Source organism: Streptomyces sp. NPDC048361, assembly GCF_040651795.1.
Taxonomy (GTDB): domain Bacteria; phylum Actinomycetota; class Actinomycetes; order Streptomycetales; family Streptomycetaceae; genus Streptomyces.
This window is the reverse complement of record NZ_JBEZKW010000017.1, coordinates 1,020-58,690: the sequence shown is the minus strand read 5'-3', so window position 1 is coordinate 58,690 and position 57,671 is coordinate 1,020. Positions and strand designations below refer to the sequence as shown.

At 71.2% G+C, this 57,671-nt stretch carries 50 protein-coding genes (1 of these 50 only partly in view); 24 read left to right on the top strand and 26 right to left on the bottom strand.

Annotated features, from left to right (window positions below; all coding sequences use genetic code 11):
* The 3 genes from AB0D31_RS12685 to AB0D31_RS12675 form a co-directional block, all read left to right on the top strand.
* Window positions 1–120, top strand: the final stretch of a protein-coding gene (locus AB0D31_RS12685; protein ID WP_362720915.1) for an SsgA family sporulation/cell division regulator. Its footprint begins 297 nt before the window's first position; the window shows 120 of its 417 coding nt (coding positions 298–417); the start codon falls outside the window, past its left edge; it ends in the stop codon at window positions 118–120.
* 492 nt (window positions 121–612) lie between these two features.
* A complete protein-coding gene (locus tag AB0D31_RS12680; RefSeq protein ID WP_362720912.1) occupies window positions 613–2,253 on the top strand; it encodes an ABC-F family ATP-binding cassette domain-containing protein in 1,641 nt (546 codons plus the stop codon).
* Between the two features lie 301 nt (window positions 2,254–2,554).
* Complete coding sequence (locus AB0D31_RS12675) at window positions 2,555–3,523, top strand: acyl-ACP desaturase (protein WP_362720909.1); 969 nt, start codon at window positions 2,555–2,557, stop codon at window positions 3,521–3,523.
* A gap of 238 nt (window positions 3,524–3,761) precedes the next feature.
* Here AB0D31_RS12675 and AB0D31_RS12670 read toward each other — a convergent pair whose 3' ends face one another.
* The 3 genes from AB0D31_RS12670 to AB0D31_RS12660 all read right to left on the bottom strand — a co-directional run bounded on the left by AB0D31_RS12670 (window position 3,762) and on the right by AB0D31_RS12660 (window position 6,095).
* The gene (locus tag AB0D31_RS12670) at window positions 3,762–4,013 is read right to left on the bottom strand and encodes a WhiB family transcriptional regulator (protein ID WP_362720907.1); all 252 of its coding nucleotides are present in this window, start codon (window positions 4,011–4,013) and stop codon (window positions 3,762–3,764) included.
* Between the two features lie 273 nt (window positions 4,014–4,286).
* Window positions 4,287–5,078: a VOC family protein gene (locus AB0D31_RS12665; protein WP_362720904.1), complete on the bottom strand. Its 792-nt coding sequence runs from the start codon at window positions 5,076–5,078 to the stop codon at window positions 4,287–4,289.
* Between the two features lie 249 nt (window positions 5,079–5,327).
* Window positions 5,328–6,095 (bottom strand): GntR family transcriptional regulator, encoded by a 768-nt coding sequence (locus AB0D31_RS12660; protein WP_362720901.1) that lies wholly within the window; start codon window positions 6,093–6,095, stop codon window positions 5,328–5,330.
* A gap of 244 nt (window positions 6,096–6,339) precedes the next feature.
* On the opposite strand from AB0D31_RS12660, the gene AB0D31_RS12655 reads away from it, so the two are divergent.
* Complete coding sequence (locus tag AB0D31_RS12655; RefSeq protein ID WP_362720898.1) at window positions 6,340–7,764, top strand: PTS transporter subunit EIIC; 1,425 nt, start codon at window positions 6,340–6,342, stop codon at window positions 7,762–7,764.
* Window positions 7,765–8,026: 262 nt separating this feature from the next.
* A complete protein-coding gene (locus AB0D31_RS12650) occupies window positions 8,027–9,079 on the top strand; it encodes an SIS domain-containing protein (RefSeq protein ID WP_362720895.1) in 1,053 nt (350 codons plus the stop codon).
* A gap of 45 nt (window positions 9,080–9,124) precedes the next feature.
* On the opposite strand, the gene ligD is transcribed toward AB0D31_RS12650, so the two are convergent.
* On the bottom strand, window positions 9,125–10,138 hold the full coding sequence (gene ligD, locus AB0D31_RS12645) for a non-homologous end-joining DNA ligase (RefSeq protein WP_362720893.1): 1,014 nt from the start codon (window positions 10,136–10,138) through the stop codon (window positions 9,125–9,127).
* Between the two features lie 63 nt (window positions 10,139–10,201).
* Between ligD and AB0D31_RS12640 the strand changes: the two genes are divergently transcribed.
* Window positions 10,202–11,278, top strand: a complete 1,077-nt coding sequence (locus AB0D31_RS12640; protein ID WP_362720891.1) for an ATP-dependent DNA ligase — start codon at window positions 10,202–10,204, stop codon at window positions 11,276–11,278.
* A 45-nt stretch (window positions 11,279–11,323) separates the two neighbouring features.
* Here AB0D31_RS12640 and AB0D31_RS12635 read toward each other — a convergent pair whose 3' ends face one another.
* The 14 genes from AB0D31_RS12635 to AB0D31_RS12570 all read right to left on the bottom strand — a co-directional run bounded on the left by AB0D31_RS12635 (window position 11,324) and on the right by AB0D31_RS12570 (window position 25,335).
* Window positions 11,324–12,595 carry a lytic transglycosylase domain-containing protein gene (locus tag AB0D31_RS12635; protein ID WP_362720888.1) on the bottom strand — a complete coding sequence of 424 codons (1,272 nt, stop codon included), beginning with the start codon at window positions 12,593–12,595 and terminating at the stop codon, window positions 11,324–11,326.
* On the bottom strand, window positions 12,592–13,539 hold the full coding sequence (locus AB0D31_RS12630) for a hypothetical protein (protein ID WP_362720885.1): 948 nt from the start codon (window positions 13,537–13,539) through the stop codon (window positions 12,592–12,594). Before AB0D31_RS12630 ends, AB0D31_RS12635 begins: the two co-directional genes overlap by 4 nt.
* 30 nt (window positions 13,540–13,569) lie before the next feature.
* The gene (locus tag AB0D31_RS12625; RefSeq protein WP_362720883.1) at window positions 13,570–14,097 is read right to left on the bottom strand and encodes a nuclear transport factor 2 family protein; all 528 of its coding nucleotides are present in this window, start codon (window positions 14,095–14,097) and stop codon (window positions 13,570–13,572) included.
* Window positions 14,098–14,189: 92 nt separating this feature from the next.
* Window positions 14,190–15,011: a hypothetical protein gene (locus AB0D31_RS12620; RefSeq protein ID WP_362720881.1), complete on the bottom strand. Its 822-nt coding sequence runs from the start codon at window positions 15,009–15,011 to the stop codon at window positions 14,190–14,192.
* Window positions 15,012–15,036: 25 nt separating this feature from the next.
* A complete protein-coding gene (locus AB0D31_RS12615; protein ID WP_362720878.1) occupies window positions 15,037–15,567 on the bottom strand; it encodes a hypothetical protein in 531 nt (176 codons plus the stop codon).
* A complete protein-coding gene (locus tag AB0D31_RS12610; RefSeq protein ID WP_362720875.1) occupies window positions 15,564–16,901 on the bottom strand; it encodes an MlaD family protein in 1,338 nt (445 codons plus the stop codon). Before AB0D31_RS12610 ends, AB0D31_RS12615 begins: the two co-directional genes overlap by 4 nt.
* Entirely contained in the window at window positions 16,901–18,148 is a 1,248-nt protein-coding gene (locus AB0D31_RS12605) for an MCE family protein (protein WP_362720872.1), read from the bottom strand. Before AB0D31_RS12605 ends, AB0D31_RS12610 begins: the two co-directional genes overlap by 1 nt.
* The gene (locus AB0D31_RS12600) at window positions 18,145–19,311 is read right to left on the bottom strand and encodes an MCE family protein (RefSeq protein WP_362720869.1); all 1,167 of its coding nucleotides are present in this window, start codon (window positions 19,309–19,311) and stop codon (window positions 18,145–18,147) included. The genes AB0D31_RS12605 and AB0D31_RS12600 overlap by 4 nt, the downstream gene beginning before the upstream one ends.
* Complete coding sequence (locus AB0D31_RS12595; protein ID WP_362720867.1) at window positions 19,308–20,312, bottom strand: MCE family protein; 1,005 nt, start codon at window positions 20,310–20,312, stop codon at window positions 19,308–19,310. The genes AB0D31_RS12600 and AB0D31_RS12595 overlap by 4 nt, the downstream gene beginning before the upstream one ends.
* A gap of 113 nt (window positions 20,313–20,425) precedes the next feature.
* Window positions 20,426–21,457 carry an MCE family protein gene (locus AB0D31_RS12590; protein WP_362720864.1) on the bottom strand — a complete coding sequence of 344 codons (1,032 nt, stop codon included), beginning with the start codon at window positions 21,455–21,457 and terminating at the stop codon, window positions 20,426–20,428.
* Window positions 21,454–22,707: an MCE family protein gene (locus AB0D31_RS12585; RefSeq protein ID WP_362720862.1), complete on the bottom strand. Its 1,254-nt coding sequence runs from the start codon at window positions 22,705–22,707 to the stop codon at window positions 21,454–21,456. The genes AB0D31_RS12590 and AB0D31_RS12585 overlap by 4 nt, the downstream gene beginning before the upstream one ends.
* Window positions 22,704–23,507: an ABC transporter permease gene (locus AB0D31_RS12580; protein WP_362720860.1), complete on the bottom strand. Its 804-nt coding sequence runs from the start codon at window positions 23,505–23,507 to the stop codon at window positions 22,704–22,706. Before AB0D31_RS12580 ends, AB0D31_RS12585 begins: the two co-directional genes overlap by 4 nt.
* 2 nt (window positions 23,508–23,509) lie before the next feature.
* On the bottom strand, window positions 23,510–24,346 hold the full coding sequence (locus tag AB0D31_RS12575; RefSeq protein WP_362721099.1) for an ABC transporter permease: 837 nt from the start codon (window positions 24,344–24,346) through the stop codon (window positions 23,510–23,512).
* A gap of 2 nt (window positions 24,347–24,348) precedes the next feature.
* Entirely contained in the window at window positions 24,349–25,335 is a 987-nt protein-coding gene (locus AB0D31_RS12570; protein ID WP_362720858.1) for an ATP-binding cassette domain-containing protein, read from the bottom strand.
* A gap of 783 nt (window positions 25,336–26,118) precedes the next feature.
* On the opposite strand from AB0D31_RS12570, the gene AB0D31_RS12565 reads away from it, so the two are divergent.
* The 8 genes from AB0D31_RS12565 to AB0D31_RS12530 all read left to right on the top strand — a co-directional run bounded on the left by AB0D31_RS12565 (window position 26,119) and on the right by AB0D31_RS12530 (window position 40,525).
* Window positions 26,119–26,748 carry a hypothetical protein gene (locus AB0D31_RS12565; RefSeq protein ID WP_362720855.1) on the top strand — a complete coding sequence of 210 codons (630 nt, stop codon included), beginning with the start codon at window positions 26,119–26,121 and terminating at the stop codon, window positions 26,746–26,748.
* A 129-nt stretch (window positions 26,749–26,877) separates the two neighbouring features.
* Window positions 26,878–28,416 (top strand): DUF6801 domain-containing protein, encoded by a 1,539-nt coding sequence (locus tag AB0D31_RS12560; RefSeq protein ID WP_362720852.1) that lies wholly within the window; start codon window positions 26,878–26,880, stop codon window positions 28,414–28,416.
* A 231-nt stretch (window positions 28,417–28,647) separates the two neighbouring features.
* Window positions 28,648–29,658, top strand: coding sequence for a hypothetical protein (locus AB0D31_RS12555; RefSeq protein ID WP_362720849.1), 1,011 nt, complete (start codon window positions 28,648–28,650; stop codon window positions 29,656–29,658).
* A 224-nt stretch (window positions 29,659–29,882) separates the two neighbouring features.
* A complete protein-coding gene (locus AB0D31_RS12550) occupies window positions 29,883–31,091 on the top strand; it encodes a helix-turn-helix domain-containing protein (protein ID WP_362720846.1) in 1,209 nt (402 codons plus the stop codon).
* 165 nt (window positions 31,092–31,256) lie between these two features.
* Window positions 31,257–35,198, top strand: coding sequence for a Pls/PosA family non-ribosomal peptide synthetase (locus tag AB0D31_RS12545; RefSeq protein ID WP_362720843.1), 3,942 nt, complete (start codon window positions 31,257–31,259; stop codon window positions 35,196–35,198).
* Entirely contained in the window at window positions 35,195–36,613 is a 1,419-nt protein-coding gene (locus AB0D31_RS12540; protein WP_362720840.1) for a M1 family metallopeptidase, read from the top strand. Before AB0D31_RS12545 ends, AB0D31_RS12540 begins: the two co-directional genes overlap by 4 nt.
* Window positions 36,614–36,973: 360 nt before the next feature.
* Window positions 36,974–37,978 (top strand): urea transporter, encoded by a 1,005-nt coding sequence (locus AB0D31_RS12535; RefSeq protein WP_362720838.1) that lies wholly within the window; start codon window positions 36,974–36,976, stop codon window positions 37,976–37,978.
* Window positions 37,979–38,452: 474 nt separating this feature from the next.
* Window positions 38,453–40,525 carry an MDR family MFS transporter gene (locus AB0D31_RS12530; RefSeq protein WP_362720835.1) on the top strand — a complete coding sequence of 691 codons (2,073 nt, stop codon included), beginning with the start codon at window positions 38,453–38,455 and terminating at the stop codon, window positions 40,523–40,525.
* 68 nt (window positions 40,526–40,593) lie between these two features.
* Here AB0D31_RS12530 and AB0D31_RS12525 read toward each other — a convergent pair whose 3' ends face one another.
* On the bottom strand, window positions 40,594–41,046 hold the full coding sequence (locus AB0D31_RS12525) for a YchJ family metal-binding protein (protein ID WP_362720833.1): 453 nt from the start codon (window positions 41,044–41,046) through the stop codon (window positions 40,594–40,596).
* A 244-nt stretch (window positions 41,047–41,290) separates the two neighbouring features.
* On the opposite strand from AB0D31_RS12525, the gene AB0D31_RS12520 reads away from it, so the two are divergent.
* Both AB0D31_RS12520 and AB0D31_RS12515 read left to right on the top strand, forming a co-directional pair.
* On the top strand, window positions 41,291–41,902 hold the full coding sequence (locus tag AB0D31_RS12520) for a GPP34 family phosphoprotein (protein ID WP_362720830.1): 612 nt from the start codon (window positions 41,291–41,293) through the stop codon (window positions 41,900–41,902).
* Window positions 41,903–42,045: 143 nt separating this feature from the next.
* Window positions 42,046–42,708 carry a hypothetical protein gene (locus AB0D31_RS12515; RefSeq protein ID WP_362720827.1) on the top strand — a complete coding sequence of 221 codons (663 nt, stop codon included), beginning with the start codon at window positions 42,046–42,048 and terminating at the stop codon, window positions 42,706–42,708.
* A gap of 199 nt (window positions 42,709–42,907) precedes the next feature.
* Here AB0D31_RS12515 and AB0D31_RS12510 read toward each other — a convergent pair whose 3' ends face one another.
* From AB0D31_RS12510 to AB0D31_RS12500, 3 genes are all read right to left on the bottom strand, one after another.
* Complete coding sequence (locus AB0D31_RS12510; protein WP_362720824.1) at window positions 42,908–43,714, bottom strand: SAM-dependent methyltransferase; 807 nt, start codon at window positions 43,712–43,714, stop codon at window positions 42,908–42,910.
* 198 nt (window positions 43,715–43,912) lie between these two features.
* Window positions 43,913–44,179, bottom strand: a complete 267-nt coding sequence (locus AB0D31_RS12505; protein WP_267057405.1) for a DUF397 domain-containing protein — start codon at window positions 44,177–44,179, stop codon at window positions 43,913–43,915.
* Entirely contained in the window at window positions 44,180–45,040 is an 861-nt protein-coding gene (locus AB0D31_RS12500) for a helix-turn-helix transcriptional regulator (RefSeq protein ID WP_362720821.1), read from the bottom strand.
* Between the two features lie 206 nt (window positions 45,041–45,246).
* Between AB0D31_RS12500 and AB0D31_RS12495 the strand changes: the two genes are divergently transcribed.
* Together AB0D31_RS12495 and AB0D31_RS12490 are read left to right on the top strand one after the other, a co-directional pair.
* Window positions 45,247–45,720, top strand: a complete 474-nt coding sequence (locus AB0D31_RS12495; RefSeq protein ID WP_362720819.1) for an ATP-binding protein — start codon at window positions 45,247–45,249, stop codon at window positions 45,718–45,720.
* Between the two features lie 149 nt (window positions 45,721–45,869).
* Window positions 45,870–46,196: a hypothetical protein gene (locus tag AB0D31_RS12490; RefSeq protein WP_362721097.1), complete on the top strand. Its 327-nt coding sequence runs from the start codon at window positions 45,870–45,872 to the stop codon at window positions 46,194–46,196.
* A 29-nt stretch (window positions 46,197–46,225) separates the two neighbouring features.
* On the opposite strand, the gene AB0D31_RS12485 is transcribed toward AB0D31_RS12490, so the two are convergent.
* The 4 genes from AB0D31_RS12485 to AB0D31_RS12470 form a co-directional block, all read right to left on the bottom strand.
* Window positions 46,226–47,140 carry a LysR family transcriptional regulator gene (locus AB0D31_RS12485; RefSeq protein WP_362720816.1) on the bottom strand — a complete coding sequence of 305 codons (915 nt, stop codon included), beginning with the start codon at window positions 47,138–47,140 and terminating at the stop codon, window positions 46,226–46,228.
* A gap of 109 nt (window positions 47,141–47,249) precedes the next feature.
* Window positions 47,250–48,431, bottom strand: coding sequence for a glycine C-acetyltransferase (locus tag AB0D31_RS12480; protein WP_362720813.1), 1,182 nt, complete (start codon window positions 48,429–48,431; stop codon window positions 47,250–47,252).
* Between the two features lie 199 nt (window positions 48,432–48,630).
* A complete protein-coding gene (gene tdh / locus AB0D31_RS12475; RefSeq protein ID WP_362720810.1) occupies window positions 48,631–49,659 on the bottom strand; it encodes an L-threonine 3-dehydrogenase in 1,029 nt (342 codons plus the stop codon).
* A 547-nt stretch (window positions 49,660–50,206) separates the two neighbouring features.
* Window positions 50,207–50,974 carry a hypothetical protein gene (locus tag AB0D31_RS12470; RefSeq protein WP_362720807.1) on the bottom strand — a complete coding sequence of 256 codons (768 nt, stop codon included), beginning with the start codon at window positions 50,972–50,974 and terminating at the stop codon, window positions 50,207–50,209.
* 262 nt (window positions 50,975–51,236) lie between these two features.
* Here AB0D31_RS12470 and AB0D31_RS12465 point away from each other — a divergent pair, with 262 nt between their 5' ends.
* The 6 genes from AB0D31_RS12465 (at window position 51,237) to AB0D31_RS12440 (ending at window position 57,481) form a co-directional block, all read left to right on the top strand.
* Entirely contained in the window at window positions 51,237–51,902 is a 666-nt protein-coding gene (locus AB0D31_RS12465) for a helix-turn-helix transcriptional regulator (protein ID WP_267057398.1), read from the top strand.
* A 231-nt stretch (window positions 51,903–52,133) separates the two neighbouring features.
* Complete coding sequence (locus AB0D31_RS12460; RefSeq protein ID WP_362721094.1) at window positions 52,134–52,664, top strand: toxin-antitoxin system, toxin component; 531 nt, start codon at window positions 52,134–52,136, stop codon at window positions 52,662–52,664.
* 3 nt (window positions 52,665–52,667) lie between these two features.
* On the top strand, window positions 52,668–53,858 hold the full coding sequence (locus AB0D31_RS12455; protein ID WP_362720804.1) for an MAB_1171c family putative transporter: 1,191 nt from the start codon (window positions 52,668–52,670) through the stop codon (window positions 53,856–53,858).
* A complete protein-coding gene (locus AB0D31_RS12450) occupies window positions 53,855–55,279 on the top strand; it encodes an FAD-dependent monooxygenase (protein ID WP_362720801.1) in 1,425 nt (474 codons plus the stop codon). The genes AB0D31_RS12455 and AB0D31_RS12450 overlap by 4 nt, the downstream gene beginning before the upstream one ends.
* A gap of 94 nt (window positions 55,280–55,373) precedes the next feature.
* Entirely contained in the window at window positions 55,374–56,660 is a 1,287-nt protein-coding gene (locus AB0D31_RS12445) for a VWA domain-containing protein (protein ID WP_362720798.1), read from the top strand.
* A complete protein-coding gene (locus tag AB0D31_RS12440) occupies window positions 56,660–57,481 on the top strand; it encodes a hypothetical protein (RefSeq protein ID WP_362720797.1) in 822 nt (273 codons plus the stop codon). The genes AB0D31_RS12445 and AB0D31_RS12440 overlap by 1 nt, the downstream gene beginning before the upstream one ends.
* Window positions 57,482–57,671 lie beyond the last annotated feature (190 nt).

The window sequence follows — 57,671 nt, the reverse complement described above, 5'->3', positions numbered from 1 at the left end:
CGCACCTCGGAGGTGCGCCGCTTCCTCCAGCGTGCCGAGCACCTGGTCCCGGTGGGCCGCGAGTACCAGTACCTCGATCTGGACGGGGACCTCGCCGTGCTGCTGCGCGACACCTGCTGACGCGCCCCCGCCGCTGTGACGGCGCCCCTCCCGCACCGCCACCGCTCCTGTCCGACCGCGGCGGTGCCCTTCCATATGCGCCCCGCCCCCGGTCCTTTGTGAGCGCGTCCGCGCACCATTGCATGCGGTCCGCGCCATTGAACACGCTCCGCTCAACGCGGTCCGTCGGACGAGGTCCGCGCCTTTGAACGCGGCCCCGCGCCCCTCTGCATGCGCGCCCGCACTGTCGCCCACTCCTGCTCTTAATCGGTTTGCGGGGTCGCGAGCGACAGGCGTACCTTCGTGACTGGCCCTGTTGTCGTCGAATGGAGTAGGACGTTGCTCGTCTGAGGCCCTGAGACACCGCCGCGCGCACCCCTTTGCCGTGCCGCGCACCCGGTGTGACCTCTGCCTCCGAGCCATGTCCTCAACGACCAGGGCCTTCTTCGTGCCCTGAGCGGTGTCTCAGAACCCCCGTTGCCCGTATTCCTTCCCCGCAACCGGGAGACCCGTATGTCATCTTCCCCTCTCCAGATCAGCTCGGCCGCGCTGTCCTTCGCCTGGCCCGACGGCACCCCCGTCTTCGACGACTTCCAGCTCGCCGTCGGCCCCGGACGCACCGGCCTCGTCGGCCTCAACGGGTCCGGAAAATCAACCCTGTTGAAGCTGATCGCCGGTGTCCTCACCCCAAGCGGCGGCCCCGTCAGGGTCGCGGGTGAGGTCGGCTATCTGCCGCAGAACCTGGTCCTGGACACCACCCTGCGGGTGGACGAGGCCCTCGGCATCGACGCGGTCCGCGCGGCGCTGCACGCCATCGAGGGCGGCGACGCGGACGAGCGGCACTTCGAGACGGTGGGCGACGATTGGGACGTCGAGGAACGCGCCCGCGCCACCCTCGACCAGCTAGGCCTCGGCGCCATCGGCCTCGACCGCACGATCGGCGAGGTGTCGGGCGGCGAGTCGGTGCTGCTCCGGCTGGCCGCACTGCTCCTCAAGCGGCCGGACGTCCTGCTGCTCGACGAGCCCACCAACAACCTGGACCTGCCCGCCCGGCGGCGCCTCTACGGCGCCGTCGACGCCTGGAACGGAGTCCTCCTCGTGGTCAGCCACGACCGGGAACTCCTGGACCGGGTGGACCGCATCGCTGATCTGCGCGAGGGTCAACTCGCTTGGTACGGCGGTAACTTCACAGCGTACGAGGAGGCCCTGCGGGCCGAACAGGAGGCGGCGGAACGGATGGTGCGGGTCGCCGAGGCCGATGTTCAGCGCCAGAAACGCGAACTGTCCGAATCCCAGGTCAAGCTGGCGCGGCGGCAGCGGTACGGGCAGAAGAGCTACGACAACAAAGTGGTGCCGAGGATCGTCGCCAACAACCGCAGGCGTGAGGCACAGGTGTCGGCCGGCAAGCACCGGATCCTGCAGACCGAGCGCCTCGACCAGGCGCGTGAGCGGCTCGACCAGGCGGCGGAAGCGGTACGCGACGACGAGGGCATCCGGATCGAGCTCCCGCACACCACGGTCCACCCCGGCCGCCAGGTCCTCACCCTGCGCGAGCTCCACCTCCCGTACGGCGCCCGGGTGGAGGGCGAGCTCGACGTGCGCGGACCGGAGCGGATCGCCCTGGTGGGCCGCAACGGCGCCGGCAAGACCACGCTGCTCAGAACGGTCGCCGGGCAGCTGGAGCCGGTGGCGGGCGAGGCGGTGGCCCATGTGCCCCTGCGGTTCCTGCCCCAGCGCCTCGATGTGCTCGACGACGCGCTGAGCGTGGTGGAGAACGTGGCCCGGTACGCACCGGGGGCGAGCGACAACGCGATCAGGGCGCGGCTCGCGCGGTTCCTGTTCAAGGGAGCCCGCGCCGAACGGCCGGCCGGCACCCTCTCGGGCGGGGAGCGCTTCCGGGCCGCGCTGGCGGCGCTGCTGCTCGCGGAGCCCGCGCCGCAGCTGCTCATGCTGGACGAGCCCACGAACAACCTGGACATGGCCAGTGTGAGCGCTCTCACGGCGGCCCTGGACGCGTACGAGGGCGCACTGATCGTGGCCAGTCACGACGTGCCCTTCCTGGAATCGATCGGTGTCACCCGCTGGCTGCTGCTCGACGGCGACCTCACCGACACCACGGCGGAGGCGGTCAGGGAGGGGCTCACGGCGCACTGAGCGGAGCTCACGGCACGCCGAGCGGGGCTCACAGCACGCTGAGCGGCCGAGCCGGGGCCCGGCCCGGTAGGTACCGCCGGGCCGGGTCCCGCTGTTTCCCCGCTCACAAGTGGGGCAGCCGCCCAGAGGTGACTTGGCTCTCCCCAAACCTCACCGACCTGCTCATATAACAGAACGTAACCGGACGAAGGGGAAGGAGGACTTGGCTGAGGCTTACGGCCGCTTTAACCTACGGTTTCGTAACCTACGTATGCGTAGGTACGCCTGCCGTCCCCCTTTTCCGTCCCCCTGGAGCACCCCCGTGACGATCACTTCTCCCCACCTCGGCAGCTCGGACGCGTGGACCGACGCCCGGCTGCTGTTCGCGCTGGAAGAGGTAGTCGAAAAGGAGCTCAACCGGCATCTCAAGGTCGCCAAGGACTGGATGCCCCACGACTACGTGCCGTGGTCCGACGCCCGCAACTTCCCCGGCCTCTTCGAGGACGGCGAGGCCTGGGAGCCGCAGCAGTCCAAGGTGACCGACATAGGGAAGATCGCCCTGGTGGTCAACCTGCTCACCGAGGACAACCTGCCCAGCTACCACCACGAGATCGCCTCGCTGTTCGGCCGCGACGGCGCCTGGGGTACCTGGGTGCACCGCTGGACCGCCGAGGAGGGCCGGCACGGCATCGTGATGCGCGACTACCTGCTCGCCTCGCGCGCCGTGGACCCGGACAAGCTGGAGCAGTTCCGGATGATGCACATGAGTGAGGGCTTCGAGTCGGACAACCGGCACTCGATGCTGCACTCGGTGGCGTACGTGGCCTTCCAGGAGCTGGCGACGCGGGTGTCGCACCGCAACACCGGGCACCAGTCGGGCGACCCGGTCTGCGACCGGATGCTGGCGCGGATCGCCACCGACGAGAACCTGCACATGGTCTTCTACCGCAACCTGCTGGGCGCGGCCTTCGAGATCGCCCCGGACCTGACGATGCAGTCGGTGCGCGATGTCGTCGTGAACTTCCGCATGCCCGGCCACGGCATGCCGGGCTTCGAGCGGGCCGCGGCGCAGATGGCGATCGGCGAGATCTACAACATGCGGATCCACCACGACGACGTACTGCAGCCGGTGCTGCGCTTCCTGAAGGTCCTGGAGATCGACGGGCTCGGCCCGGAGGGTCTGAAGGCACAGGAGGAGCTCGGCCTGTACATGGGCGGACTCGACTCCGAGGCCGCCAAGTTCGACGAGAAGCTCGCCGCCCGCAAGGCCCGCATGGCCGCGCGCGGCTGACACCTGCTGACACCGGACCGACGCCTGATACCGGGCCGGCACACACCTGACACCCGGTACGCAGCCTTGATGCCGGGCGGGAACGGCCCCACCGTTCCCGCCCGGCATCGGTCTGTTCAGCGCGGCCCTGTGCCGTGTGCCTTGATCGTTCAGCGCGCCTTGATGGTGTGGTGCGCCTTGCTCGTTCAGCGCGCTTCGATACGTTCCGCCGCCAGGATCCCGGCGGCGCTTGTGCGGGCTAGCGTTGCCGGGAACGCTGCAGAATCAGGCGTTCTCGTTCGGAGAGGCCGCCCCACACTCCGAAGCGCTCATCGTTGGCCAGGGCGTATTCGAGGCATGCCTTCCGCTGCTCGCAGGCGCCGCAGAGCTGCTTGGCCTCACGCGTCGAACTTCCCGGCGCCGGGAAGAAGAACTCTGGCCCGGCCTGGGCGCATAACGCGCTTTCCTGCCAGGTGAGTTCAGCCCCACTGCTGATGGTGTTATTCATCATGCCGTCAACGCTGCCGGGCACTGATCAACGTCCCATCAACAAATCGTGAACGCCGACGTTGATCGGCCCTCGCGGGATTCGCGGAACCTCCGTCCGTAGGAGCTCCCTCCGAGGGGTCCGCCCGTGAGATCCCTCCGTGGGGCGTGCCACGGAGGGTGTCACTCCGGCGCTCCTGCGCTCCTGAACGCCACGCCTGCGCTCCTGCGCCGGCCCGCGGGACGTCCGGTGCGGCCCGCGCGGCCCGCGGGACGTCTGGTGCGGCCCGCGGGATGTCTAGGACGCGTCCATCGAGCTCGTGATGATGGCGATGCGGGCGCCGAACGGATCGGCGATCCGGCCCAGGCGGCCCACGCCCTCCACGTCCATGGGTGCCATGCGGACCGTGCCGCCCAGCTCCCGCGCCTTGGCGGCGGTCGCGTCGGCGTCGGCCACTTCGATGTACGGCATCCAGTAGGCGCCGGCCTCGGATTCCAGTGCATCGTTGTCGAGCGGGACGACGCCGCCGAACATCCCGTCGGGGCCGGCGGTGGCGGGGTTGACCGTGGTGTAGGTGCCGCCCGGGAAGGGCACCTCGGTGCTCTCCCATCCGAACACCGCGTGGTAGAAGCCCGTGGCCGCCTTGACGTCCGGGGTGTAGAGCTCGACCCAGGCCAGCGTGTCACGCCCGCCGGCCGCTTCCATGCCGTTCATCTGCTGAGGCTGCCAGCCCGAGAAGCCGACGCCCGCCGCGTCCTGGAAGACGGCGCTGCGGCCCAGTTCCATGACGTCCATGGGCGGGACGACGACCTTGCCGCCCGCCTGCTCGACGGATTTGGCCGTGGCTTCGATGTCCGGCGTCTGGAAGTACAGGTTCCAGGTCGGTCCGCCCTGCTCGGGGGTGATCGCCATACCGCCGGCGATGGTCTTGCCCGAGGCCTGGAACGTGCCGTATCCGCCGACCTCCGGCCCACCGGGCTGATAGGTCCAGCCGAAGACACCGGTGTAGAAGGCGGCCGCCGCGTCCATGTCCGGCGTACCTAGGTCGAACCAACTGGGAGAGCCCGTCACGTAACGGGTACTGAGCATGGTGAGCTCCTTGGTCGTGTCCCGAGTGGTGCCCCGTTGTCCTGCTCTTCCGAGTCTTCCACCAGCCACTGACAATGCCGAGGCGAACCGCATCGAGCGCAGCCCCCGGGCCAACCCGAGCGGAGCCCAGCCGAGAGCCGAGAACCCAGGGACGAGAGACGCGAGCCGAGAGCCGAACGGAGCCCGGCCGAGGGACGAACGGCCCTCGCTTTCCCGTCCTACGCCCGCGGCCCGGAGCCGCGGCACCTGTCAGCGTGGCTGGAGTGTGGTGCGCAGGCGGTAACGGTCCCCGCTGTACTCGACGGTCGACAGGAGCACCGGGCGCTGGTCCTGGGCGTAGATCGTCTGGTCCAGGGCGAGCACCGGCGCGCCGGGCTCGATGCCCAGGTGCCCGGCGAGGGTCTCGTCCGCGCCGCGCGCTTCGATGGTGGTTTCGGAACGGTCCAGCTCGATGCCGCGCGCGTGCAGTTCCTCGAAGAGCGAGGCCCCGGTGAAGTCCACCGCGTCGAGGCCGGGCGCGAAGGAGGCCACCAGCAGGGTGCGATCGACGGCGATGCGTACGTCGTCGAGCAGCCGCACCCGCTCCAGGCGCAGCAGGGGCGCCCCGGCCGGTACGTCGAGGCGGTCGGCGTCGTCGAGGGTGGCGGGACGCACCTCCTGGTGCAGCACCAGCGAACTCGGCCGCATGTGCTTGCGGCGCGCGGTCGTCGTGAACGATTCGAGGTCGTTGGGCCATTCGCGGGGAGCGACCGGCGCCGCGACGAACCAGCCTCGGCCGTGCGACGCCGTCACGAGGCCCTGCTCCACCAGGTGCGCCAGGGCTTTGCGCAGGGTCACCCGGGAGATGTCGAGCCGTTCGCCGAGTTCCCGCTCGGGAGGCAGCCGGGCACCGGCGACAAGGCCCCGGCGCTGGATCTCGTCCTGGATGAGTTCGGCGGTCTGCGCCCACAGCGGGGCAGGGCCGCCGCCGCGTTCGGTGAAGCGCAGGGGGCGGGCGGGGGTGGCGTCGGCGCTCATCGGAAACCTCCAGCGGCGGAATCCTCGGAGCGTACCACTGCATACCACTCACCTTCCCGGAGAACAGGGCCGATCGCCCCGGGCCCTAGGTCGGATGTTCGGACGTGTGACCAGACCACTATTGACCACTCGAATACCACTGCATACCTTTGGGTGCGGCACCCGGCAGACCCGGCGGCCGACCGGTTCGATGTCCATCGCCCCTGGATGGCCACGGGACCACTCGTGTGATGGAGGAAGACGGATGAGTACGGGCCCATCGAAGGCCGCCGGCAAGAAGCGCGGCGGCAGTGGCGTCATGGCGGTCATGCAGCGCATCGGGCGCAGCCTGATGCTCCCGGTCGCGACACTGCCCGCCGCGGCGCTCCTGGTCCGCCTCGGCGCCACCGACCTGCTCGGCCGGGAGAACTTCCCCGAGCTGATCCGCAGGCTCGGCATGGTCCTGTCGGCCGGCGGCCAGACCGTCTTCGACAACTTGCCGCTGCTGTTCGCCATCGGCGTGGCCATCGGCTTCGCCAAGAAGGCCGACGGCTCGACCGCCCTGGCCGCCGCGGTCGGCTACCTCGTCTTCAAGGCGGTCCTCGCCAGCTCCGCCTTCCCGAAGGGGGTCGACGGCAAGCCGCTGGACGCCAAGGTGCTCGGCGGCATCGTCATGGGTCTGGTGGCCGCGCTGCTCTATCAGCGCTTCAGCCGCACCAAACTCCCCGAATGGCTGGGCTTCTTCGGCGGCCGCAGACTGGTGCCGATCCTCAGTGCCTTCGCGGGCGTCGGCGTGGGCGTCGTTTTCGGTGTCGTCTGGCCCACGGTCGGCGGCTGGTTCTACCACTTCGGCGAGTGGCTGGTCGGCACCGGCGCCTGGGGCGCGGGCATCTTCGGCGTGGTGGTCCGCGCGCTCATCCCGATCGGAATGCACCACTTCTTCACGTTCTTCCCCTGGTTCGACGCCGGTACGTTCGTCAACCCGCACACCGGCGCCGAGGTCCACGGCGACATCGCGCGCTTCCTGGCGGGCGACCCGAGCGCCGGCCAGTTCATGACCGGTGGCTTCCCGATCTACATGTTCGCGCTGCCGGCCGCAGCCATGGCCATCGCGCACACCGCGCGGCCCGAGAACCGCACAATGGTCAAGGGCATGATGATCTCGGTCGCGCTCACCTCGTTCGTCACGGGTGTCACCGAGCCCATCGAGTTCAGCTTCATGTTCGTGGCGCCGCTCCTGTACGCCGTCCACGCGGTGCTCTTCGGCGTCTCCATGGCGGTCTGTTACGCGCTCGGCATCCGCGACGGCTTCGGCTTCTCCTCCGGCGCCATCGATTACGTCGTCAACTACGGCATCGCCACCAAGCCCTGGCTGCTGATCCCCATCGGGCTCGTGTTCGCTGCGCTCTATTACGTGATCTTCCGCTTCGCGATCGTGCGCTTCAACCTGCCGACGCCCGGCCGGGAACCCGTCGAGGGCGAACCGGTCGCCGGCGAACCCGTCGAGCGCGAACCGGCCGATCCCGTCGAGGGCGATCCGGTCGTCAGTGAACCCGTCGACCGCGACCCCGTCGAGCGCGAACCGGCCGCCGGTGAACCCATCGACGCACCGGCAGACACACCCGTGCGCTCCCCCGACGCCATTCCCTCAGGCGCCGCCGTGGAGGACGATCCGGCCTCCAAGGCCTGACCGCTCCCCCTCGACATCCGCCCGTCACCCCCTCGATATCCGCCCGACGCCCCTCGATATCCGCCGCGCACCGGCTCGGCCACCGCCCGACACCGGCCCGGCATCCGCCCACCAACCCCTCGGCCATCCGCTCGACACCGGCTCGGCATCCGCCCAACCCGGCTCGGCTGTCCGCCCGGCACCGGCCCGGAACCCGCCCGACACCCGCTCCACGTTCCGCCGCACGCGGACGGCGAGAGCGCGGATACGAAAGGAACCCTTCATGCCCGGATCGCGTATCACCTTCCTCGACGGCCAGGCCGGTCAGCCGCAGGCGCTCGATCGCGTGATCACCCATGTACGGCAGCAACTCGACGGCCCGGACCTCGCCCGGCTGCGCGAGGTCCGGCGACCGCTCCTCGCCGGGATCGGCGCTTCCTACGCGGCGCTCGCCGTCCCCGTCCAAGTGCTCCGCAGCCACGGCGTACCCGCTCAGCGGGTGCTCTCCAGCGAGATCGAGGACGGCCTGTACGGCTTCGACACAGACCTCCTGATCGGGGTCTCCCAGGGCGGCCGCAGCTCGGAGACGATCGCGGCGTTCAAGGCGGCCACCGGTCCCGCGACGCTCGCCGTCCTCAATGTGACCCCCTCTCCGCTCCGCGAACTCGCCGACCTCACCGTCGACTTGGGCAACGAACCCGACTCCTACGCCTCGACCGTCGGGTTTACCGCCACGGTCGTCGCCCTTGACCTGATCGCGGGCGCCATCGCGGGGCGCACCGGCGACCCGTGGGCGGACATCGCCGAACAGGCCGGCGCGGTCCGGGCCCGCGCGGCCGAGGTGGTCTCGTGTCTCCGCTCGCGGGCGGCGCTGTGCGTGGCGGCCGACTGCGTCGCCTCCGGCGCCTCTCGGGTCAGCGCCGAGGAGGCGGCCCTGCTGCTGCGCGAGGTGCCCCGTATGCCGGCCGCGGCGTCGGTCACCCGTAACTACCTGCACGGCGAGATGGAGTCGGCGGGCAACACCCTGCACCTCGTCTTTGGCGACGGCCGCGAGGTCGAACTCGCCCGCTCCCTGTCGGCGGCCGGCCACCTCACGCTCCTGATCACCACGCAGGACGTGGACCCGGCCGAAAGTCTTGGGGTCGTACGCCTGCCTGAGAGCGCTCCCAGCGCCCGGGTGGTCCTGGAGACGATCGTGGTCCAGGAGCTGGTGGCGGCGCTAAGCGAGGAACGCGAGGTGCCCATCGAGTCGTTCGTGTTCGCCAACGACGACACCAAGGAGGGCGGCGTCGACGCGGCCGACTTCGAGCTGGCCTCACCGGTCGCGGCGGCCTGAGGGCCGGCGCCGCTGCTCCTCGCGCCGGCCTGAACTCCCGTACCGCTACTTCTGCTTGGCGCGGCTCGGCTGTACCCGCTTGGGCTCCCCCGGCATCTTGGGGTAGTCCGGCGGGTACGGCATGTCGCCGAGCGCGTGGTCGCGTTCGTCGCGATCGGCGAGTTCCAGAAGCGGCTCAAGGCCGAAGGCATGGTCGTCCATGTCCGCGTGCAGATCGCCGAGTTCGGCGTAGCGGGCCGGCATGGTCCGCAGGTCGAAGTCCTTGGGGTGGACGTCGTCGAGCTCGTCCCAGCGCAGCGGCGCCGAGACCGGGGCGTGCGGCTTGGGGCGCACCGAGTAGGCGGAGGCGATGGTGCGGTCGCGGGCGGTCTGGTTGTAGTCGACGAAGATCCGCTCGCCGCGTTCCTCCTTCCACCAGGCGGTGGTGACCTTGCCCGCCATACGGCGTTCGAGTTCACGGCCGATGGTGATGGCACAGCGGCGTACTTCGGTGAACGTCCAGCGGGGTTCGATCGGGATGAAGACGTGGATGCCCCGGCCGCCGGACGTCTTGGGCCACCCCGTGATCCCCAACTCGCCCAGGAACGCCCGCAGTTCGTGGGCGACGGGGACGGCGTCGTCGAAGTCGGTGCCGGGCTGCGGGTCCAGGTCGATACGCAGCTCGTCCGGATGGTCGGTGGCCTCGCGCCGTACCGGCCACGGATGGAAAGTCAGACAGCCGAGCTGGGCCGCCCACAGCACTGCGGCCGGCTCGGTGGGGCAGATCTCGTCCGCGTGACGCCCGCTCGGGAACTCGATCCTGGCGGTGGGGATCCACTCCGGGACGTTCTTCGGGGCCCGCTTCTGGAAGAACGACTCGCCGTCAACGCCGTCGGGATAGCGCTCCAGGGTGGTGGGACGCTCGCGCAGAGCGCGGGTGATGCCGTCGGCTACGGCCAGGTAGTACTGCGCCACGTCCAGCTTGGTGTAGCCGGCCTCGGGGAAGTACACCTTGTCCGGATTCGAGAGCCGCACGGTACGCCCGCCGGCTTCCAGCTCGATCGCCTCGCCCTTGCCCATGCAGGCCACGGTAGGCGGAAGCCGCCAATGCCGCATATCGGCACATCGGTGAGAATCAGTCGTATGGATCTCCCGGTGATGCCTCCAGTGAAGCCGATGCTCGCCAAGTCCGTGGCGAAAATTCCGCCCGGGATGCAGTACGAGGCGAAGTGGGACGGGTTCCGGGCGATCGTGCACCGGGACGGCGCCGACGTGGTCATCGGCAGCCGCAACGGCAAGCCTCTGACCCGGTACTTTCCCGAACTGGCCGCTGCGCTCGCCGAGCGGTTGCCCCAGCGGTGCGTGGTGGACGGCGAAATCGTGATCGCCCACGAGGGGCGCCTCGACTTCGACCGGCTGTCCGAACGCATCCACCCCGCCGCGTCCCGGGTGAAGCTGCTCGCCGAACAGACACCGGCGAGCTTCATCGCCTTCGACCTGCTGGCGCTCGACGACACGGCGCTCCTCGACACCCCGCTGGCGGAACGGCGCGCGCTGCTCGCCGAGGCGTTGAGAGCGGTCTCAGCGCCGGTCCACCTGGCTCCCGCCACGACCGACATCGATGTGGCCCGGCGCTGGTTCGACCAGTACGAGGGCGCCGGACTCGACGGAGTCGTGGCCAAACCGCTCGACCTGCCCTACCGGCCCGACGCCCGCCTCATGTACAAGATCAAGCACGAGCGTACGGCGGACGTCGTGGTCGCCGGGTACCGCCACCACAAGAGCGGTCCGGTGGTCGGCTCCCTGCTGCTCGGCCTGTTCGACGCGCAGGGAGCGCTTCAGCACGTCGGCGTGTGCGCGGCCTTCCCGATGAAGCGCCGCGTCGAACTGATCGAGGAGTTCGCGCCCCTGCTCATGCGCGACGCGCTCGCCGAAGGCCACCCGTGGGCCGCCTGGGCCGAGGAGTCGGCACACGAGAGCGCGAGGCTGCCGGGTGCGGTCAGCCGCTGGACCGGCAAGAAGGACCTGTCATGGGTACCGGTGCGCCCCGAGCGGGTGGTGGAGGTGGCGTACGACCACATGGAGGGCGACCGGTTCCGGCACACCGCGCAGTTCCGGCGCTGGCGCCCCGACCGCACCCCCTCCAGCTGCACCTACGCCCAACTGGAGGAGCCCGTCCGGTACGACCTCGCGGAAGTCCTGTCGTCGGAGAACGGCTGACTCCGGGTCCGGGTACCGGAAGCGGCGGAATCGGCGGCAGCCCTGTCAGGGGGTGGGCGAGGGGCAGCCCGACGTGGGCGGTGTGGTGCCGGGATCCGGCGTGGCCTGGGTGGAGGGCGATCCGCCGGGACAGACCGGCACGCCGGGGCCGCCCGACGGCGAGGGGCTGCTGGAAGCGCTCTCGGACGGCGAGGGCGAGGGGCTCGTCCCGCCGGGCGAAGACGGCGAAGACGGCGAAGACGGCGAGGACGACGGGGAACCCGACGGCGAGGAGGACGCGGACGGGGACGGGGAGTGACCGGGTCCGGGGCCGGACGAGGGGCTGCCCCCGGGCCGCGTCGGTACCGGACGCGAGGGTCGCGGACTCGGCTGGGACCCGATCACGATGCCGCCGCCCTGCTGACGGCCGTGGTCGGCGTCGATCTGTCCCGCGCTGCCCGCTCCGGGTGTTGTTGGGAGCGCTCCCTGACCGTCCGGCACCGCATGGGTGCCCCGGCGGTAGAACTCCAGCCACGTCAGGACCGTACGCAGGTAGTCGGCGGAGTGGTTGTAGCTCAGCACGGCACGGTCCACGTCGGCGGGGACGGTGAGGTTGCGGGCGTCCGCGCACAGATACCCGCCGGCGGCGAGTGCCGCGTCGAAGACGTTGTTGGGGTCCTTGCGCCCGTCGTCGTTGCCGTCCTGCGCCCAGGTGGCCCAGGTGGACGGGATGAACTGCATGGGGCCCACCGCACGGTCGAACTGGGCGTCCCCGTCCAGGGTTCCGTGGTCGGTGTCGGGGATGTGTGCGAAGCCGGCGCCGTCGAGCACCGGCCCGAGGATCGGCGTGAGGGTCGTGCCGTGTGCGTCGACCCGCCCCCCGCCCGCGTGCCCCGACTCCACCTTGCCCAGGGCGGCGAGGAGTTGCCAGGGCAGGTGGCAGCCCGGCCGGGTGCCGCGCAGCCGGCTCTCCGCCCGCTGGTACGCGGCGAGGACGGTGGCCGGGATGCCCTCCTGTGTCCACACCGGGTCGATCACCGCGACACCCGGCGCGGGGGCGGCGGCGCCCGGGCTCTGCGGCGAGACCAGCGGGGGGAGTTCGGTGTGGTACGAGCCGTCGGACGGCGGCGCCTCGCTCACCATCGCGGGCGGTCCGGCGACCGGTGCCTCCTGTCGCTGGGCGGCGGGGCGGATCAGGCCGGGAGCCTGCGACGCGGTCAGCGCGGCCATCGCGACGGCCGCGACCGCCGTGCCGGTGAACCCACGCCGTAACCGCTTCCCGCCGGGCAGCCGCAACTCCACGGACCTGGCGGCGCCACGCCACCGCGGGGCCTTCACGATCCCTGCCCGAAGGTGTCGATGCCGGAGACCTTCCAGACGGCTCCGCTCCCCCGGACCACATCGACGGCGAACATCGCCGCGGCGTACGTCGTTTCGGGCTTCTTGCCCGCCGTCCGGGTGCTGCTCTGGTCGGCGTAGACCAGAACCCGCGCGCGGCTGCCGTCGATCATCTCCACACCGCTCTCCGTCACCGTCGTCGTCAGCACCAGTTTCTGGTCCGCGCCCTGCGCCCGGACGGCGGCCAGCATGTCGCGGTGCTGCCCAACCGCCTTGCCCGTGAGGAGCGTTGAGGCCGCTTTGTCGGCAGCGGCCGTGTCCGCGTAGTTGTACGAGAACAGCGCCGCGACGGCCTTGGCGGTCTGGCCCTTGACGTCACTGGTGCGGGCGGGGTCGGTCAGCGCGGCGTTCCGGGCCGCCGGATCGGAGCGCAGGGTGTCGGCCCGGGTGGCGGCGAGCCCGGCGAACGCGCCGAGCAGGACGATGAGCACGCACAGGACGACGGGCGCCGGCAGCGAGCCGACCCGGCGCACGGCGGCCATGACACCGGCGCCGGGTACCCGCAGCACGGACAGACGACCCCGAGCCGGCGTCTCATCGGAAGCCGGCGTCTCCTCGGAACCGGAACTCGACGTCTTTTCAAGGGACTTGCCGGACTTGCCCGTCGCCTCCTTTTTGGGGCCGCGGGGAGGATTCTTGCGGGTGGCGCCGGGGAGGTCGTCAGACGGGCCTTCGGCCGGCCCGACTCGGTCCGGCCCGGGCTCGGTGACGGGCTCGGCGGCAGATTCGGCCACGGGCTCGGTGACGGGATCAGCGGCAGGGTCCGTGACGGGCTCAGTGACGGGTTCGGTGGCACGCTCGGTCACGGGCTCGGTGGCCGCGCGGGCGGCGCCTGCGTGGGCCAGCCGGCGCTGACGGTTGACCAGGTGGCGGGTGGTCGACATGGGCGGCTCCTGTCCGAAGGGTGAAGGGGGTCAGTTGGCCGCGCTGTCGCCGACCGGCGCCTGACCGAGGGCGCTCAGCTTCCAGCCGCCCGCGGTGCGGGTCAGCTCGCCGAGCATCCGGCTGTCCTTGGCGGAGGGTTGCTGCTTGGGCGCCTGTACGGTGATCCGCAGCGCCACCATCACCCTGGCCCGGCCCGCCCGGTCGTCGAGCTCGGTGACCGCGCCGTCGAGCACCTTGGCGGTGGTGACGGTCCCGGCCTGCTGCACCTGCTTCTCGAACTCGCCGCGCCCGTCGGCCAGTTGCTGATGCAGGTCGCCGGTGGTGGAGTCCTGCCACAGGTCGAGCCCGTGGGCCAGATCCTTGTGGTCGAGGGTGGAGAGGTTCTGCACGGCCTGTTCGCCGGCCGCGAGAACCTTGTCGCGGGAACGCGCGTAGGAGGCGGAATCGTCGTGCGCGGCGCCGTACCAGGACCAGCCGGCCCACACCGCGAAACCACCCGCGAGCAGGGTGAACGCCAGCCCGACGGCGAGTAGGGGCTGGATCGTCATGCGTGCCATGTGCTGGGTGCTCCCTCTGTGCGGTGCGGCTGTACGGTGCGGCTGTGCTGGTGTGCGGTGCGGACGACGCCCCACGGCGACACGGACGCCGTCTAGCGGGCCTGGATGTCGGTGATCTGCCAGTGGCCGCCGACGAGTTGGGCGGTGACGCTCAGCTGGGCGGCGGCTGCGGTGGCAGGCTTCCCGCCCCGCTGGGCCCGTTGGTCGAGGAAGACGAGCAGCTCCGCGCGGTCGTGGGTCAGCCGGACGACTCCGGCCCGCACCACATGCGTGGTCAGCGCGAGCTTCTGCTCGGCCACACGCTGCTTCAACTCCCCGAAAAGCGCCGCATATTGGGTGGCGGCCCGACCGCCGAGCAGGTCCTTCGCCGCGTCCTCGGTGGCACGGGTGTCCTGCGGCGCGTACGAGAAGACCTTCCCGAGCGTGTTGCTGACGTCCCCGATGACTCGCGTGGTCGCCCCGGCATCGGTGAGCGCCCGGTTGCTTGCGGCGGGCGTGTGAGTCAACTGCCGTGCCTGGAACAGCAGTCCACCCCCGGCGAGCAGCAGCACCAGGACGAGACCGCCGCAGGCAAGAACGAGCATGCGGTGGCGGCCGGGCCGAACGGGATGACTACCCTCGCCCCCCACACCCGTGCCCGTACCCGTACCCGTACCCGTACCCGTACCCGTACCCGTACCCGTACCCGTGCCCGTGCCCGTGCCGTCAGGGTCGGCGTCGGCACCCCGGGCAGGGTCGGCGTCGGTACCCCGGGTCGAGCCCCGGCCCGCCGAGTCGCAGTCCACAAGGCCGCTCTCCACCGCGCCCCGGTCCGCCGATTCACCGTCCGCCGGGTCGCGCTTCGCCACCCCCCGGTCCGCCGCATCACCGTCCGCCGCGTCACCGCGAACCGCTTTCGCCTCTGCTGTGCCCACGCTGTTGTCTCCCTATCGGTCCGGGTCAGGGTGCCGCGACCGGGACCGCGTTGAGTGTCTTCAACTTCCAACCGGCCCCCGTGCGTTCGAGTGCCGCCTCGAAGCGCTTGCGATCGGTGGTGGCTGCGCCACCCTTCGGGGTGAGCTGCACCCGCACCGTCGCGATGAGCTTCGCGCTGCCCGCTCGGTCGTCGAGTTCGGTGATGGCCACGTCCGTGACCTCGCCGCGCGCGGAGGTCGTGGGCTTTCCGGCGCCCGTCCGGCGGAGTTCGTCGTGGAGCGGCCCCGTGGAGGAGGACAGCCAGGTGCTCAACGTCGTATCGGGGTGGGCGGCGTCCAGCGTCGAGAGCGCGGCCACCTGGGCACGGCCCGCCTTCAGGACAGCGTCACGGGAAGCTGCGTATGCCAGGGAGGAGTCGGAGCGCGCCTCCAGGTACGCCCATCCCCCGAAGACGGCGAACGCGGCTGAGAGCGCTATCAAGGCCACGGCGAGGACGCGGGTGCGGGTGTGGGTGTGGGTGCGGGCGCGCCGGGGGGTGTCCGGGAGCGGGTTCACGGCCGACCGCCCTTTCCCGCGGCGTCCTCGGTCAGGCCCAGCAGGCCCGCCAGGTCTTGCGGGCCACCGGGCAGTGCGGGCAGTGCGGGCAGTGCGGGCAGGCCCAGGGCGCCCGGGAGCGCGGCCCCTTGCGCTTGCTGCGGGGCGGCCGGGGTCGCGGGCCCGGCCCCCTGTGCAACGGTGGTCGCCGGCAGGGAACCCGGCTGGGCCGGAGCCGGAATGCCGCCGCCGGAGGGTGCGTGCGCCGAGCCCCGTACGTCGATGCCACTGCTCGCCGGCGCGGAGCACCGCGCCTTGGTGTTGAGCTTGGGTGTGTCGAGGGTTTCGAGGCCGTTGCGGTAGGTCGTACCGCCGTACCCGTCGGTGCAGGGAAGCGGCGCGAAGAAGGTGACCGCCATACCCAGGTTGGCTCCGTTCTTGTCGATCGCGGTGGCTCCGGCGGCGGTCAACGGAGGTAGTTTCACCAGGAGTTCCTCGATTCCCCGTTGCCTGGTCACGGCCACGTCCGCCGTTGTGAGGAGGTTCGCGAGTACCACGCCGAGCGCCGGATCGAGGTCTCCGAGGAGCCCGCTGACCTGGCCCGCGGCATCGGGTGCGGCGGCGATCAGGCGGCGCAGGTCACCGTCGGAGTTCTTCAGTGTGGCCGCCAGGCTCTGCGCGCCGGTGGCGAACGTCTTGATGGCCTGGCCCTCGTCGGCCTGGGTGTGCAACACGGTCTCACCGTCCGCGAGCAGCTTGGTCGTACTCGGCAGCGCCTTGTCGGCCGCCTTGACGAAGTCGCTGCCGTTGTCGAGGAGCGCCTGGAGGTCGTCGCCGCGCCCTTCGAAGGCCTTGCCGAACTCGTCGACGACCGTACGCAGCGACTCCAACGGCACTGATGCGGCAAGGTCGTTGACGCTGCTCAGTACGGTGGTGACGGGCGCCGGGGTGCGGGTGTCGGACTGTGCGACCACAGAGCCGTCGCCCAGGTAGGGCCCGCCGGAGGAGGTCGGCCGCAGGTCGATGTACTGCTCGCCGACGGCGGACAGATCGGCCACCACCGCCTCCAGCGAGCTCGGGATGGGCGGGGCGGAGTCGTCGATGTGCAGCTCGGCCACGACGCCGTCGTCGGTGAGCCCGATGGGACCCACGCGCCCCACCGAGACACCCCGGTAGGTGACGTTGGAATGGGTGAACAGGCCGCCAGTTTCTGCCAGTTGGACCTTCACGGTGTAGTAGGTGCGGATGCCGACGTAGTGGCCCAGGTCGGCGTAACGGAACCCGGTGTAGCCGAGCACCAGGACGCCGATGACGAGGAACGCCACGTTCTTGAGTCTGGTCGCCCGCGTCAGCATCAGCTCGTCCCCTTCTGCCCGCCGACCGATGTCTGGCCGCCGACCGACGTCTGCCCGTCGGCCGGCTTCTGCCCGGCGGCCGGCTTCTGCCCGGCGGCCGGCTTCTGCCCGCCGACCGGCGGGAGACCGAACGGCGTCATAGGGCCGCCCTTCGCCGCCGGTGTCGGCGTGGGCAGCGTGGTCGGCGTGGTCGGCGGCGTTGTGAGCGGCGGGATGATCTGGGTGCCGGGTGCGGCCGTCACGTCGAGGTAGACGTTGAGGTAGTCACCCTTGACCCCGCGCAGCACCTCATCGGTGAACGGATAGGTGAGCAGCACCTGGAGTGAGTCGGGCAGGTCCTTCCCGGAGTCGGCCAGCGATGTGAGGATCGGCGCGAGCGACTTGAGGTCGGCCACCATGTCGTCCTTGCTCTTGTTGACCGTCGAGACGGCGACCGTGGAGAGAGTGTCGAGCGATTTGAGCATCGTCAGGAGTGAACCCCGTTGTTCCTCAAGGACTTTGAGGCCCGGTGACAGCCCCGTGAGGACCGTGCCGACCTGCTGTTTGCGGGTGGCGAGAGTCGCCGAGAGCCGGTTGACGCCGTCGAGGGCGTCGGTGATGGAGCCGCGGTGCCCGTCCAGGTCGGTGACGAGGGTGTTGACCCGCTGAAGCATGGAACGCACCTCCGGCTCGCGGCCCGCGATGGCCTTGTTGAGCTCGGTCGTGATCGTCTTCAACTGGTTGACGCCGCCTCCGTTGAGCAGCATGGAGAGCGCTCCCAGAACTTCCTCCACCTCCGGATTGCGGTTGGTGCGCGCGATCGGGATGGCCGCGCCCGGTCCGAGGCGCCCCTGGGCTGCCTCCTTGGTCTGCTTCGCGGGCGCGGAGAGCTGGACGAACTTCTCGCCGAGGAGACTGGACTGTTCCAGCTGGGCGTAGGCGTTGGCGGGGAGGTTCACATCGCCCCGGATCCGCATGGTCACCTCGGCCGACCATCCGTCGGGGGCGAGCGACACCTTGGTGACCCGGCCGACGGCGACGTCGTTGACCTTCACCGCGGCCTGCGGCACCAGGCTGAGCACATCGGCGAAGTCGGCGGTGATGTCGTAGGGGTGGCTGCCCAGGTCGGCGCCGCCGGGCAGCGGAAGCTGGTCGATGCCGGAGAACGACGGTACCGAGCAGCTCCCCAGGGTCAGGGCCAGGGCGACGACGACCGCGACCCCGGCTCCCGTCGCGGCTCCGGCGCGCCGCGTGAGGTGTGGCGTCATCCCCGGCCTCCGCTCTTGGCGGCCGGCCCCGAGGACCGTGCCGGGTCGGGGGCGGATCCCTTCGCGGTGTCGGCGGCCGTCCCGTACACGGTGCCGACGGGCGGCAGGGGCAGCGCTGGGAGCGCTCTCAGCCGCTCCTCGGGTACCGGCACGAGAGGTGCGCTGCCCGCGACCGCCGGGTTGGGGGCGTGGACGAGGTCGCCGCCCATGCTGATCTCGTTGATGTCGCCGCGCCCGTCGAGGGTGCGGTGCACGGGGTCGTAGGCGTTGAGAGCGTTTCCGGCGGCGAGCGGCGCCGTGTCGAGGGCCTCGGCGAGGGAGGCGCGCTGGTCTACGAGGAGCTGGGTGAGCGGGGCCAGCTTGTCGACCTCGGACTTGAGGCTGCCGCGGTTGTCCTGGATGAAGGTCTTGACGCTGCCGAGCGCGGTGCCGAGTTCTTTGAGCGCGCCGGCGAGGTTGTCCTTGTTGTCGGCGAAGAAGGAGGTGACGTCGGCGAGTTGGTTCTGTGCGTCGCGTACCGCGCCGTCGTTGTTCTTCAGCATGGTGGTGAAGGTCTGCAGGTAGGACAGGGTGGCGAAGAGGTGGTCGCTGCTGCCGTCGAGTGTTTTGGCGGCCTTGCCGAACTGCTCGATCGAGTCGCCGATGGCGGCGCCGTTGCCGTCGAGGTTCTTGGCGCCGGTGTCGAGCAGCCCTGAGAGCGCTCCCGTCGCGTTGGCGCCGGTGGGGCCGAGGGCTTTACTGAGGTCGGTCAGGGAGGCGTACAGCTGGTCGACCTCGACGGGGGTGGCGTTGCGGGAGGCGGGCAGCTCAGCGTGGTCGGCGATCTCGGGGCCGCCGGTGTACGCCGGGGCGAGCTGGACGTACCGGTCGGCGACGACGCTGGGCGAGACGACGGCGGCGCGGACGTCCTTGGGCACCTGTACGCCCCGGTCCAGGCGCACCACCACCTTGACCTGCTGTCCCTGCGGGGTCACCGAGTCGACCTCGCCGACCTTGACGCCGAGGATCCGCAGGTCGGAGCCGGGGTAGATGCCGACGGCCTGGTTGAAGTAGGCGGTGATGTGCTTGCCGTCGGGGCCCGCGAACACGCGCAGCCCGCCGAGCACGGTGACGGTGATGACCGCGAGGGCCAGGACGATCGTGAGAGCGCGTCGCCGGCTCACGGGTAGCCTCCGTTCTTCGGCGGCATGCAGCCGGTGCTCGGGAGCGACTTCGCCGGCAGGTAGTTCCTGGGGACGAGTCCGCAGATGTAGGTGTCGAACCAGCGGCCGTTGCCGATGGTGTTGCCGACGAGCCGGTAGTAGGGCCCGGCCAGGGCGAGGGTCTGGTCGAGACCCTGCTGGTTCTTGACGAGGACGTCGGTGACGCGCCCCAACGCGGCCAGGGTGGGCTTGAGTTGGGCGGAGTTGTCCTTGACGAGGCCGGTGAGCTGGGTACCGAGTCCCCGGGATCCGGTGAGGAGCGCCTGGATGGCGTCGCGGCGCTGTTTGAGTTCGCCGAGGAGCAGTCCGCCGTCGTTGATGAGCGTTTCGAAGCTGCTCTTCTTGTCGGCCAGCGTCTTCGTCAACTGCGCGCTGCCCTTGAGGAGTTGGGCGAGCTGGCCGTCGCGCTCGGAGACGGTCTTCGACAGGGCGGAGAGCCCGGTGACGGCAGTGCGTACCTCGGGCGGCGAGTCCTTGAAGGTGTCGGAGATCGTCTCGAAACTCTTGGCGAGCTGAGCGGTGTCGATGGCACCGATCGTGTGGCCGAGCCCTTCGAAGGCCTGCGTGACGTCGTACGGTGACGTCGTGCGGGCCAGCGGGATGCGGCGGTCCGGGTCCTGTCGGGCGGTGCCGAGGGGGTCGATCGCCAGGTACTTCTCGCCGAGCAGGGTCTTGATGGCGATGGCCGCGGTGGAGGCGTTCCCGATCCAGGCGTCCTTCACCGTGAAAGTGACCTTCACCTTGGCGCCGTCGAGGGAGACCGCGCTGACCTCGCCGACCTTGACCCCGGCGATCCGCACCTCGTCGCCGTCGCGCAGCCCCGCGGACTCGGAGAAGTCGGCGCTGTAGGCGGTGCCGCCGCCGATGAACGGCAGCGAGTCGGCGTTGTACGCGGCGACGCCGATGAGAGTGAGGACCAGCAGCCCCACCAGGCTGACCGCGACGGGGTTGCGCTCCTTCATGGGCTTGAGACGGGGACACCCAGGGCGCCTGGGCTCGCGGCGAGGTTGCCCGGGGCGCGGGCGGGGCAGCCGGACGGTCCGGATCCAACGCGGTACGGGGAGCCTGGGGAGCCTCATCCCTGGCACCTCGATTCGCTGACCGGAATTCCGGTGGGCGGCGGGCTGCCGTCCTCGGTCTTCACGCCGGACACCTTCGCCTCGCAGAGGTAGAGGTTGAGCCAGGATCCGTACGACGCGATGCGGGTGACGGCACGCATCTTGTCGGGGGTCTTGCGCAGGAAGTTCTCGATTTGGGGAGCGCTCTCAGCGAGGTTCGAGGAGAGTCGGCCGAGCTGTTTGATGTCTTCCTTGAGGGGCGCTCGGCCGTCCTGGAACAGGCCGGCGGTGACGGTGGTGAGGTCGCCCATCGCGGCGACGGCCTCACCGAGCGGCTTGCGGTCCCCGGCGAACCCGGACACCAGGCGCTGGAGCGTCACCACCAGGTCGTTGAAGCCCGCTTCGCGGTCGTTGACGGTGGTCAGGACGGTGTTGAGGTTGGTGATGACCTCACCGATCACCTTGTCCTTGGCGGCGACCGTCGTCGTGAGGGAGCCGATGTGCTGCAGAAGGCTCTCCACGGTGCCGCTTTCCCCCTGGAGGACCTGCACGATGGAGCCGGCCAGCTGGTTGACGTCGTTGGGTGAGAGGCCTTCGAACAGGGGCTGGAAGCCGTTGAACAGCTGGGTGAGGTCGAGCGCCGGGGTCGTGCGCTCCAGCGGGATGGTGGCGCCGGGGGCCAGCGCCGCCCCGACCGCGCCGGTGCCCCGGCCCAGTTCGATGTAGCGCTGGCCGACCATGTTGAGGTACTTGATCGAGGCGGTGGCCGTGCCGGGCAGGGTCCGGTCGCGCCGTACGGAGAACGTGACCTGGGCGAGCCGTCGGTCGACGACCTCCACCCGGTCGACCTGGCCGACCTTCACCCCGGCGATACGGACGCTGTCGCCCTCGGTCAGCCCGGTCGTGTCGGTGAAGCGCGCCCGGAAGGTCTCGGTGTCGCCGACGCCGGTGTTGGCGATGGACAGGGCGAGCACGGTGGTGGCCAGCGCCGTCACCAGGACGAAGATCAGCGACTTGGCCAAGGGGCCCGCGAGGCTGCGACGCTTCACTTGATGGTCACCTCCGTCCCGCGCAGGGCGGGCCCGACCAGCAGGCTGCTCCAGTCGGGCAGGGACTGCGGGGCCTGCTTCAGGGCCGGCGCGAGCAGCTCGTTCACGAGTTGGTTCTCCTGCGGCGAGTTCGGCAGCCCGAGCCCGGCGCCGGAGGCCGTGGCCGTGGTGGTGAGAGCGCTCTCGGCGGGCAGCGGGGCGCCTAGGTAGGGCACCGGATAGCAGTGGGGTCCGCCGCCGGCGGTGTACGACGGCGTGTCGCGGCCGGGTACGTACTTGCCGAGGGAGGGCACCACCTTGACGGTGACGTGGAGTCCGGGCCGGTCGGTGCCCTTGCCGAGCGCCTTGTCCATCGCGGGGACGAAGCCGGTCAGGGTGCGCAGGGTGCACGGGAAGGACGGCGAGTACCGGGCGAGGAGTTCCAGGGTCGGGCGGCTCACGTCGCTCAACCGGATGATGTTGTCCTTGTTCTGTTGGAGGAAGGCCGTGAGGTCCTGGGCGGTTCTGGTCGTCTGGCCGTAGACACCGAGGAGTTGGGTCTGCTGGTCGACCAGGGTGCCGGTGGTGGTCGTCGCGTCTGTAAGCGCTCTCAGGATGTCGGGCGCGGCGTCGCTGTAGGTCTGGGTGACCTTCACGAGCTGTACGAGGTCGGCGTTGAGGGTGGGCAGGTTCGGGTTGAACTTCTTCAGGTGCGCGTCAAGGGTCACCACGGTGTCGCCGAGCTGGGTGCCGCGTCCTCGTAGCGCCGTCGCGACGGCGGAGAGCGTGGCCGACAGCTTGTCCGGCTTGACGGCGGTGAGCATCGGCAGGACGTGGTCGAGGACCTCTTCCAGCTCGATGGCGTTGCGGGAGCGGTCCTGGGGGATGGTGGCGTCGGCCGAGAGCGCTCTCGGCGACGGGTTGGGCGGCGGCACGAGCGCCACGAACCGTTCGCCGAAGAGGGTGGTCGGCAGCATCTGCGCCCGTACGTCGGACGGGATGTGGCGTAGCCGGCCCGGCTGGAGGGCGAGGGTGAGCCGGGCCCCCTGGCCGTCGGCGCTGATGCCGCGGACCTCGCCGACGACGACGCCGCGCAGCTTCACCTCCGCGCCGCGGTGCATCTCGTTGCCGACGCTGCTGGTCAGCACGGTCACCCTGTCGGAGCGCGTGAAGTCCTTGTCGTACACGGCGATCGAAAGCCATACCAGAAGCGCCGGCACCAGGAGGAAGACGACTCCGGCGAGTCTGCGGCGTACGGCCGGCGTGTTCATCCGGCCACCTTCACGGTGGTGGTGGCGCCCCAGATGGCGAGGGAGAGGAAGAAGTCGGTGACGGAGATCAGCACGATCGCGTTGCGGACCGAACGGCCCACGGCGACACCCACTCCGGCAGGGCCGCCGGTGGCGCGGAAGCCGTAGTAGCAGTGGGCGAGGATCACCATCACGCTGAAGATGAGCACCTTGAGCACGGAGAGCAGGACGTCGGTCGGGGAGAGGAACAGGTTGAAATAGTGGTCGAAGGTTCCGCGTGACTGGCCCTTGAAGACGACCGTGGTCAGCCGGGAGGCGAAGTAGGAGCTGAGCAGTCCGATCGCGTACAGCGGGATGATCGCGACGACACCGGCGATGATCCTGGTGGTGACGAGGTAGGGCAGGCTGCGGATGCCCATCCCTTCGAGGGCGTCGATCTCCTCGTTGATGCGCATCGCGCCGAGCTGGGCGGTGAAGCCCGCTCCGACGGTGGCGGAGAGCGCGAGGCCCGCGACGAGCGGGGCGATCTCGCGGGTGTTGAAGTAGGCGGAGACGAAGCCGGTGAAGGCGGCCGTGCCGATCTGGTTGAGGGCGGCGTACCCCTGGAGGCCGACGACAGTGCCGGTGAACAGGGTCATCGCGATCATCACGCCGATGGTTCCGCCGATGACACCGAGTCCGCCGCTGCCGAAGGCGACCTCGGCGAGCAGCCGCTGCACCTCACTGAGATAGCGGCGCAGGGTGCGCGGGATCCAGAGCAACGCCCGCACGTAGAAGACGAGTTGATCGCCGGAGCGGTCGAGGAAGCCGAGGAGGGCCACGGTCAGCCGCCCTTCGGGGGGACGATCTGGAGGTAGATCCCGGTGAGGACCATGTTCACGAAGAAGAGGAGCAGGAAGGTGATGACGACGGCCTGGTTGACGGCGTCGCCGACGCCCTTGGGTCCCCCGCGCGGGTTGAGCCCCCGGTAGGCGGCGACGATCCCGGCGATGAAGCCGAAGATCAACGCCTTGATCTCACTGACGTACAGATCGGGGAGCTGGGCCAGGGAGGAGAAGCTGGAGAGGTAGGCGCCCGGGGTGCCGCCCTGCATGACGACGTTGAAGAAGTAGCCGCCGAGGGTGCCGACGACGGAGACCATCCCGTTGAGCAGCAGGGCCACGAACATGGTGGCCAACACGCGGGGCACGACGAGGCGTTGGACGGGTGAGACACCCATGACCTCCATGGCGTCGAGCTCCTCGCGGATCGTGCGGGAGCCGAGGTCCGCGCAGATCGCGGAGCCTCCGGCTCCGGCGATGAGCAACGCCACGATGAGCGGGCTGGCCTGCTGGATGACGGCGAGGACGCTGGCGCCGCCGGTGAAGGACTGGGCGCCGAGCTGCTGGGTGAGCGAGCCGACCTGGAGCGCGATGACGGCGCCGAACGGGATGGAGACGAGGGCGGCGGGCAGGATGGTGACGCTGGCGATGAACCAGAACTGCTCGATGAATTCGCGCAGTTGGAAGGGGCGCTTGAAGACGGCCCGGATGACGGCGGCGGCGAGCGCGAAGAGCCGTCCGGTCTGGCGGAACGCGCCGAGTCCGGGCAGCGGTGCGCGGTGCGGCCGTCGTGGTGGCGCAGGCTCCGGCGCGGGTGGTGGGGTTTTCTCGGCCTCCATGGTCACGGCGTGGCCTCCCGGGCCGGCGCCATGCCGTTCTCGACGGCGCGGCGGGCTGCGGGCGGAAGCTCGTCGAGCATGCCCATCACCCGCAGCTTGCGGCGCAGCACCGCCTGGCGGGCGGGCAGCCCGGGCGAGGGCTCCAGCTGCGGCACGATACGCCGCGCTGGTGAAATCCCGTTTCCCACAGGGGAGTTGAGCTGTTCCTTGGCGAGGGTCGCCGCGTCCTTCTCCTCCGACATGCCGATGGGGCCTTCGCGGCGTCCGCTGAGGAACTGGGCAACGACCGGCTCCTCGCTCGTCAGGAGCACCTCGCGCGGCCCGAAGGTGACGAGGTTGCGGCGGAAGAGCATGCCCATGTTGTCGGGGACGGTCGCCGCGATGTCGAGATTGTGGGTGACGATCAGCATCGTCGCATCGATCTGGGCGTTCAGGTCGATCAGGAGCTGCGAGATGAAGGCGGTGCGTACGGGGTCGAGTCCGGAGTCCGGTTCGTCGCAGAGGATGATCTGCGGGTCGAGCACCAGAGCGCGGGCGAGGCCCGCGCGCTTGCGCATGCCGCCGGAGATCTCGCCGGGCAGCTTCTCCTCGGCGCCGAGGAGCCCGACCATGTCGACCCGCTCCATGACGATGCGGCGGATCTCGGACTCCTTCTTGCGGGTGTGTTCGCGCAGCGGGAAGGCGATGTTGTCGAAGAGCGACATCGATCCGAAGAGCGCACCGTCCTGGAACATCAGGCCGAAGAGTTTGCGGGTCTCGTAGATCTCCCGTTCGGGGCTGCTCACCATGTCGACGCCATTGATGAGAACGCGGCCGCGCTCGGGTTTGAGGAGCCCGATGAGTGATTTGAGGAAGACCGTCTTTCCGGTGCCGGAGGGCCCCAGCATGACGCTGACTTCCCCGGCGGGCAGGGTGAGGGTGACGTCCTGCCAGATGTTCTGCTTACCGAAGGACTTGGTCAGATCCTCGACCACGACTTCAATTCCCATCCCACCTCCAGCAGGCGCATACGACGTGACGCGAGGGCACCGAGGGGCGCACGGTAAGTTGCACGGCGGCGCCGAAACAAGATCCCGGACGGCCACATCGGTGAATTCCCTTTTCCTTGTCACTCGTTGACAAGTTCCGAAGCCGGCCCGGTGGACGACTGCGCAGAATTGGAGCAGTAAGGCGATGGTGCGTGAATAACGGGGGTGACGCGGCCGGGGGGGATCCAAGCCGCGGCGCCCCCGCCCTGCAGGAGAACCAGAGTCCGGCGGAAGGGAGCGGGCCGGGCCCTTCGAACGCGCCGCTCCCAGCTGTCGGGGGCACGGCCGGGAGAGCGGACGCGAACGCTCCGGACCGCGTCTGAGCTGCCCGGGCCGACCGCACACCGGACGCTACGGCCCGGTAACCTCGGTCGGCAATACCGGTTCCAGAACTTTCCGCGAGCCCGTGTCCGGCCATCTCCAACTTGTCACCGAAGCAGTACGCCGTTTCCGGAACTTGTCATGTGATGAGGAGTTTCAGCAGTAACCGGCCGGCTGGGCGGCGCCCACGGGAAGAAGTCCGGGAACCTGGCACGAACGACGTGGTGACGGCTTGGACATTGCGCACCAACCGACAAGAAAAACCAGCCGGTTGCTCATCGCGGGCACAAGCCAGGGTCTTGCCCGACACAATCTTGCACGGCAGGATTGTGCGTCGATGTTTCTCGCAAGTAACGTCCGCGTCGTCACGGATCGTACGTGGCCGAATCCGTCCCCGTAGCTGGTGAAACCGGAGGCATTACTGTGCGAAACACCCTCGGAAAGCTCGCGCTGGTATGCGGCGCAGCGACAGCCGCGTTCGCCCTGGCGACCGCCCCCGCGATGGCGTCGCCCACGAACTGGGTCGTCGGCCCCAACTCGCCGGAGAACTTCACCGCCAAGTCCACCAACGTGGTCCTTTCCATCAACGGCATCGACATGACGTGCACGTACTCCGACGCCGCCGGCTCCCTCCACAGCGCGACCGGCAACCCGGCCGCGGTCGGCACCATCAACCCGGTGCACTTCGGCAAGACCAGCGAACCGTGCACCAGCTTCCTCGGCACGGTGAACACGGTCGCGAACACCCCGTGGACGCTGAACGTGACCAACTACACCGCGGGCACCGGCGTCTCACAGGGCTACATCTCCGGCGTCAACGCCCGTGTCAGCGTGGCGACTTGCGCCTTCACGGTGACCGGCACCGCGCACGGTACGTACACCAACTCGACCGGCGACCTGAAGATCGCCACCACCGCGACCGAACTGACGGTCTCGGCGCCGACGGCGGGCTGCGCCGGCGTGGTCTCCACGGGCGACCACCCGTCGTTCAACGGTGACTTCTACGCGGTGGTCACCGGCACCACCACGCACCCCACCATCGTCGGCTCGTAGCAGCGGCATGGCACTTCGTCACGTCCCCGGATCGTCCGGCCCGACGTACGGCGGGCCGGACGATCCCCCCACGGCGGCGCACCTGCCGCCGGCCCTCTCCAGGAGCTGAGCAGTGGAGCTGAACGCGACGTGAGCACAGACCCGGGCCCGGCCGGCCGGTGGCGGAGCATCCGCAGCCGGGGTGCGGTGGCGGCGGCCGCCGTCGTCCTGGCCGCGATCCTGCCCGGCGCCGACGTGGCCCGCGGCGACCAGCGCACCAGCGCCGAACTCTCCTACACCTGCGCGTTCCCGGGCGGGCCCCATCCGGTGAAGGTGCAGGTGGCAGCCAGGTTCCCGGCCCGGGCGGCGACGGGCACCGCGATCCGTCCAGCCGAGGTGACGACGTCGGTGACACTGCCCGACGCCGCCGTCGCCGAGCTCACCGCACTGCGTGCCGCCACGACCGGCGCCACCACTCGGCTCACCACCGAGGTGGCCCAGAACGGCGCCACCGCCCAGGCCCTCTGGCTGGGCACCGCACCCTCCGTGCCGCTCACCCCGCCCGGCAGCGCCGTGTTCCGGGCGACCGGCGAGGTACCCACCGTCACCGCCACAAGCCCCGGCGACCTCACCGTCACGGCGGCCGGCCTCACCCTCGCCTTCCGCCCGGTCACCACCGAGGGCGCCGCCACCGACCCGGCCACGCTCTCCGTGCCCTGCACACCCATCCCGGACGCGAAGGGCCTGCTCGCCACCGTGCCCGTCGGCGCGGCTTCCTCCTCCCCGGCGCCGCCCCCGTCCCCGACCCCGGGCACGTCCGCGACCGGCCCCGCGGCCGGCGCAGCGCGCCGCACCCCTGAGAGCGCTCCCAGGATCGCCGTGCCCAAGGCACAGGCCGGCCCGGCCACCACCGCTCCGCCGTGCCGGGGCGACACCACCAACCCGCTGGCCCTCGCCGCCTACACCACCGGCTACTCCAACGTCACCAAGTTGGGCGGTGCCTCACTCGTCCCCGTCTTCTGCACCAAGGTCGTCCAGGGGCCCAACCAGCTCAAGCGCATCGAGGTCAGACCGGGCGTCTTCGAACTGCACCTGCTCCAGAACTCGGTGGGCCGGCTCGACTACCAGGGCCGCGCCCAGACCCCGCCCGGGCCGGCCACGTTCCTCACCTTCGGCTTCATGCCGACCACGGCCACGATGACCCTGGAGGCGAACGGACCCCTGTCCATCGAGTCCGACCTCAACAACACCGCGGGCCACGGCGAGACGTACATCAGGGCCTCCCTCGTGCTGCGGATCTCCGACGTGAAGGTCAACGGGACCCCGCTCGATGTCGGCGCCAACTGCCGCACCAGCGGACCCATTTACTCCTCCGAACCCGACCCGGCGCGGAACACCAAGGACCACATGGTGCTGCTCGGGGTGCTCAAGAAGGGCACGGACACCGTCTGGCGCGGCTACTCGCTCTCCCGCGGCGGACCACTCGACGGCTCGGTGACGATTCCCCCGTTCACCGGCTGCGGGGTCGGCGAGGACCTCAACCCGCTGTTCACCGCCGCGGTGTCCGGCGCCGCCAACACGGTCAAGCAGAACCAGGGCGCGCCGTGCGCCTCCGGCATCGAGGACGACCCGGCACAGCTCTGCACCGCCGACAAGCAGCCGACGACCATCCCGACGCCACTGCGCTGAGCACCGCCGTGCCGAGCCCGGCCCGGCCCCGCCCGGCCCCGATCGCGCCGAGGGCCACCCCGCCGCGTACAGATTCGGCCAACTAACGCACCGCAGCACGTAGTTACCGCACCTGCCCAGCTCCGTACACCTACGTACAGGACGTCACGCGTCGAAACGTCGACACATCCCATACATCCGAGATGTTCAAGACATCCGAGACGTCCGAGACGTCCAAGAGGGGACTGCCCGATGAGACCCGTATCCACCCGACTGCGAGCCGGACTGCTGGCCTCCTGCACGGCCCTCGCAGCCCTCGCCGCGGCCGGCCCGGCCTCCGCCGATGCCGCCTCGGCCGCCAACGCGGCGCCCGCCTCCGCGGCCGCCACCACCTCAGCATCCGCTGCCTCCGCCTCCGCCACGCAACTCGCCGGTGACTGGGCCCCGTTCAGCCGCTGTCCGGTGGACGACCCGGCCATGCTGGCGGCCGATGGACGCACCGACATCGTGCAGTGCATCGCCTCCCATTCGGCGAGCGGCTCCATCAAGCTCGGCAGCACCCAGGTCGTCACCGGCGCGAGCGATCTCCAAGTCGGCGTGGTGCAGCACACCGGTGGCACGAACAGCCTGGTCGCACCGGCCGGCGGGGCGCTGATCGCCGACTCCGCCGACATCCCGGGCGGCCTGCTCGGCCTGATGTGCCCGAGCGACATCCCTGTCATCAGCGGGATCTGCCGACAGATCACCAACGGCACCCTCAACCGGGTCACCGCGACGGTCGAATCGGCCGGTGCGCCCACGGACTTCAACCTCACCGCGGGCGCCACCTCGGGGCAGCCGATCATCGCGATCCCGATCCGCATCCACCTGCAGAACCCGTTCCTCGGTGGCTCCTGCTACATCGGTTCCACCGCCCACCCGATCATCCTTCGCCCGCAGAACGCCACGGCCCCCACGCTCGGCATCCAGCGCTTCGACGGCAACGGAACGCCCAACACCGCCGGGGACATGAACCGGCTCAGCCTCGTCAACGCCAACCAGACCGACACCACGTTCGCGGTGCCGGGGGCAAGCGGTTGCGGCCTTGCGGGGCTCCTCGACTGGGCGGTGAACCTGAAGACCGGGCTGCCCGCGGGGGCGGGTGAGAACAGCGTCGTCCTCGCCAGCGCGTCGACCTACCTCGCCGGTCTGCACGCCCCCGGCACGGTCGTACCGGACAACGGCAAACTCCTCTCCCAGTACTGGCATTCGGCGGCTCAATAGCCTCCGACGCCCCGTCGGACCGCGCCCGCCCACACCGGGGCGGGCCGTGGCGGATTCGGCCGACAACCGATGCATCCTGAATCGAACACCGCCCCAAGTGTTGTCCATGACACGCGAGTTGTTCTAGGTTCAGCAGTCCGCGAAGGTACGCACCTGTCGGTCGGTGGGAGCGCTTTCTCCATCGGCCCTCCTCCACCGGAGTGCCGTAGTGCAAGGGGAGTGAGTTGCCCACAGCCGCGCAGTCATCGGACACCCAGGAGCCCTTGGGACCGCTCCCACAGGAGTTCGCCGCCATCATGCGGCCCGAGTTACCGGGGCTGCTCAAGGAGATCGGCGCGGAGGTCACCCGCGCCTACCCCGAGTACGCCCGGCTGTTGGAGGGGCCCTACGGCGAGGCCATCCGGGTCGGTGTGGAGCAGAACCTCACCGTCTTCGTCGACCAGGTCGCGTCACCCAGCGCTCCCTCCGCGCTCCGCGACGAGATGTGCCGCCGCTTCGGCAGGTTCGAGGCGTACGAGGGCCGGAGCCTGGAAACCCTCCAGGGCGCCTACCGGCTCGGCGCCCGGGTGGCGCTGCGCCGCGCCAAGAAGATCGGCCGGCGCTACAACCTCTCCCCCGCGCTGATGCTCAGCTTCGCGGACGCGCTCTTCACCTACGTCGAGGAGTTGGAAGCGCTCTCACGCGAGGGCTTCCTTGAGGTCACCTCGTTCTCCGGAGAGCGCTCCGACGCGCTGCGCAGACGGCTGCTGCATCTGATCCTGGCCGGCTCTCCGGTGCCGCGCGCCGCGATCGCGGACCTCGCCGACCGGGCCCGCTGGCCGCTGCCCGAGCGGGTCACGCTGATCGCGCTCCGCTCGGGGGCGGGCCTGAACCGCGCGGCGCTGGACAACGATGTCCTCGTCGACCCCGGCGAACCGCTGCCCCACCTCCTGGTCCCGGGCCCGGTCGACGAGGCGCGAAGACGGATGCTCGACGCTGCGCTCCTCGGCTCGTGGGCGGCGGTCGGCCTCGAAGTGCCCATCGGCGATGCGTCCGATTCCCTGCGCTGGGCACGCCAGGTCCTCGAACTCGCCGCCTCGGGCGTCATCGACGGCGATTCGGGCCGGCTGTACTGCGAGGACCACCTCGTCACCCTCTGGCTGCGCTCCGACCCGGCGCTGCTCGAACACCTCGGGCGGCGCGAACTCGCGCCACTGGACGCGCTCACCCCCGGCCGGCGCGACCGGCTCATCGAAACCCTGCGGACCTGGCTCGCAACCCGGGGCACCGCCGCCCACATGGGCGAAATCCTCGCCGTGCACCCGCAGACGGTGCGCTACCGGATGCGCACCCTGGAGTCCATCTTCGGCGACCGGCTCACCGATCCCGAACACCGGTTCGCCACCGAACTAGTACTACGCGCCAGGGATCTCGGCCACCGCGACCGGCCGTGAACTTGCCCCGGTCGGCGCCATAATCATCCGAATCACTTCGAAAACAACGGATAAATATCGTCAAGTACCAAGGCCGGAGCGAACCCGCCGCTCGATATGCCCGTCTGGATGGGCGGATGTCCGAAGGATGTCCGTACCACCCGCACTACGCCAGAGGCATACCGTATGTCTTCGCATCCGCCGGCCGTCTTCCGCGGCGCAGCCGCCCCGCTCCCCCGCACCCTGCTCGACGTACTGGACGCGACGGCGGCCGCCCATCCGGGCGCACCCGCACTCGACGCGGGCGGCGAGCGGCTCACCTACCAAGACCTGTGCGACCGGATCACCGAGCGCGCCGTGCGCCTCACCCGCCACGGCATCGGCCCCGGCGACCGGGTCGGCGTCCGTATCCCGTCCGGCACCTGCGACCTGTACCTCGCGATCCTGGCGGTCCTGCTGTGCGGCGCGGCGTACGTACCGGTCGACGCGGACGACCCCGAGGAGCGCGCGGCGACCGTCTTCCGCGAGGCGGGGGTGTGCGCGGTCATCGAGGCCGGCGAGCGGATACTGCCGGGGTTCACCGCACCCCTGGGGGCACGCTGGCGGGCCGCGCGGCCCGAGGACGACGCCTGGATCATCTTCACGTCGGGCTCGACGGGGCTGCCCAAGGGCGTGGCGGTCAGCCACCGTTCGGCCGCAGCGTTCGTGGACGCGGAAGCCCAACTCTTCCTCGCGGAGCGGCCGTTGGGCCCGGGCGACCGGGTCCTGGCCGGACTTTCGGTGGCGTTCGACGCCTCGTGCGAGGAGATGTGGCTGGCCTGGCGGCACGGCGGCTGCCTGGTGCCCGCACCCCGTTCGCTGGTGCGGGCGGGGCACGAACTGGGCCCGTGGCTCGTGGAGCGCGGCATCACGGTGGTCTCCACGGTGCCGACGCTCGCGGCACTCTGGCCGGACGAGGCGCTGGAGGAGGTGCGGCTCCTGATCGTCGGGGGCGAGGCATGCCCGGGCGCTCTCGCCGACCGGTTCGCGGTCAAGGGCCGCGAGATGTGGAACACCTACGGACCCACCGAGACGACGGTGGTGGCAACGGCCGCCCGGATGCTGCCGGGTGAACCGGTACGCATCGGACTGCCCCTCGCGGGCTGGGAGTTGGCGGTGCTCGACGCGGCCGGCGAGCCCGTTCCGTACGGAGCCGAGGGCGAGCTGGTCATCGCGGGCGCCGGCACCGCCCGCTACCTCGACACCGCCAAGGACGCCGAACGGTTCACACCGCTCCCCCTCCTCGAAACCCTGCGTGCCTACCGCACCGGGGACCTGGTACGGGCCGACGCGGACGGGCTCGTCCATCTCGGGCGGGCCGACGACCAGGTCAAGGTGGGCGGCCGGCGCATCGAACTCGGCGAGATCGACGCCATGCTGAGAGCGCTTCCAGGAGTGCGCGCGGCAGCCGGCGCGGTGCGCGGCACCCCGGGCGGCGGCCAGATCCTGGTCGGCTATGTCGTCCCCGAGCAGGACGGCTTCCGCGCCGACCAGGCACGCGGCTTCCTCACCGACCGGCTCCCCGCCGCTCTGGTGCCGATGCTCGTCGAGGTGCCGGGCCTGCCGACGCGCACCTCGGGCAAGGTCGACCGGGACGCCCTGCCCTGGCCCCTGCCCTCGCAACGCGGTCCGGCGGTGGGCGGGCAGGACGGTTCGACCGTGGCGCGCCTCGCCGGGGCGTGGGAGCGGATGCTGGGGGTGCGCCCCCAGCCGGACAGCGACTTCTTCGCGCTCGGCGGTTCCAGCCTGAGCGCCGCACGGCTCGCCTCCGAACTGCGCGAACACTACCCGGGTGTGTCCGTCGCCGACCTCTACCGCCGCCCCCTGCTGCGCGACATGGCCGAGCACCTCGCATCACTCGAAGGCCCGGCGGCCGAGGCGCGTACCGTCCAGCCGGTGCCGCGCCGCGCCGCCGCGATCCAACTCCTGGTCACCACCGTCCTGTTCGGGGTCGCGGGCCTGCGCGGCCTGGTCGCTCTCGCGACGCTCGACAACATCGTGGGGTGGCTCGCTCCGCAGGCCTGGGCGCCGCACACCTCGTGGTGGTTCGTGCTCATCGCCACCATGGTCCTGATGAGCGCGCCCGCCCGCTTCGCGATCGGCGCGGGGGCGGCGCGGCTGCTGACCCGGGGAGTCACAGCGGGCGCCCATCCGCGCGGCGGCAGCGTCCATCTGCGTCTGTGGACGGCCGAGCGCGTCGTCGCGGCGTTCGGCGTTCCCTCCCTGCTCGGCACGCCCTGGGCGCGCCTGTACGCGCGTTCACTGGGCTGCCGTCTCGGCCCGGATGTCGCCCTGCACGCCATGCCGCCGGTGACCGGCCTCGCCACGATCGGCCGCGGGGCGAGTGTGGAGCCGGAGGCCGACATCAGCGGCTGGTGGCTGGACGGTGCGACCCTGCACATCGGCCCGGTACGCATCGGCGACGGCGCCCGGGTGGGCCACCGCAGCACGCTGTTGCCCGGCGCCGTCCTCGGCGCCGACGCCGAACTGGAACCCGGGGCCTGCCTCAGCGGCCACATCCCGCCGGGCCGGCGCTGGCTCGGCTCTCCCGCCCGGCAGGGCGAGGCGCCCGAGCGCGACGCCGGCACCGGCTGGCCCGCGCCGCGCCCGGGGCGCTCGCGCCGCTGGGCCGCCGCGTACGCGCTCTCCCTGGTCGGCCTTCCGCTCCTGAGCGTGCTCTCCACCGCGCCCGCACTGATCGGCGTCTACTTCCTGGTGCGGTCCTGCGACACGCTCTCCGAGGTCGCCGTACGCCTGCTCCTGTCGGCGCCGCCCATCGCGATCGCCACCACCCTGTCCTCCATGCTGGTCCTCGCCGCCCTGGTGCGGATCCTGGGCCGGGGCATCACGCCCGGCTTCCACCCGGTGTGCGGTGGCGTCGCCTGGCGCGCGTGGCTGGTGACCCGGCTCGTGGGCAGCGCCCGCGGCAGCCTCTTCCCGCTGTACGCGAGCCTCGCCACCCCGGTGTGGCTGCGGCTGCTCGGGGCCCGGGTGGGGCGGCGCGCCGAGATCTCGACGGTACTGCCCCTGCCGTCACTCCTGACGGTCGAGGACGGCGCGTTCCTCGCCGACGACACCCTGGTCGCGCCGTACGAAATCCGGGGCGGCTGGCTCAAGTTGGGGACGGCGAGCGTCGGGCGGCGGGCCTTCGTCGGCAACTCGGGCATCGTCGGACCGGACCGCCGGGTCCCCGACGGAGCGCTGATCGGCGTGTTGTGCGATGCGCCCGCGCAGAGCGAGCCCGGCAGCTCGTGGCTCGGACGGCCGGCCCTTCCGCTGCCGAGGGTGGCGGCGACGGGTGATCCCGGCCGCACCTTCGACCCGCCGCGCCGCCTCGTGCTCGCCCGCGCCGCTGTCGAACTGTGCAGGGTGACGCCGCTGATGTGCTCGGTGCTGCTCGCCGAGGCCGTACTCATCGGCGAACAGAGCGCTCTCAACCGGGGCGGGCTTGTCCTCGCCGCCCTCGCGGGTGTGGTGCTGCTGCTGGCCGCCGCCGCCGTGGCGGGGCTGACCGCGACCGCCGCGAAGTGGATCCTGGTCGGCCGCTTCGAGCCGGGCGAACACCCCCTGTGGTCGTCCTTCGTGTGGCGCAACGAGCTGTACGACACCTTCGTGGAGTCCCTCGCGGTGCCGTGGATGGCGGGCTCGTTCACCGGGACACCCGTCCTCAACTGGTGGCTGCGCAGCCTGGGAGCGCGTATCGGGCGCGGGGTGTGGCTGGAGACGTACTGGCTGCCGGAGACCGATCTCATCACCCTCGGGGACGGGGTGAGCGTGAACCGCGGATGTGTGCTCCAGACCCATCTCTTCCACGACCGGATCATGCGCCTCGACACCGTGCGGCTCGCCGAAGGCGCTTCGCTCGGGCCGCACAGCATCGCGCTGCCCGGCACCCACATCGGCGCCCGGGCCTCCGTCGGCGCCGCCTCTCTGGTGATGCGCGGCGAGAGCGTGCCGCCCGACACGCGCTGGGCGGGCAACCCCATCGCCGGCGAACGGTCCGCACCACCCGCTGCCCAACCGGCCGTTCCCGCACCTATGGTGACGTCCCATCAGGCAGCGACGTCGAGAAAAGGGAGCGCCGCGTGACCCGGTACAGCCGGCGGTCGCTGGTCCGGGTCGCCGCCGTATCCACGCTCGGCGCACTCGCCGTGGCGGACGAGGAGGCCACCGTCCGCCGCGACCGCTACTTCCCGCAACACGGCTCGTACGGGCACGACACACTCTCCTACGACCTGCGGATCGCCTACGACTCCGCCAGCGGCCGCCTCGCCGGCACGGCCCTCATCCAGGCCGTCGCGCTGCAACCGCTCGAACGGGTCGAGCTCGACCTGTTCCGGCTCAGCGCCCACGCGGCACACGTCGACGGCAAGGCGGCCCGCATCCGCCACCGTCAGGGCAAGCTCTACCTGACGCCCCGTCAACCCGTGGGAGTGGGCGCACTGTTCACCACGACGGTACGGTACGGAGGGCGGCCGGGACCCATCCGTTCGCCGTTCGGGGCCATCGGCTGGGACCGTACCGGAGACAGTCATGACGGCACCCTGGTCGCCTCGCAGCCGCTCGGGGCGCCGTCCTGGTTCCCCTGCAACGACCGGCCCGACGACAAGGCCGCGTACACCTTCCGGGTCACGGTTCCGCGCGACCGGCAGGCGCTCGCCAACGGGACCCTCACCGAATGCCGCAGCGAGGGCGCCACCGACGTGTGGACCTACTACCACCCCGGGCCCATGGCCACGTATCTGGCCGCGCTCTACACCGGCCGCTTCCAGCACGACAGCGTGCTGGCGCCCGGGCCGCCCGGCGGCAAACCGATCCCGGTCCACAACGCCTACCCGTCCCGGCTCGCCGAACCGGCCCGGCACGACCTGGGCCGCCAGCCCGACATGCTGCGGCACTTCTCGCAGCTGTTCGGGCCCTACCCGTTCGAGGCGTACGGAGCGGTGGTGGTCGACGCGGACCTCGAGGCGCCCGTCGAGAACCAGACCCGTTCGGTGTTCGGCCGCAACCACATCGACGGCAGGCGGGGCTGGGAAACGCTCGTAGCCCACGAGTTGGCGCACCAGTGGTTCGGGAACAGTGTGGGCATCCGGGAGTGGCGGCACATCTGGCTCAACGAAGGGTTCGCGACATACGCCGAGTGGCTGTGGTCGGAGCACATCGGCGCGGACGGCGCGGACGACATCGCCCGCCGTGAATGGCTCGATCTGGCACGACGCGGCCAGAACCTGCGACTCGCCGAACCGGGGGCGCGCCGCATCTTCGACGACCGCCTCTACAACCGGGGCGCCTGCACCCTGCACGCGCTGCGTCTGACCCTGGGCGACGACGCGTTCTTCGCGGTGCTGCGCGGATGGCACGAGGCGCGGCGCGGACGGTCCGGTGACACGGCCGCCTTCATCGCGCACGCCGAGTCCCTGGCGGGCGACGGGGTACGCCCGCTGCTCCAGGCCTGGCTCTACGAGAAGAAGCTCCCTGAACTGCCGATGCCGGTGGCGCGTTGACGGTCTTGGCGGTGTGGGGGGTGGGGTTTCGCGGGTGGGTTGCGCGGGTGGGTTGCGCGGGTGGGTTGCGCGGGCGGGTTGAGCGGGGCTGGGGTGGGTTTCGCGGGTGGGTTGAGCGGGGCTGGGCCGGTTGGGCCGCGGCGGCCCGGCGCGCGATGCTCGACGGCGCCACTCGTGGCATCGTCTGGGAGCGCTCTCACCGCGCTGTCGTCGTATACAAACCTTCCCCGCCGCGCGGAGTCCGGACGGATTCATACCGGTTTGTCAGCACCTATGGGTCTTGCTAAGTCCTCTATGCCACCCCTTACAGTGCGCTTGGCTGTTACCGGCCGATTTCATGGTTCTTAGGGGGAGACTCACGTGCGACTACCGCGCACCGCACGTCGGGGGCTGTTCGCGGTGCACGTACTGCGGGGCCAGGCGCAGGTGCACTTCATGCCGAGCGCGGTGACGGGGGCCATCTTCACGATCGCGCTGTTTGCCGCGGGATGGCGCTACGGCCTCTACGGACTGGTCGGCACCGCGCTCGGCACCGGCACCGCGCAGCTGCTCGGCGTGGACCGGAGCCGGGTGTCCGCCGGCCTCGAAGGGTTCAACGCGTGCCTCGTCGCCGTCGGCTTCGCCGTGTTCCTCGGCCCTCAGTACCCCTCCACGATGGTCCTCGCCGCAGGCGGCTGTGCGGTGGTCACCGTGGTCACGGCGGCTGCCACCGGCCTGTTGCGCGCCTGGGGGCTGCCCACCCTGACCCTGCCGTTCTGCCTGATGGCGAGCGCGATGACGATCGCGGCGCCCGGGTTCGAGCGGGTGTGGCACCACGGCCCCGGAACAGCCGAACTGAGCCGCGCGGCCGAAGGCTCGGTCGCTCTGGCCGTCGACGACGTCGGACGCGCTTTCTTCGCGAACATCGCGCAGATCTTCCTCATGCCGCAGTGGTACGTCGGCCTGATCCTCCTCGTCGGCATCTTCGCCGCGAGCCGGACGGCGGGGGCGATGGCGTGCGTCGGCAGCGCCGTCGGCCTGGTGACCGCCTGGGTGCTCGGGGCTCCCACCGCCCGGATCGTGGACGGCACCATGGGCTACAACGCGGTGCTCGTCGCGATGGCGCTGTGCGGGGTGCTGCTCGCGGCGGACCGCTGGAGCCTCGGTTTCGCGGTGGCCGGCGCGGCGGCGGCGACCGTGCTCGGGCCCGCCGTGAACGCGCTCTTCGCACCGGCCGGCGGGCACGCCTTCACCTGGCCGTTCGTCCTCACCACCCTGGTCTTCCTCGCCTCCGTACCGGCGCTGCCCAGGCTCCACCGCACCGGACCACCCGTGCGGCCCCTGACCGAGCCGGCGACCGGCTCCGATGTCGTGCTGGGCGCCTGAGGGTACGGAACTGTGCGGGGTACGCGGTGCGGTGCGGGGTGCGGGGTGCGCGGTGCGGTGCGGTGCGGGGTGCGGTGCGGGGTGCGCGGTGCGGTGCGGGGTGCGCGGTGCGGTGCGGGGTCCCAGGTTGCTCACTGCCCGGTGACCGTATCCGTTTCTGGCTGTGCTGCCAGGCGGTAGCCGAGGGGCGTCGCGGCCTGCGCGACCGCCTGTCCCCTGCGCAGGGTCCGGATCAGGCCGGCGCGCCCGAGCCGCCGCGGCCTGGCGGATGACCGCGGCGTCCGACACACCGAGCAGCGAGGCCAGTTCCCGGTGGTGACACGTTGTGGCCGGAGTTCGGTCGTACGGTCGGGCTGATACGCCATCGGGCCGGGCCGGACGGAGCGGGGTTCCGGGTAAGGGTTACCGCTCGGCGCTTCATCCGCGCGGTCTACAGCGCATGCGCGCCACCTGCCGTGGTGTGACGCTGCCATTGTGACCACCGCCAGCGATGCCGCGCCCCTGTCGGCGCCCCCCGTCCTCGATGTCCGGCAGCGGAACATCGTCTTCGGAACGATCATGCTCGGCATGCTGCTGGCCGCTCTCGACCAGACCATCGTCGGGACCGCTCTCCCCACCATCGTCTCGGACCTCGGGGGCGCCGACCACATGTCGTGGGTGGTCACGTCCTACCTGCTGGCGGAGACCGTCGCCACCGCGCTGGTCGGCAAGTTCGGCGACCTGTTCGGCCGCAAGCTCGTCTTCCAGGTCTCCGCGATCGTGTTCATCACCGGATCGTTCCTGTGCGGACTCGCGACGAACATGTCGCTCCTCATCGGCTGGCGGGGGCTGCAGGGCATCGGCGCCGGCGGCCTGATGGTGACCTCGATGGCGTTGATCGCCGATGTGATCCCGCTGCGCGAACGCGGCAAGTACCAAGGTGCGATCGGTGCCGTGTTCGGTGTGGCGACGGTCATCGGTCCGCTGCTCGGCGGGTTGTTCACGGACCACCTGACCTGGCGCTGGGCGTTCTATGTGAACGTCCCCATCGCCATCGTCGTGGTGATCGCGGCGGCCCGGAACATTCCGTCGGTCCGCTCGACGGCCAAGCCGGTCATCGACTATCTCGGGATCGGCCTCGTCGCCGTCGGGTCCAGCGCCCTGATCCTGGGGACGAGTTGGGGTGGCAACCAGTACGCCTGGGGTTCGCCGGCCATCATCGCCCTGTTCGTGGCCGGAGTGATCGCGCTCTCACTGTTCTGCTGGGCGGAGACCCGGGCTGTCGAGCCGATGCTGCCCATGCGGCTGTTCCGCAATCCGGTCTTCACCGTGTGCTCGATTCTCAGCTTCATCGTGGGGTTCGCGATGCTGGGCGCGATGACCTTCCTGCCCACGTATCTGCAGTACGTCGACGGTGACTCGGCCACGATTTCCGGCGTTCGCACCCTGCCCATGGTCGTCGGACTGCTCACCGCGTCGGTCTTCAGCGGCAATGTGGTGAGCAAGACCGGCCGGTACCGGGTCTTCCCCATCGTCGGCGCCCTGGTCATGGGGGTGGGCCTGTATCTCCTGTCGCTGATGGGGCCCGGCGTCGGCGCCTGGCTGGAATCGCTCTACATGTTCGTGCTCGGCCTCGGCATCGGGCTGTGCATGCAGGTGCTCACCATCGCCGTGCAGAACACCGTCGACTATGCGGACCTGGGCACGGCGACGTCCGGGGTCACCTTCTTCCGTACGCTCGGCAGTTCGTTCGGCACCGCCGTCTTCGGCACCATCTACGCCAATACGTTGCAGACCAATCTCCGGGACGGTGTCACCGCGGCGGCGCGGGCCACCGGTACGGATCCGGCGCAGCTCGCGAAGGCGGCGCAGTCGCCGGAGGGGCTGCACCGGTTGCCTCCGGCGACGGCCGCGCCCATGGTGCAGGCCTACGCGGACAGCCTCCACACGGTGTTCCTGTGGACGGTGCCGGTGGCCGTCGTGGGGTTCCTCGTCGCGCTCTTCCTCAAGCAGGTCGAGTTGCGCGACAGCGCGCGGTCGGCCTCCACCGACATGGGTGAAGGTTTCGCCCGGCCGTCCTCGGGCGACTCCGCCAAGGTGCTGGAGCTCGCCGTGGGCAAGATCGTGCGCGGGGCGGACATGACCACGGCGCGCCGCATCGTGGCTGCGTCCGACACCCGGCTCGACGTGGCCGGCGCCTGGGCGGTCATGCAGGTCGAGCAGTACACGCGCATGGTCGGTCACGCCAGTCTCGGTCTGATCGCCTCCCGCCGCCATGTGCCGCCGGAGGTGTTGGTGCCGGTGTTCCAGCGGATGACCGACGAGGGGTTCCTCAGCCGCGAGGGCAGCTACTTCTCGCACACCCCGGCCGGAGAACGCGAGGTCGCGGCCATCACCGCGTCCTGGTCGGCCTGGCTCAACGAGCAGTTGGAGAAGGACCGGGGGCGGCCGCGCAGCGCGGAACTCCGCGCCGCCGCGGACACGATCGCCAAGCGCCTCATGGCCGAGGACCTCGCCAACGGACTGCCCCCGGCGCGCGAGACGCCAGTCGCGGCGACCCGCGTCTGAGAGCGCTCCCGAGAGCGTTCTCCCGAGCCTTCGCAGGAGCCCTCCCAAGAGCTCGCAAGAGCCCGGCGCTACTCGGCGGACTCACCGGACTCGTCGGCGGCGAAGAGCGCGTCCACATAGACCCAGCCGCCGTCGACGCGCGAGAACCGGCTCTGCTCGTGCATCGAGCCGGTCTCCGCACCGTGGGTGTAGTGCGCCCGGAAGGTGACCGTGCCGGTGGAGTGGAAAGCGCTCCCATCGGTGGCGTCCAGAATCTCCAGACGCGTCCAGCGCATGCCGGGGTCGAAGTCGATGCCCGCCGGCCGGGTGTCGGGGTGCCAGGTGCGCAGCAGATACGGGCCGTCCTGGACGGCGAAGGCGCTGAACCGCGAACGCATCAGTGCTTCCGCGGTGGGGGCGGCGGCCGTGCCCGAGTGGTATCGCCCGCAGCACTCGGCGTAGGCGGCGGGCAGCCCGCAGGGGCAGGACATCGGAGTGGCGGGGCGTGCAGGACGTGCGGGGCGCTTGGTACGACGGGACATGGTTCCATCTGATCACAGGCGTACGCATGCCTGCGCCGCGATCCCAGGCGGTGGCGCCCTACCCTCTCAGCAGGCTTGAGGCTCCACCAGTTACACCCGCCTCTGCCGCTGCCCCTCCGATCCCGCCCCCCTCGACTTCGCGTCCAACCCCAACCCCAGCCCCCGACCCCGGACCCCGACCCCAACCCCGACCCCGACTAAGTCCCCGCCTCAATCCCAACCTCAACTCCGACAGGGAACCCACATGACCACAGCACGGGACCTGCTGATCGTCAGCATGGACGTGCCCGCCGCCGACGGTCCCGTCGAGCAGGGCGACCTCTCGCTGGCTCTCGCCGGAGCCGAACTCCTCGATCTGGCCGCCGCCGAGGCGCTCGGTGTGGCGGACGACCGCATCGTGCCGGGGCCGCCCTGCGACCTGGACGACGGGCTGCTGAGGGCAGCGGCGGCGGCGCTCGTACGGCAGGAACCGTACGAGTACGTCGAGGACTGGCTGTGGCGCCGGGGGCGGGGGCTGCGCGCCGTCTACCTCGCCACGTTGGAGTCCGAGGGCCGGGTGGTGCGGCAGCGGCACCGGTTCCATCCCCTCAGCAGCGGCCGGCCCACGGTGGCCGATTCGGCGGACCGGCGCCGGGCGGCCGAACGCTGGGCGTCGGGTGAACCCGTCCTCGCCGCCCTCGCGGCGGCGGTCAGGATTCAGGACGCGGCCGCCGACGAACTGGCGCGCCTCACCTCGGACACCGTGGTGACCGTACTGGCCGCCGTCGACGAGGCCGTCACGGAGCTGGCCGGCGAGCGGCAGCGGCGCACCATCGAGGACGCCGCGTTCGACAACATCTGGCGGGGCAGCAGCTGACGGCGCCGTCCGCTGTCGGCCATACGTGTCAGCTCATGGCCATACCGGGCGTTCTGGCGGATGACGTCGCGCTTCGGGCCCTACGGTGATGACGGTGCGTCAACACGTGCCAGTACGTGCGTCATCGGGCAAGGAGTTGCGGCATGGGGCAGAGGGTGCGCGTCCTGGTGGCGGTCGGCGTGCTGATGCTCGGGGCGGTGGGTACGGAGAGCGCTCCCATCGCCGCGGCGGCGCAGCGCGGGTGCCCCATGCCGCAGATCTTCGCCACCGACAACACGGCGATCATCACCGACCCGGCCGATCCCCGGCTCAGGACCCGCCTCATCCGCTTCGAGCACGATGTACGCGGGATCATTCACGCGAACGGTGCGCGTCCGGGTCCTTCGACTCTCCTCAACGGGGTCTTCTGGTCGGGTGAGTTGAAGGAGACCACCTACGAGCGCTCGCGGGAGTTCGAGGTCGGGCAGGTCAACCGTGACGGGCTGCATCACATCGCGGGGGTCATCGCCAAGCGGTACCACCAGGAGTCGGTGCTGACGTTCCGCTGTCTGGCGCCGGGCTCGCCGGAGGTCGACGCGGTCGAGATCCAGGCGCCGGGCGTGTCGGCGGCAGCGCTCCACGATGCCCTGGTCGCCGATCCGCGGGCCCGCGACGAGCTCGGCGGCGGCTCGGTCACCCTCGGCGGCCGGCTCGTCCTCGTCACCCCGCTCGCCGCTCTGCCGCTGGCGCGTACGTTCACCCGGACGCTCGGCGTGGACTGGGCCACGGCCCAAGTGCGGTACGGCGACGAGGAGTTCGTTCGCTGAACAGCGCGCCGCGTCGAACGGCGCGCCGCCTCCTATGGTGCGGCCGGGTCACCGCGGCGGGCCCCACACCTTGCGGCACACGCCGGCGGCTGATCTCACCTCCCCCGGACGAGCCGACCCCCGGCTCACGCCCGGCCCCGGGTCACGCGCTCAGCCCCGGGCCCCACGCCCCACCCCGGGTCACACCGCATCCCCGGCCTCATACCTTCCGCGCCACGCCCGCGTAGACGGGGATCGTCTCGTCGCCGGCGAGAGCGCTCTCACCGAGTTCCGGATGCCAGTCGGCGGCGAGGCCCACGCCCGGGGCGGCGAGTTCGCGGCCGTGGAAGAAGCGGGTGACCTCCGCCTTGGTACGGGGGCGCAGGGTGACGCCGCCGCTCTTGTAGAGCTCGACGGCGCGGGCCGCACTCTCGGGGTCGAAGTCGCCGGTGATCTGGGAGAGGACCAGGTAGCTGCCCGGCGCGAAGACGTCGAGGAGGCGGCTCACGATGCCGTAGACGTCGTCGTCGTCCCCGATGAAGTGGGTCAGGGCGATCAGGGAGACCGCGACGGGACGCTCGAAGTCCAGGGTGTGGCGGGCGAGTTCGAGAATGCGCTCGGGTTCGCGGGCGTCGGCCTGGATGTACTCGGTGACGCCTTCGGGCGTGGAGCGCAGCAGCGCTTCGGCGTGGCGCAGCACGATGGGGTCGTTGTCCGCGTACACGATGCGGGCGTCGGGCGCGGTGCGCTGGGCGACCTGGTGGAGGTTGGGCTCGGTGGGTATGCCGGTGCCGATGTCCAGGAACTGGCGTACGCCCTGTTCGGCGAGCCAGCGTGTGGCGCGGTGCATGAAGGCGCGGTTGACCCGGGCGATGTCCCGGCCGCGTGAGTCGACGGCGAGCAGTTGCTCGGCGAGCACCTCGTCGACCGGGTAGTTGTCCTTGCCGCCGAGGAACCAGTCGTACACGCGGGCCGGGTGGGGCTTGCTGGTGTCGATGTGGACGGCGGTGCGGTCTTGCCCGGTCATGTGCGCTCCATGGGGATGAAGGTCAGCGAACTGGGGTGTGCAGTACGGCGGTTGCGGCTCGTGCGGCCGGTGGTCGGTGGTCGGTGGCCGATGACTGGTGCCTGGTGGCCGATGGCTGGGTGGCCGATGGCTGGGTGGCCGGTGGCTGGGTGGCCGGTGGCTGGGTGGCCGGTGGCCGGTGTGGGAGGAGCTGGTGGATCAGGTCAGCAGGAAGTCGGCCTTGCCCGACTTGGCGCCCTGGATGAAGGCGGCGATCTCGCCGGGGGTGTAGATGAGCGCGGGGCCTTCGGGATCTGCGGACTGGCGTACCGCGACCCTGCCGTCGGCCAGTTTCATGGCCTCGAAGCAGTTGCCGCCGTTGCCGCCGCTCCAGGGCTTGTGCCAGCCCTCGGCGCCGAGTTCGGCGGCGGGCATACCGTTGTAGATGCGCCCGGCCGCCGGCCCGCCGTCGTATATGTGATCCATTCACAGCTCCTTGCGGAGACCCTTGAGGATCTCCTTCGTGCGTTGTGCAGTGGCGGCCTGAGCCGCCATGCGGTCCATGACCTCCAGGTGGGTGGCCACCTCGGGGCGCGCGTCGAGGTAGACGGCGCCGGTCAGGTACTCGCTGTAGACCATGTCCGGGAGTTCGGGCACGGCGAAACGGAAGAGGACGAAGGGGCCGTAGGTGCCGGGGTGGTGGCCGGAGGAGAACTCGGCCACCTGGACAGTGACGTTGGGCAGTGTCGAGGCCTCCAGGAGGCGGTCGATCTGGTCCCGCATCACCAGGGGCGTGCCGACCGGGCGGCGCAGTACCGTCTCGTCGAGGACGACCCACAGCCGGGGCGCGTCCTCGCGGGTGAGCAGGGACTGGCGTTCCATGCGCAGGGCCACGTGCCGCTCTATGTCGGCGTCGCTGGTGGCACCGAGGGCGCCGCTGCGCATGACGTGGCGGGCGTACTCCTCGGTCTGGAGCAGCCCGGGCACGAAGTGCGGCTCGTACGATCTGATCAGCGAGGCCGCGCCCTCCAGGCTGACGTACATGCTGAACCAGTCCGGCAGGATGTCGTGGAAGCGCTGCCACCAGCCGGGTTTGTTGGCTTCCTCGGCGAGGGCGATGAAACCTTCCGCCTCCGCGTCGGCGATGCCGTACGCCTGCAGGAGCAGGACGATGTAGGGGATCTTGAGGGAGACCTCGGCCATCTCCATGCGCCGGACGGTGGCCGGAGCCACCCGCAGCACCTTGGCCGCTTCCTCACGCCTGAGGCCGGCCCGCTCGCGCAGGTCCTGGAGGCGTCTGCCCAGCACGACCTGGCCCACGGTCGGGGCGGACCGGGGTTCACTCACTTCAGACCTCCCCACGCGCTGATGCGAGCAGTGTGCCACGTCGTTGCAGTCAGGAGAACGGCACTCTGCATTTTTCACAGTGCCTCTTGCCAAGTGTCCGCCGCGGGTACAAGGTAGGTCGGTGAACCAGTTCACACGCGGTCGTCAGGTGCAGCCTTGGGGGAGGCGGCATGGGGCTCCGCTTCCCCACTGTGAGGATTCCGGTCGTGGCTCCTGGTAACGCGCTCATCCCCCAGCTGACTGGCGCATGCTCCGGGACCGCTGTGCGGCGGTATGCCTTCGATGTACCGGCCCGTACCGATGCGGTCTCGGTGGCCCGTCGCCGCAGCAGGGAGAAGCTGACCGGCTGGGGGCACCACGAGGACCTGCACGAGACCGCCTCCCTGGTGATCTCGGAGCTCGTCACCAACGCCGTCATCCACACCGCCGGCGCCCACATACTGTGCGAACTCACCGATCTGCGGCGGGCCTTGCGGATAGCGGTCAGGGACCTGGGCTGCGGCCCGGCCGGGCCGCGCCTGTGCCACTCCGGTGAGGACGAGGAACGCGGACGCGGGCTGCTGCTCGTGGACGCGGTGAGCAGCGCCTGGGGCTCGCACGACGCCCCGTACGGACTCGGCCGCATCGTGTGGGCCGAGCTGGCGCACGAGGGGCCGGGCAAGGCGGTCCTTGAGTGCTGAGAGAGATTCTTCCCTGGGGACCCCGGGGCGGGCGACAGGGCCCGCGACCCGATGGGTCCGGAACCGCCGGGCCCCGTGGCCCCGTGCGCAGTGGGGGTGTGCACGGTGTGCCCGGGCCCGGCGGCTCCGCCGCTCGGTCCGGCGGCGGGGTGCTCCTGCCGTCGATCCGGCCGGCGACGCTGGGCCGGGACGCGGTGGGGGTGCCCGCCGCACACGGTTTCCGGCTGCTGTCCCGGCTTCCGAGCTCGGGCTGTGTGTTCGCCTCCGCCGAGTGGTGGTGGTGGATCGTGCCGGCCGGCTCCGACCATGAGCTGCCCTGGCCACGCCCGGTGCGGTACGCGCCGGGCGCGGTGGTGCCGGACTCCGGCGGGCCGCGCCTGATCCACTTCCCCGAGGGCCCGACGCCCTACACCCCGCCGATCCCGCTGTACCTGGTGGTATGCCAGCTGACGGGTACCGCGCCGGCCTGGGCCTGAGGAGCAGCGGACACCGCACCCGCCCGGCGTCACTCCGTGGGCAGGCCGTCCGCCGCCTCGGCGAGGGCTTCGAGGACCGGCCGGAACAGCGGGTGCCGCTCGGCTCCTCTGCGTACCGCGGCGAACACCCTGCGGGTCGCCGCCGGGCCCGCCACGGGACGCACCACCGTGTCCTTCTGCTCCATGCCGCGCAGCGCGGAACGCGGCACGAGCGCCACTCCGGCGCCTGCTCCCGCCAGCGCCACCACCGCCCGGAAGTCGTCGGAGGAGTGCACCAACTTGGGCTGGAATCCGGCGAGTTCACAGGCGAGCAGCATGACGTCGTGGCACGGGTTGCCCGGGTAGGGGCCGATCCAGTCGTCGTCGGCGAGCGCCGAGAGCGGCACGTGCGGGTCCTGCGCGAGGGGGTGCGCGGCGTGCAGTACGGCGTCGAAGGGCTCGGCGTACAGCGGGACGCGCGAGAGCCTGCTGTCGTCCTCGCGGGGCGCGCCCCGGTACTCCACGGCGAGCGCCAGGTCCGCCTCGCCGTCCAGGACCAGCGGCAGGGCCTCGTCGCCCTCGGCGTCGCGTACGCGGACCCGGATCGCGGGGTGGCTCGCGCGCAGCCGCACGATGGCAGGGGCGAGCACCTCCGCGATGCCCGTCGCGAAGGCGGCGACGGTGACCTCTCCGGCGGCGCCGCCCGCGTAGGCGGCCAGCTCCGCCTCGGCCCGCTCCAGCTGGGCCAGGACCGCGTGGGCGTGCTCCAGGAGGATCTCGCCGGCGGCCGTGAGCCGTACGCCCTTGCCGCTGCGGGTGAGCAGGGTGTGCCCGGTCTCCTGTTCCAGGGCGGCGAGCTGCTGGGAGACGGCGGAGGGCGTCAGATACAGCGCTGCGGCCGCGGCGGTCACCGTGCGGTGCTCCGCCGCGGCGCGCAGGATGCGAAGCCGGCGGGGGTCGATCACGCAGCCATTGTCGCGCGCGCGGCAGACCCGCGACGACGCACCTGCTGCGGCCGTCGGCCGCCCGGCGTGAGGCCGGCCCCTTGGCCGCCGGGGTGTGACGTCAGCGAGGTCAGCCCTTCATGGACGCCCGCGCGTCGACGAAGGCGGCCACCGTCTTCTCGATGTCCTCGGTGGAGTGCGCGGCCGAGAGCTGGACGCGGATCCGGGCCGCGCCCATCGGGACCACCGGGTAGGAGAAGCCGATCACGTACACGCCGCGCTCCAGGAGCAGCTCGGCCATGCGGCCCGCCTCGGCCGCGTCGCCGATCATGACGGGTGCGATGGGGTGCTCGCCGGGCAGGATCTCGAAGCCCTCCTCGGTCATCCGCGTACGGAAGAGCGTGGTGTTGGCGGCGAGCTTGTCGCGCAGGTCGCCGGCGGACTCCAGGAGGTCGAGGACCTTGAGCGAGGCGGCGGCGATGACCGGGGCGAGCGAGTTGGAGAACAGGTACGGGCGGGAGCGCTGGCGCAGCAGGGCGACGATTTCGGCGCGGGCCGCGACATAGCCGCCGGACGCGCCGCCGAGCGCCTTGCCGAGGGTGCCGGTGATGATGTCGACGCGGTCGCTCACGCCGTGCAGGGCCGGGGTGCCGGCGCCGCCGGGGCCGGTGAAGCCGACGGCGTGCGAGTCGTCGACCATGACCATCGCGTCGTAGCGGTCGGCGAGGTCGCAGATGTCGCGGAGCGGTGCGATGTAGCCGTCCATGGAGAACACGCCGTCGGTGACGATCAGGCGGCGGCGCGCGCCGGACGCCTCCTTGAGCTTGGCCTCCAGGTCGGCCATGTCACGGTTGGCGTAGCGGTAGCGGGCCGCCTTGGACAGGCGGATGCCGTCGATGATCGAGGCGTGGTTGAGGGCGTCGGAGATGACCGCGTCCTCGCCGTCGAGCAGGGTTTCGAAGACGCCGCCGTTGGCGTCGAAGCAGGAGGAGTACAGGATCGTGTCCTGCTGGCCGAGGAACGCGGACAGGCGGCTCTCCAGCTCCTTGTGGACGTCCTGGGTGCCGCAGATGAAGCGGACCGAGGCCATGCCGTAGCCCCAGCGGTCCAGGGCGTCCTTGGCCGCGGCGACGACCTCGGGGTGGTCGGCGAGGCCCAGGTAGTTGTTGGCGCAGAAGTTGAGGACGTCGCCCGAGGGCACGGAGACGGAGGCGCTCTGCGGGGTGGAGATCACGCGCTCGGGCTTGAAGAGCCCGGCTTCCTTGATCTCGTCGAGGGTCTTCTGGAGGTCGTCGCGGACGTTCGCGTACATGAGGGTTCAGCTCCTTGGGCGGGCGAGCGGAAGGGAGGAAGGCGGCCCGATCGGGCGTGGGGAGGGTCGGCTGCCTCCCGGGGCAGCGGCCCGTCGGGGATTGGGGAGGGGCGGCTGCCTCCCGGGGCAGCGGCCCGTCGGGGATTGGGGAGGGGCGGCTGCCTCCCGGGGCAGCGGCCAGGGCTGCCCCGGGGGCGGCTCAGACGGTCCAGTCGAGGATGATCTTGCCGCTGCGCGCGGTGGCCGCCTCGTCGAAGGCCGCGTCGAAGTCCTGGTAGCCGTACTTGCCGGTGATCACGGGGCTGAGGTCGAGCCCGCCTTCGAGCAGCACGGTCATGGCGTACCAGGTCTCGAACATCTCACGCCCGTAGATGCCCTTGATGGTGATCATCGAGGTGACGATCTTCGCCCAGTCCACGGCGAACTCCTGGGCCGGCAGGCCGAGCATCGCGATGCGGCCGCCGTGCGTCATGTTGGCGACCATGTCGCGCATGGCCTCGGGGCGGCCCGACATCTCCAGGCCGATGTCGAAGCCCTCCTTGAGGCCGAGCCGGGCCTGGGCGTGGGCGATGTCGTGCTCGGCGACGTTCAGCGCGAGGGTGGCGCCGGCCTTGCGGGCGATGTCCAGGCGGGACTCGCTGACGTCGGTGATGACGACGTTGCGGGCGCCGGCGTGCTTGGCGACCGCCGCGGCCATGATGCCGATCGGGCCCGCGCCGGTGATCAGCACGTCCTCGCCCACCAGGGGGAACGAGAGGGCGGTGTGCACGGCGTTGCCGAACGGGTCGAAGATCGCCGCGATGTCGAGGTCGACCTTGGTGCGGTGCACCCACACGTTGGAGGCGGGCAGCGCCACGTACTCGGCGAACGCTCCGTTGCGCCCGACACCGAGGCCGATGGTGGCGCGGCACAGGTGCCGGCGCCCGGCCAGGCAGTTGCGGCACTTGCCGCAGACCAGGTGGCCCTCGCCGCTGACCAGGTCGCCGACGGCGATGTCCTGGACGTCCGCACCGATCGCGGCGACCTCGCCGACGAACTCGTGACCGAGGATCAGCGGCGTTGTGACGGCGCCCTGCGCCCAGCCGTCCCAGGAGCGGATGTGCAGGTCGGTGCCGCAGATGCCGGTGCGAAGGACCTTGATCAGCACATCGCCGGGCCCGGTCTCCGGCTCGGGTACGTCCATGAGCCACAGTCCGGGTTCGGCGTGCTGCTTGACAAGTGCCTTCATGGGCGGTGCTCCCGGCGTACGGAGAGGGGCGGCCGGCTACCGAGGGGTGGCCGGACGTGGGGCTGACCGGACGTCCCGCTCGGCGTACCGCTGGACGTACTGATCCGGCGGACCGGGCGGGCTGACGAGCCCGGCCGATCCGACTGATCACCAATCTGCCCAGCCCCGGCCCCTGCGTCCATCGAGGATTTCTTAAGCGGGGCAACAGCCGAGCTTCACGCGCGCCCCTCACGACCCTCCACGCCCCGGGTGTCACGCGTACCTCTCCAGCCGCACCTGCCTCACTAGACTCACCGGCCCTGCACGCCCCGCAGGCCCGCCGAAGGTCCTCGCCGAGCGGGCCGAGCACTCCCGCTTTTGGCTGAAACCCTTCGGTACGGATGCGCTACGCATGGACCGGCGGTCGGCCGGGGGCGGACTGGAGGCGGGGCCAAAGGCAAGCTGCACAAAGGGCCGGGGCAAGCCGGCCCGGTGGCTCGGGCCGGCCATGTGCAAGCCGGGCTGGCGGGGCCGGCCCGGTGGTGCGGCCGGCCACGCGCGGGCCGGGCTAGCGGCTCGGCACCACGCTGAGATGGGCGCGTCCGCGCCGCGCGGCGGGCGGCCCGCTCTCACGCAGGACCAGGGTCAGCCGCCGCAGCCCGAACTGCCGCAGCGTACGCGGGGATTCGACCACCAGACGGCAGCTGGTGCGGCCGCGCTCGGGGTCGGGGTGACGTACCTGGCGGACCGTGCCGTCGTGGTGCACCGCAGCCTCGCCGACCGCGGCGACCCAGTGCGGAAGGCCGAGCCGGAAGGCGGCGTCCATGATCGGGTCGTCGGCGATCTCACGCCGGATGTCCAGCAGCCCGGGAGCGCTCTCATCGTCGGCGAACGCCTCGGCGAACTGGGCCATCAGCGGCAGGCACCAGGCCGTTTCGTGCTCGGCGAGCACGCTGGCGGCCTCCGGGTGGAACAGCACGAAGCGCAGGAAGTTGTGGTCGGGCATCGCGGTGGGGTGCGGCCCGACGCCGCCGAAGAGCGCGTCGTACGCCGGGTTGGCGTGCGCCACGCCCCAGCCCGGATCGAGCACCACGGACGGGAAGGGAAGCGCGTCCGTCATCGCGAAGTAGTCGTGGACATAGGCCCTGAGCTCGGGGTCGCCCGGGAGCCCTGGGGTGTCGTTCGTTACTGCCGTCGTGTCGTCGGCGGCGCGCTCCCCCGCGGCCGTCTGCTGTCCGGGCCGCTCCGGGACCAGGGCGAACGGGCGCCCCACCACCGGGACGTGCGCTGCCGGAACCTTGGTCACCGAATCCTTCGCCACCGATTCTTCCGCCATCGAGTACGCGACTCCTCTTGCTGGCCCGCGAGTGCGGCGGCCGGCCTTCGGGCCCGCCCGGGGCTCGGAGGGCGATCTTCACACCGCGTGGCGATCCTGATACCGCCGCCACAATGATGTCAAGCATCGTGGCATTCCGGCCCCCAGAAGCTTTGATTGCGCCACAACTGTGGCAAGTTCTGGTTGTTGTTGCCGGGACCCGCTAGCCTCCGGAGCATCCACTGTTGTGCCCACCGACTCGCATGATCTAGGAGAACTACTGGTGACGGACGGCTTCTTGGTTCCGGGACCGGCAGCCACGGGCCCCCTCGCGGCCGTCATCGCCCGTGTGGCCGAGCTCGCCGGAAAGCTCGGAATGGATCATGCGGACGTCTTCGACGTCCACCGGCTCTCCGAGGCCTCGGGCGTTCCCGCCGACGTGGTGGGCGCGCTGCTCGACGGGCGCCCGGCCGGCGAACCCGATCTGCAGGCGCGCTTCCTGCAGCGGTTCGGTCTGCTGCGCAGCACCCGGCGCAAACCCAACGGCCGTCCGCACACCCAGCAGGAGATCGCCGACGGCGCGGGCATGTCGCGCCAGCAGGCGGGCGCCCTCATCAACGGCGACCGGCGTCCCACCATGGAGCACTGCGACGCGATCCAGCGCTTCTTCGGCGTCCACGCGGGGTTTCTGACCGCCGACGACACCGATGCGCTCGGCGGGGCCCTGCTCCGCACCGAGCAGGAGCTGCTCCAGCAGCTCGCGGGCCGCGAGCGCGAGGGGGCGGCGCTCGGGGCGCCGGGCGGCGACGCGCTGGAGCGGCTGCTCCAGGACCACGGGGTGCGCGGGATCGCCTGGCGGGCCGCCCAACTCCCCACCGACAAGCACCGCGACAAGGTCACCGAGTGGCTGGACATGCTCCTGGAGAGCGTCAAGCGGTCGGAGTCCTGACGTGCCCCGCACCACCCGGCCCGCGCGGGCCGACGCGCGCCCCGGCCTGCGCGGACAACGGTGTCCGTCCATTTCCGGCCTCGCGGTGATGCCGAGTTCAACGAACTCCGGCTCAATGTCGACTGGATCAATCGCGCACGGCTCGGCAGAGTGCTGGACAGGGACGGGTTGCTCGACGAAGTGCTGCTCGATGAACGGCTTGCGGGGAGAACGGTGGGCATAGGCAAGGAGATGCGCCGGCTGTGCGGCGAGCTGGTCGCGGGAATCACGATCCCCGCCCCCGCGGAGCCGACGGCGCTGTACGCCGCCCTGTGCCAGGGCATGAGCCGGCGCCGGGGCCGTCCCGTGGAGTTCCGCATGGCGGCCTTCCCGCCCGGCACCGCGAGCGGCCTCTGGCTCGACATGGCCGACCGCGACCTGGTGGTGGTGGAGGAGCGCACCGCGCCCGACCATCAACTGGTCATCCTGGGGCACGAGTTGTGGCACATGGACGCGGGGCACGGGAGCCATCACGTGGAGGGCGCGGCAGTCGCGGCCCGGCTGCTCTCCCCGGGCGCCGATGTGAACGAGACCGTACGCAAGGTGGCGGCCCGCACCCGTTCCCACCTCGCCGAGGAGACCGACGCGGAGAGTTTCGGCGTGCTGCTCGGCAGCAAATGCCGCCCCTGGCTGGCCGGTTCGGGCGTGCGCGGGCCGGTGCGCCGCGATGTGCTCGCCGGTCGCATCGAGGCTTCGCTGGGATACCGCGGGCCACAGGGCTGAGGCGTGCAGGGTTCCTCGTACTACATTCCGGCGGGGGCGATGGCCACGGCCCTCGCGTTCAAGGTGCCGTCGCTGGTGCGGTCCTGGCGCGATCCGCTGATGTGGGCCGTGTGCGCCCTGCTCGCCATGGCCGGCCTGGTGTTCTTCTTCGCCGCGCCGCCAACCATCTCGAAGGTCAACCGACTCACCGGCGTCACCAACTTCTCGGCGCCGCTGGTGTACGCGCTGCTCAGCGGCTTCAGCGGGGCCTGCCTGGTCCTGCTCGTCAACTGGCGCGGCGGGCCGCCCGAACGGACCCGGCGCGTGTCACGGCGCTGGATCGCCGGATACAGCGTGCACATCGTCGCGCTCGTGCTGCTGTTCCTGCTCGGTGACGCCCCCGTGGAGCGCTTACGGGACCTGGACACGTACTACGCCAACACCCCGTACATCCGCGAGATGATCGTGCTCTATCTGACGGGTGTCACCGTCGCCGGGGTCACGATGAACGTCCTGTGCTGGCGCTGGGCGCTGCAGGTGCACGGCTGGCTCCGCATCGGCCTGCTGATCATCATGCTCGGCTACTCCTTCAACACCGCTTACGCGATCGTCAAGTTCGCCGCAGTCTTCGCCCGGTGGGCCGGCGGGGACTGGGACGGCCTGAGCACCGACCTCGCGCCGGTCCTCGCGTCCGTCGGCGCCCAGGTCAGCGCGGTGGGGTTCTGTCTCCCGCTGGTCTGCCAACGCGTGGCGGACACCTGGCACACGTGGGCCGACTACCGCCACCTCGGTCCGCTGTGGCGCGAGTTGCGCAAGGCCGTGCCGGGCCACCCGCGTGCGGGCCGCGTCCTGTGGTGGTCGTCCGCCGAACTGTCCCTGACACGACGCGAGTCGGACATCCACGACGGGCTGCTCGCCCTGCATCCTTACTTCGACCACCAAGAGCGGGCCCGTGCCTATGCGGCGGCCGAGGGGGCCGGCTGCCGGCCGGGGCAGTCGCAGGCGGTCGCGGACGCGGCGATGGTGACGGCGGCGGTCCGGGCCCGGCTCGCCGACCCCGAAGGCAGGATGATGGATTCGGCGGCCGGTGGCGTGGCATCCAGCGACGCCGACGGTCCTCGCGACCTGATGCGGATCTCCGCCGTCCTGCGGGAGGCACCCGACACCACGGCGGCCCCCGGGCCCACCGCCGTACCAGGGAGCGACAGGCGTTGAGCAGCCCAGGCCCATCCCGGCACCGCCCCGACCGGCGCCGCGCCGTCGTCATCGGCGGGGGGACCGCGGGCATGCTCGCCGCGGCTGCTCTGAGCGAGTACGCCGACGACGTCACCGTCGTCGAACGCGACACGCTCCCCGACGGGCCGCACCCCCGCAAGGGCCTGCCGCAGGCCCGCCACGCCCATCTGCTGTGGTCCGGCGGGGCCCGCGCCATGGAGGGCCTGCTGCCCGGGCTGAGCGACCGCTGGCTGGCCGCCGGGGCCCGGCGCATCGCGCTGCCCACCGGGCTCGTCTCGCTGAACTCCCAGGGCTGGCTGCGCCGCTGGCCCGAGACGCAGTACGTGATCGCCTGCAGCCGCAACCTGCTGGACTGGGCCGTACGCGAGCAGACCACCTCCCACCGGCGGATCGGCGTGCTGGACCGCACCGAACTCCTCTCCCTGGAAGGCGGCGCCGACCGGGTGACCGGAGTGCGGGTGCGCACCGACGCGGGCCGAGAGCGCGTTCTCGGCGCCGACCTCGTGGTGGACGCCTCCGGCCGCGGCTCGCGGGCCACGCGGTGGCTGGGCGCCCTCGGAGTCGCAGAACCCCGCCGCGAGGAGGTCGACTCGGGTCTCGCGTACGCCAGTCGCATCTTCCGCGCTCCGCCGGGCGCCGAAGACTTCCCTCTGGTGAACGTGCAGGCGGACGCGGGCCTTCCGATTCCCGGCCGCACCGCGACGATCGTCCCGATCGAGGGCGAACGGTGGCTGGTCACGCTCTCAGGAACGCGCGGGGGCCGGCCCACGGGCTGCGCCGAGGAGTTCGAGGCCTTCGCCCGTTCGGTGCGCCATCCCGTCGTCGGCGAGCTCATCGGCCCGCTGCACCCCCTGACGGACGTGGTGGTGACGCGCAGCACGGTCAGCCGGCGGACCTACTTCGAGCGGGTGAGGAGCTGGCCCGAGGGCTTTGTCGTCCTGGGCGACGCCGTCGCCACCTACAACCCGGTGTACGGGCATGGGCTTTCCGTCGCGGCTCAGGGCGCCGTCGCGCTGCGCGCGCATCTGGCGGCCCGGGGGCTGACCGCGCCGGGCCTGGCGGGCGGGGTCCAGCGCGCCGTGGCCCGGCCGGTCGCTCTGGCCTGGCAGCTCGCCGTCGGGCAGGACGTCCTGTACCCGGGCGCGACCGGCCCCCGGCCGGGCCGCGCGGCCACCCTGGCGCGCCGCTACGTCGAGCGGCTCCTGCTGACCGCGGCCGGGCACCCCGGCGCCGCCAGGGCGCTCTTCGACGTGATGACGCTTTCGGCGCCGCGCACCGCGCTGGTGGCGCCGCGCGTCGTGCTGGCCGCGCTGCGTGGCCCGGCACTGCCGGAACTGACGGGCCCTCCGCTGACTGAGCGTGAACTGTCCATCGTCCGGGGACCGCAGCCCACGCCCTGACGCACCACATCAACCGCCCTGCGTGCGACCAGGTTTGGGGTGGTGGTCGCCCCGCGATTTGGGGTCGGTATCGATGCTTCCATAGGATCCGGCGATGATCACCAGAAAACGTCTGGCGGCCGGAGTGTGCGCGCTGGCCGCCACGTTCGCCACCGCCGTCCTCCCGGCCGCGGACACGGCCTCCGCCGCCGCCGGGCCCGATGGACAGACCCCGCAGGCCGCACCCAAGGTCGACCTGGTCCTCGACGTCTCCGGCTCGATGCGGACCGCGGACATCGACGGCAAGTCGCGGATGGCCGCCGCCAAGCAGGCGTTCAACGAGGTACTCGACGCCGTCCCGCCGGAGGTCCAGCTCGGCATACGGACCCTGGGCGCCACCTACCCCGGCGAGGACCGCAAGGTGGGCTGCAAGGACACCCGCGCGCTCTACCCGGTCGGCCCGCTGAACCGAACCGAGGCCAAGACCGCCGTCGCCACCCTCACGCCCACCGGCTGGACCCCGATCGGGCCGGCGCTGCAGGGCGCGGCGGCCGACCTCAAGGGCGGTGACGCCACCCGCCGGATCGTGCTCATCACCGACGGCGAGGACACCTGCCAGCCGCTGGACCCCTGTGAGGTGGCCCGCGACATCGCCGCCCAGGGCATCCACTTGACCATCGACACCCTCGGCCTGATTCCGGACGCCAAGACGCGCGCGCAGCTCACCTGCATCGCCGAGGCCACCGGCGGCACCTACACCTCGGTGCAGCACACCGATCAGCTCTCCGGCAAGGTCAAACAGTTGGTGGACCGGGCGGCCGACCCGGTCGTCGTGCCCGTCGCCACCAGCGGCACCGCGAGCTGTGAGAGCGCTCCCGAGCTCAAGCCCGGCCTCTACACGGACCGCGAGAAGTTCGCCGAGCACCGCTCGTACAAGGTGAACGTGCTGCCCGGCCAGGAGCTGCGCGCCTCCGCCAGCATCGGCATGGACCGCCCGGCCAACCCCGATTACGGCATCCTGCTGCGTGCGCTCACCGCGCACGGCCGTGAGATCGTACGCGGCTCCGAAGCCGGCGACGGCCGGACCGATCTGATCTCCACGGGCCTTCGCTACCCCAAGGCCGCAGCCGACGACGCGGACGACAAGTCGACCCCGGAGTCGGTCTGCCTCCAGGTGTCCAACTCCTTCTCGGCGGGCCCCGGCGTCAAGACCGACCCGGGGCTTCCGGTGGAGCTCGCCATCGACGTGGTGGACGGCCCCGGTCACGCCTCCGACGTGGCCTCCTTCGGTCTCGGCCGGGGCTGGTGGCTGCTCGGCGCACTCGTGCTGGCCGGGCTCGTCGCGGGCCTGGTGTGGGGCTGGATCTCGCGCTGGCGCATCGCCGTCTGGCGGACCAACTGATGCCCAACCACACCTTCCACCCCGGGAACCAACTGATGCGTACGGTAGGGAAGTTGAAGGCCACCGCGGTGGCGGGTGCGCTGGCGGGCGCGGCGCTCGTGGGTGTCGGTGTCGGCACCGCCGTCGCCGACTCGCCCTCTCCGAGTCCCTCCGCGTCGACGAGCGACGTGGCGCCCACGGAGGCGGGGACGGCGTTCCGTACGGCGGTCGCGGTGCGGCAGGGCCGGCAGGCCACGGCGTCCGCGTCCAGCGGCGACTACCTGTACTGGATGTTCCCCGCCGACGCCGGGCAGCGTCCCACCGTCACGGCCAAGGTCACGCTCCCCGAGGCGGCCTCGCGGCACGGCGCGTCCACCTGGCGCATCGACGTGTACGACGGTCTGCGCCGCCGCCAGCCGTGCATGTACGGCATGCAGTCCGTGTCCGCGGCGCAGGACGCGGCCGCCGTGGAGCTGTCCTGCACCCTGCGGCCGACCGTGGCCTGGGCCGACACCTGGTCCACCGACCCGCTGCCGGGTACGTACTACATCCGCCTGACGGCGGTCTCCCTGCCCGAGACCGACCGGGGCCTGCCGTTCAAGGCCGAGGTCGAGCCGACCGTCCTGGACACCGGCGGCGCGCACGCCGTGGACGGGAAGCTGTCGACCCCGCTCGGCGCCAAGTCCGCGGTGGAGCCGGACGGCGGCTGGGCGTCGGGCTGGTGGAGCGACCGCTGGCTGTGGACGGGAGCGGGCGGACTCCTCGCGGCGCTCGCCGGCATCGCCGGCTACAACCTGACCCGCGGCCGCGGCCGCCCTTCGCGGGTGCCGCGGGGGGCGTAAGGGGCATAGGGCCGGAGCGGTGCGGGGAGATAGGGCCAGAGCGGTGCGGGGCGGCCCTTCGAGAGCGCTCCCGGGCGCAGGACGGCCGCCCCCACGCAGGACGGCCGCCCCCACGCAGGACGGCCGCCCCCACGCAGGACGGCCGCCCCCACGCAGGACGGCCGCCCCCACGCAGGACGGCCGCCCCCAC

Excerpts from the sequence above, each read along its gene's own strand:
- AB0D31_RS12680 (WP_362720912.1), top strand. The coding sequence starts at position 613 with ATGTCATCTTCCCCTCTCCAGATCAGCTCGGCCGCGCTGTCCTTCGCC.
- AB0D31_RS12670 (WP_362720907.1), bottom strand. The coding sequence starts at position 4,013 with ATGATGAATAACACCATCAGCAGTGGGGCTGAACTCACCTGGCAGGAA.
- AB0D31_RS12665 (WP_362720904.1), bottom strand. The coding sequence starts at position 5,078 with ATGCTCAGTACCCGTTACGTGACGGGCTCTCCCAGTTGGTTCGACCTA.
- AB0D31_RS12660 (WP_362720901.1), bottom strand. The coding sequence starts at position 6,095 with ATGAGCGCCGACGCCACCCCCGCCCGCCCCCTGCGCTTCACCGAACGC.
- AB0D31_RS12655 (WP_362720898.1), top strand. The coding sequence starts at position 6,340 with ATGAGTACGGGCCCATCGAAGGCCGCCGGCAAGAAGCGCGGCGGCAGT.
- AB0D31_RS12650 (WP_362720895.1), top strand. The coding sequence starts at position 8,027 with ATGCCCGGATCGCGTATCACCTTCCTCGACGGCCAGGCCGGTCAGCCG.
- ligD (WP_362720893.1), bottom strand. The coding sequence starts at position 10,138 with ATGGGCAAGGGCGAGGCGATCGAGCTGGAAGCCGGCGGGCGTACCGTG.
- AB0D31_RS12640 (WP_362720891.1), top strand. The coding sequence starts at position 10,202 with ATGGATCTCCCGGTGATGCCTCCAGTGAAGCCGATGCTCGCCAAGTCC.
- AB0D31_RS12630 (WP_362720885.1), bottom strand. The coding sequence starts at position 13,539 with ATGTCGACCACCCGCCACCTGGTCAACCGTCAGCGCCGGCTGGCCCAC.
- AB0D31_RS12625 (WP_362720883.1), bottom strand. The coding sequence starts at position 14,097 with ATGGCACGCATGACGATCCAGCCCCTACTCGCCGTCGGGCTGGCGTTC.
- AB0D31_RS12610 (WP_362720875.1), bottom strand. The coding sequence starts at position 16,901 with ATGCTGACGCGGGCGACCAGACTCAAGAACGTGGCGTTCCTCGTCATC.
- AB0D31_RS12605 (WP_362720872.1), bottom strand. The coding sequence starts at position 18,148 with ATGACGCCACACCTCACGCGGCGCGCCGGAGCCGCGACGGGAGCCGGG.
- AB0D31_RS12595 (WP_362720867.1), bottom strand. The coding sequence starts at position 20,312 with ATGAAGGAGCGCAACCCCGTCGCGGTCAGCCTGGTGGGGCTGCTGGTC.
- AB0D31_RS12585 (WP_362720862.1), bottom strand. The coding sequence starts at position 22,707 with ATGAACACGCCGGCCGTACGCCGCAGACTCGCCGGAGTCGTCTTCCTC.
- AB0D31_RS12575 (WP_362721099.1), bottom strand. The coding sequence starts at position 24,346 with ATGGAGGCCGAGAAAACCCCACCACCCGCGCCGGAGCCTGCGCCACCA.
- AB0D31_RS12570 (WP_362720858.1), bottom strand. The coding sequence starts at position 25,335 with ATGGGAATTGAAGTCGTGGTCGAGGATCTGACCAAGTCCTTCGGTAAG.
- AB0D31_RS12555 (WP_362720849.1), top strand. The coding sequence starts at position 28,648 with ATGAGACCCGTATCCACCCGACTGCGAGCCGGACTGCTGGCCTCCTGC.
- AB0D31_RS12545 (WP_362720843.1), top strand. The coding sequence starts at position 31,257 with ATGTCTTCGCATCCGCCGGCCGTCTTCCGCGGCGCAGCCGCCCCGCTC.
- AB0D31_RS12525 (WP_362720833.1), bottom strand. The coding sequence starts at position 41,046 with ATGTCCCGTCGTACCAAGCGCCCCGCACGTCCTGCACGCCCCGCCACT.
- AB0D31_RS12520 (WP_362720830.1), top strand. The coding sequence starts at position 41,291 with ATGACCACAGCACGGGACCTGCTGATCGTCAGCATGGACGTGCCCGCC.
- AB0D31_RS12515 (WP_362720827.1), top strand. The coding sequence starts at position 42,046 with ATGGGGCAGAGGGTGCGCGTCCTGGTGGCGGTCGGCGTGCTGATGCTC.
- AB0D31_RS12510 (WP_362720824.1), bottom strand. The coding sequence starts at position 43,714 with ATGACCGGGCAAGACCGCACCGCCGTCCACATCGACACCAGCAAGCCC.
- AB0D31_RS12505 (WP_267057405.1), bottom strand. The coding sequence starts at position 44,179 with ATGGATCACATATACGACGGCGGGCCGGCGGCCGGGCGCATCTACAAC.
- AB0D31_RS12480 (WP_362720813.1), bottom strand. The coding sequence starts at position 48,431 with ATGTACGCGAACGTCCGCGACGACCTCCAGAAGACCCTCGACGAGATC.
- tdh (WP_362720810.1), bottom strand. The coding sequence starts at position 49,659 with ATGAAGGCACTTGTCAAGCAGCACGCCGAACCCGGACTGTGGCTCATG.
- AB0D31_RS12470 (WP_362720807.1), bottom strand. The coding sequence starts at position 50,974 with ATGGCGGAAGAATCGGTGGCGAAGGATTCGGTGACCAAGGTTCCGGCA.
- AB0D31_RS12460 (WP_362721094.1), top strand. The coding sequence starts at position 52,134 with ATGCGCCGGCTGTGCGGCGAGCTGGTCGCGGGAATCACGATCCCCGCC.
- AB0D31_RS12445 (WP_362720798.1), top strand. The coding sequence starts at position 55,374 with ATGATCACCAGAAAACGTCTGGCGGCCGGAGTGTGCGCGCTGGCCGCC.
- AB0D31_RS12440 (WP_362720797.1), top strand. The coding sequence starts at position 56,660 with ATGCCCAACCACACCTTCCACCCCGGGAACCAACTGATGCGTACGGTA.